Genomic DNA, 56261 nt, shown 5'->3' with positions numbered 1-56261 from the left:
GCGTAGGTTATCTAACTCTGCGGCTAAACCGCTGAGGCGGGTTTGATAGGTTTCTAACTGCGCTTCTAACAGATGAATATCCCGGGTACGATATTCATCGACAGGGCCGGTTTGCAGCTGCTGGTTTAGCAACGTGCTGGCTTCTACTGGGCCAAACAGTGCGCTCAAGCGGCTTTCGATATGGGTTCGCAGTCTAACGAGATCGATGGCGTTGAGTTCGCCGCTGAGCAGGTTGAGCTCTTTGAGGGCGTGGTCTATTTCGCGTTGAGCAGTAGTACTGCCTAATCGTGGACTAAGCAGGTCGACTAATTCATCGCTGTGGTTGATGTTGAGCTGAGGGCCGACTGGGCGCTGCAAACTGTTGTGTAGGCAGGCGCTCGCACTGGCGATCTCTTCCTGAGAACTGCGCGTGAGAATAGACGCGAGTAGAAATACTATGATATTGGCCGATAGCGCGTAGATGGCAATCTGGTGCCAGTTTTTATCGTCCAGAATGACCGCCTCCGCATTGAAGGCGTCCCCCCCGAGTAATCCGGTTAACATGGAAATAATCCAGATCGCCATACCCGCGGTTAGTCCTAGGCAGAAGCCGTTACGGTTGGCTCCGGGCCAGAACAGTGTCGCGAGAATACCCGGTAGAAACTGCATAAAGGTAATAAAGGCCAGTGTGCCTAGCCAATGCAAATTGTAGTTCAGGCCGACTTCACTGTAGAACAGATAACTGCTGAGCATCATCACCACGATCAGGATGCGTCTTAGCCAGAGTAAGCGGGAATATAAGCGGTCGGTCGCCAGGGGCGGTGTGAATGGCAAAATTAGATGATTTTGCAGCATCGAGGCGATCGAAATAGTGGCAACAATAATGATCCCGCTGGCTGCCGTTAAACCGCCGATAAACGCAAGGGTGGTGAGGAAGTTGGAGTCGAGCTGAATACCGAGGTTGAGAATAAGAAAGGCTGGTTGATCGGCGATGCCCAGTTTGATACCGGCCCACAGAATAGGTGGCACCGCCAGCGCCATAATTAGTAGGTAGAGCGGTATGCCCCAGCTGGCTTTGTGCAGGCTGTTGGATGATGTGTTTTCGGTAAACATCATATGGAAGGTGTGCGGCATCACAATAATGGCGGAGAAAAAGCCCAGTAACATCGTGCGCCACATATCGCTGTCGAGTGGCGTGTCGAAAATTGCCAACTCTTGTGGGTTTTGTTGCAACCAGAGTTCTAGGCCGCCGGGGCCATCCATCACATTAAATAACGCATAGAGGGCGATGGTCACCATGGCAAATAGTTTAATCAGTGAGCCGGTGGCCATAGCGACAATCAGTCCGGTGCGGTTATAGCGCAGCGACGGATTGCGGGCACCGACGAGAATGGCGAACAGTGCAATCAAGGTGCAGAAGCCGATGGCGATCTGGTCGGAAGAAAAATCTTGGTTAAGAATATGTAGTGAGTCGGATACCGCCTGAATCTGAATCGAGATTAGAGGCAGAATTGCAATCAGAGAAAAGAGCGCCGTTAGGGTGCCTGCGGTTGCTGAACGGAAGCGGAAAGCGAATAGGTCGGCTAGTGAGCTGAGTTGGTAAGTCCGGGTGATGCGTAAAATTGGAATCAGTATTACCGGGGCGAGAAAGAAGGCGCCCGAAGCGCCTAAATAGGAGGCAAGGAAGCTATAACCGGACTCTTTTGCTAGCGCGAAGGTGCCGTAAAAAGTCCAGACGCTGGTAAATACGCCGAGCGATAGCACGTAGGTGATCGGGTGGTAGATGATGCGTTTTGAAATCCAGCCACGCTCGGTAATATAAGCGGTGCCAAAGAGCGCGGTCAGGTACGCAATGGCGATGAATATCAGTTCCGTTAAATTAAAATTCATCGCTGCGCCGTCTCCTTTCGAGAATAGCAATAATCAGGATTAGGGCTGCCCAGATAATAAAGGGACGATACCAAGGGGTAGCGGAGTCGGGCCACCATTGATCGAGCAGGGGTGACAAAAGATAACCGCCAATCACTAGCACGATGAGAACGCGGTAAAAATGCATCAGTTATCCTCCAAAATAATGCCCATGCGCTTGGGAATGGCGTTGATATCCCAGTGCTCGATAGCCCATGCAAGGCACTCATCGAGACGGCAATCGTTCAATTCGGCCACCGGTTGTTGACCCAGAAAAACCAAGGCGCGAATAATCTGTTGGCGTGCCTGATGGGCATCGAGTGCCGGAGCCAGTGTTTGTTTACTGAATTTTTGGCCTTGGGTGTTGGTAGCGACTGGAATATGAGCATAGATGGGCTGAGGATAGCCCAGTTGTTGCTGTAGGTGTATCTGTTTCGGTGTTGAGTCGAGCAGATCTGAGCCACGAACAATATGATTAATCTGTTGCGCGGCATCGTCAACAGTGACGGCCAGTTGGTAGGCGAAGAAACCATCACGGCGAAAGATAACGAAGTCTTCGTTCTGTCCGATGGCGGGTTGCGGCCCTTGAATCAGATCATCAAATGAATAATGTTGGCTGCAGATGCTGCGAATAGCACAGTGCGACGATTGCGGCGGATGGCTGTGACAATAACCATCATAATGGCTGCCGCCGGTGCGTTGGCGAATTTGTTGTCGTGAGCAATTGCAGGGATAGGCAAGCTGGTGAGAGAGAAGCTCTGTTAAAACGTCATTATAGATCGCCAGACGGTCGCTTTGACGAATAACCGGGCCATGCCATTCAAAACCAAACTGTTCTAGGGCGTAGAGGATGCTATCAGTTGCACCTTTAACTACGCGGGGAGTGTCGAGGTCTTCGATGCGAACAAGCCAGTGGCCATTGTGTGCGCGAGCGTCAAGGTAGCTGGCAAGTGCAGCCAAAAGAGAGCCAAAATGGAGCGGGCCGGTGGGTGAGGGGGCGAAACGACCTGTATAGACCATTGCAAAAGCGGCTGACCATGAGCCAGCCGCGGAGGGTCAAATACCGAGCTGCTTCTCTTTGATCTCAGCCAGTGTTTTGCAATCAATACAAAGCGTTGCAGTTGGACGTGCTTCCAGTCGACGCACACCGATTTCTACGCCACAGGCTGAACAGTAACCATAATCATCATCGTCGATGGTTTCCATCGCTTTTGAAATCTTATTGATTAACTTACGTTCCCGGTCACGAGTACGCAGTTCGAGGCTAAATTCCTCTTCCTGACTGGCTCGATCGCTAGGGTCGGCAAAGTTGGTTGCTTCTTCCTGCAGGTGGTTTACGGTACGGTCAACCTCTTCCATTAGTTCCTGTTTCCAGGCGTTCAGGATTTGGCGGAAATGATCTTTTTGAGCATCATTCATGTACTCTTCGCCTTCCTTAATCGGATAGGGCTCAAAGTGGGTGAACTGTGTTTCTTGATTCGGCATAGTTCTGCCTCGCTTCTCTCTCAACAGGTCGGGCAACCGTGCCCGAACGCTTCTACCAACGGCTTTGATGCTGAAGGTGTTTTAAACCATTCATCAGAAGGGAGCTGAAGTTACCAGAACCTTTGGGTTAGCACCAGCCCCCAGATCAAAAAACTATTTTTGTTGTGATGCCAGCCTATTTGTTGATTTAGTCACGCTGTTGTGAACGTTGACTTCTTGGAAGCTGCACAACTATTCACTATAGCAGTGATTCGCGGCTTTATAGTATTGCTTCGGTGTTCTGTTGACCTAGGAGTTCTGCGTTACAGATATGACTAATGTATAATCACGGCCATTCAAAAAAACCGTCTACAGGAGAGCCGCCTGTCATGAATAATTGGTCGGATCGGGTCGCTGATATTGAGTCCTTTAAAGTAATGGATTTGTTGAAGCGTGCGAAAGAGTTGGAAGCTCAAGGGCATGATGTGGTGCATATGTGTGCCGGAGAGCCGGATTTTGCCACGCCGGCACCGATTGCCGGAGCGGGCATCGCTGCGATAAAGGATGGGCATACACACTATACGCCGGCAGCGGGGATTCCATCGTTACGGGAAGCGATTGCTGGCTTTTATCAGCAGCGTTACGGCCTGAATATTCCGGCTGAACGGATTATCGTCACGGCAGGTGCTTCGGGTGCGTTATTGATGGTGTTTGCGACTCTCGCAAACCCAGGTCAGACCTTTATGATGGCGGATCCGGGTTATCCCTGTAACCCTCGCTTCCTTCGCCTGCTTGAAGCCCGTGGTCAGTTAGTGCCGGTTGAAGCCGCCGATAATTATCAATTGACGCCAGCGTTGATCGAACAACATTGGCAAGCCAATACTGCTGGTGTATTGCTGGCATCGCCCTCGAACCCTACTGGCAGCGTGGTACCTCGGGAACAGCTCGAACTTATTGCTCAAACGGTTAAAAGCAAGGGTGGGCAGCTGGTGGTCGATGAACTCTACCATGGCCTTACCTATGGTTTTGATGCGACCTCAGTGCTGTCGGTAGATCAGGATGCATTTGTCCTCAATAGTTTTTCTAAGTATTTCGGCATGACCGGTTGGCGGTTGGGCTGGACTGTTGTGCCGGAGTCCGCCGCGGCGGATATCGAACGGCTGGCGCAAAACCTATTTATCTCTCCATCGACTATTGCCCAGCATGCCGCATTGGCTGCGTTTCGTCCGGAGACTCTTGAGATCTTGGAACAACGGCGGGAAATCTTTAGAGAGCGTCGGGATCTGTTGGTGAACGGCTTACGCGCGCTAGGCTTTGGCGTGCCACTGATGCCCGAGGGCGGCTTTTATGTTTATGCCGATGCCTCTCGCTTTACCGATAATACCTTCGATTTTTGCTGGCAACTGTTAGAGCAAGATAAGGTTGCGGTGACACCGGGTATCGATTTCGGTGATTATCTGGCGAATCGTTATATTCGCTTCTCCTATACCACCGGGGTGGCTCAGATCGAAAAAGCTTTGGCGCGTTTGCAGCAGAGGCTTAGCTGATGCAGCTTGAGAAGATGCAGTCCGGGCGGCTGATTAAACGCTATAAACGTTTTTTGGCAGATATCGTGCTGGATAGTGGTGAGCAATTGACGGTGCACTGCCCTAATACCGGCTCGATGAAAAACTGTGCCGACCCTGACAGTTTGGTGTGGATTCAGGATTCGGGCAACCTAAAACGGAAATACCTGTTTGGTTGGGAGTTGGTGCAAGTGGAGGGGCGTTTTTGGGCCTGTATCAACACGGGCCGGGCAAATGCCTTGATTCGGGAAGCGATTGAGTCCGGTGTTATTACGGAACTGCAAGATTATCAGCAGATTCGTCAGGAAGTGAAATACGGCGATGAAAATAGCCGTATCGACCTGTTATTAGAGAGCGCCCAGCGGCCACTGTGTTATGTTGAAATTAAAAATGTCACCCTGTTGGAAGAGAATGGCATTGGCTCATTTCCCGATGCGGTCACGACCCGAGGCGCTAAGCATCTTCGCGAATTAATGCTAATGGTGTCACAGGGGCATCGGGCGGTGTTGATGTTTTGTGTTCCTCATACCGGCATTACACAGGTGCGCCCGGCGGATCATATCGATCCTGCCTATGGTCGCTTACTCCGTGAGGCCGCGGCTGCGGGGGTTGAAATTTATGCTTATGGTGCCAGTATCACACCGCAGCAGGTGACCATCAGCCACTCGTTGCCGGTGTGTCTGTGATTATAGTTGTATACAGATCTGCCCCTCAATTACCTCAAAGCTGACCGGCACTAGCTTGGCGCCCGTGCAGGGGCCTGCAATACACAGGCCCTGATCAATGGTGAATAGCGCGCCGTGAGTTGAGCATTGAATAAACTGTTTTTCCACATCAAGAAAAGTATCGGGCATCCACTCCAGCGGAATTCCCTTATGGGGGCAGCGGTTCTCGTATAGATAAATGCAGCCTTTGCGGTTAACCGCGAAGAGTTTGCGTTCATTTAGCTCAATTCCCTTCGTGCTGTTTTCAGGCAATTCACTGATGGGTAATAACGGTGTAACTGTAGTCATGGTGAATCCGTTTAATGATCCTATGAGAAAATATCAGACAGTTGTGTTGATACTGCTATTATAATCGCCAACTTTTGTTACCAATCCTAGCTTATAACCACTAGCTTATAAAAAATGTGACCTAAATCTGTGAACAGCCTGCTGGCCGCTCTATTAAAGTGGCGTATTTTTATTTTGACCATTGGGGTGTCGGGTGTTGTTCATCTGGCCTTGATCGGTGGCTGGTTGGCAGCATGGGAAGCACCTCATTTGAGTGGGCAGGAAGGACTGACGATCAGCGTGACGGCTCCGGCCGCAGACGCTTCGGTTGAAGCGGTCGTACCGACTGGTGTCGAAAAATCATCATTAGCTGCGGCAAAACCGGCTTCGATTACCGCTGATAATGATGTTAGCGCGTCGGCCACAGTGGCACCTGTGCCTAATCGGGCGCTTAAACCGGTGAGTCCCCAAGGGGCTGATAGCACGCTAGCCGATGATGTGCCGTCAAAACCGAAACAGAGTAAAGCCTTAGAGGATCGGGTATTAGCTGCAGGGTTGGCAACCAAGGCGTTAGAAACAGAGGCGATAGAGCATACGGACGCGACAAGCCCACGGCGAGAGAAACCGCTGACGCAAAAAAAAGTGACGCAGGTTTCACCGCAGAGTGCGTCATTAACAGAAAAAACTATAACTGAGCCGCCGATCTCTGAGCCGTCCGTATCGGAGCGGCGGAGCCCTGCGGTAGCTTCGACAGCCGTCACTGGCGCGCCGCCGCAATCGTTAACCTCGTCAGGTATGCCGCTGCTGCAGTCTCAACCGGCATTTCGAACCCCGCCGCAGCCCCCAATATATCCCCGTTTGGCCCGTAAGCGTGGCATTGAAGGACGGGTGATGTTGCAGGTGATGATTGATCGTAACGGGCGGGTTACAGGGCAGCAGGTGGAACGCAGCTCGGGATCTGAGTTACTTGATCGGGCGGCGCAGAAAGCGGTGCAGCATTGGCAGTTTGTGCCAGCACAGCAGCACGGTATGGCGGTGGCCTCCTATGTGCGGGTGCCAATTGATTTTGTTTTGGAGAAGCATAAATGAGTCATCGCAGCGTGGTATGGGGGTTAGGCTTATTGTTGCCATTGGTGATGCTGTTGTCGCTACTGACCGGCCCGGTGTCACTGGATTTAACGACCGTATTTGAGCCCTCAATTGCGGCGCAAGTGTTCTGGCAGTTACGGGTGCCCCGCCTATTGCTCACCCTATTAGCCGGCGGTTTATTAGCGATTACGGGGGCGGCGGCTCAATCGCTGTTTCGTAATCCACTGGCTGATCCCGGCCTTATTGGTATTTCGGCGGGGGCTGCCCTGAGTGCCGGAGTGATGATGGTGTTACTGGGCAGTTCAGTCTATCTACTGGGGGGGCTGATGTTGCCGCTGGCTGCGTTCGTCGGCGGTGTTTTAACCACGCTGCTGGTGGCGCGGTTATCGGTGACGCTGCAAGGGGTTTCTGTGACCAATATGCTGCTCTGTGGTATCGCCATCAATGCGATCGCCTTGGCCGGTCTCGGTGGTTTGAAATATTTAGCGGAAGATCAGCAGTTGCGTCAATTGAGCTTCTGGTTATTAGGTAGCTTGAATCATAGCCGCTGGCAAGATCTGTTGGTGCTCTCGGTGGCCGCTGTGCCGGTGTTATGGTTGCTGCCTCGTTATGGGCAGAAGCTTAATTTGCTCTTACTAGGCGAGGGGCAAGCGAGTCTGCTGGGGGTGGATGTGGTGCGCTGTAAGCGCGCCATGATTCTGCTTATTGCTCTTGGTGTTGGTTCAGTGGTGGCGATGACCGGCATTATTGGTTTTGTCGGCTTGGTGGTGCCGCATTTAGTGCGATTACTGACAGGGCCCGACAATCGTCGCTTACTGCCGTTAGCCGCGTTGTTAGGGGCGATTCTCTTGACGGTCGCCGATATTGTTTCGCGCTTATTGGTGTCGCCGGCAGAATTGCCGGTGGGTATTGTCACCGCGCTGGTGGGTGGGCCATTCTTCCTGCTGTTGCTAACCCGGGGTAAGCGGGAGTTGCGCGTATGTTAACGGCATCGGGTATCGGCTTGACGCGTAGCGGCAAAACCTTGCTGGAGGATATTAGTCTTGAGCTGAAGGCCGGTGAGGTGACGGTATTGCTGGGGCCTAATGGTGCGGGGAAATCGACCCTATTGGGTTTGTTGTCGGGGCTGCAATCACCGGATAGCGGCAGCGTTCGCCTTAATCAGCAGTTAATCAGCGAGATTGATCCACAGCAACGAGCGCGTTTTCTGGCAATGTATACCCAGCAACAGCCGCTTAACTTCCCCTTCTTGGTGGAAGAAGTGGTTGCCTTGGGCTGTTATCCGCTGATGTTGGATGCGGCACAGACCGCTGCTCGAGTCGCCAGTTGTCTCGCTCAGTTTGAGCTTGAGGCGCTGGCCCAGCGAGACTATACCTCACTCTCCGGCGGTGAACAGCAGCGGGTACAAGTTGCCCGAGTATTGGCGCAGACCGGAGCTGATTGTCAGGTGCTATTGTTGGATGAGCCGGTGAGCGAGATGGATTTGAAATATCAACAACTGTTGTTGCAGCGTATTCGGGCTGTGGCGGATCGTGGTGTGGCGGTGTGTTGTGTCTTGCATGATTTGAACCTTGCGGCGCAGCTGGCCGATAGGGTGGTACTGTTACAGCAAGGGCGGATGTTTGGCGCTGGGCCGGTTGCAACGGTGATGAACGCCCCTGATCTCAGTCAACTGTATGCTGTTTCGGTAAGTCAGGTAACCACCGACCCCCGGCCGGTGTTTGTCAGTACCCCGTAGGTAAGGGTATTCGCCGGGCTAGGGAATTAATGGCACGCTGATCAATGGGTCTTGGCTGATGTGATCGCACAGATGATGGATCGCTTGGTCGCCAAGGGTGTCAATCCGGTAGCTGTAAGGGAGCTCACCTTCGAGCAACGGCTGTTTGCTTTGTTGTTGCTGACGCATGATGGTGACATCCGCATCGGAAGGGTCCGCGCCTTGTTCCTGGCGAATGACTAGGCGTTTCTCCATCGCGCTCTGGTCGCAATAGCAGGCGATAATTCGCATCTCAACCCCAAGTTTTTTAGCCATTTTACGGTAGTTGTCGCGTGTTCTTTCGCGAATGAAAGTGGCGTCTACGATGACGGTTTCACCGGCGGTCAGCAGTTTGCGAGTTAAGGCTTTGAGGTGGTTGTAGGTATGCACATTCATCTCATTGCCATACATCTCAAGGTTTTCGCCTTTAAGACTAAACTCTCGATGCAGGCGTTTTCGTTCGACATCCGAACGTATGCGGATGGCGCCGCTGCGTTCGAGTAGCTGTTGACTCAAATAGCTTTTGCCACTGCCTGATACTCCATGCATGAGAAATAGCACAGGGGAGGGTTTGTTGGCGTAGCTTAAGGCGAGTTTGATATAGCGGCGATACTCGGTCAGATCTCGCTCAGCGCCGATCATGGCGACTTTAGCACGCACCATCGCCCGATAGCCTTTGTAGAAGTTCAGTAGTTGTGTGCCGTCGTAATCACCGGTGATTTCCAGATAACGATTAAGGCAGCGGTGAGATAGCGCATGTTGCTCATTGGCCTCGAGATCCATCAGCAGAAAGGCTAGATCACTGATGGTATCTAGCCAGCGGAACTCGAGATTAAACTCGATACAATCAAATAATCTAACCTGTCCCTCGAGTAGGGTGGTATTTGCTAGATGTAGGTCGCCATGGCATTCGCGTATATTACCTTCGCGTTTGCGTTGCTCTATTTTTGATGAGAGGCTGCGAAACTGCTGGCTAACTTGATAGGCCAGTTGTTGCAGTTCCATCCAGTCATCGAGGGTGTCGAGGTGTTCACTGGTGTGGGTAAAATTATCGCTGACCAGTTGCCAGATGGTATCTGGCTCGCCCCAAGGGCCATCGGTGGTGGCGTGGGGCACCCGCAGATGAAAATCAGCAATCTGTTGGCTGAGTTCATCAATGTGGGCTGGCAATAGGGTGTGGTTCAGTAATAATCGATCTAATCGCAGAGAATCATCAAACTGCCGCATTTTTACGGCATACTCGAACGGCACCTCTGGACTGTCCGGTTGTACGTTGTTTGAGTCATCATTAATGGCGTCTGTGTCTGGTTCAGCCGTGGTTAATTGCGCATCCATTAGTTTGGGCGTGGCGGGGCTGCCGCAAATCGCCACGACCTGTTGATAAATGTCCGGCGCTAAACGCTGATTCAGTCTTAGTTCTTCATAACAATAGTGTTTGCGACTCTCCAGACTGGTAAAATCGAGGAAACCAAAGTTAACTGGTTTTTTGATTTTATAGGCGATCTCTCCCGTCAGGATTACCCAGGAGATATGCGTCTCAATCACCCGAATCCCGGAGGTCGGATGAGGATAATTGTTAGGGTCTGACAGGGCTGTGATCAGTTCTTGAGTCATATATTCAGTATGTAGTTGCCGGATTTCACAGAGGATTATACGTAGCCAATGGCAAAAAAGAGAGGGGCAGCCGCGCCCCGTGCCCAAAAGAGTCGCAAAACAGTACCCAAAAAGTCGTCGTGGAAGCGTCGCTTGTTCATGCTGATGCTCAAATTAACGCTGGTGGTCATGGTTTTGGCCGCTGCTGGGCTGGTTTACCTTGATGCACAGGTGCGGGCTAAGTTTGAGGGTAAGCGCTGGGCGTTACCGGCGAAAGTATACGCTCGCCCATTAGAGTTGTTTCCCGGCCAGCCATTGAGCCGTGATGATCTCAAGATCGAGTTGAAAGGATTAGGCTATCAGTTTACCTCCCAGGCTACTCAGCCGGGCAGCGCCGAGTGGGCGAGCTCGCGGGTGCGGGTCTATACCCGTGGTTTTAACTTCCCCGATGGCGAAGAGCGTGCGCAACGGTTATTGATCGATTTTGACGGTGCTAGCGTCCGCCGTATCCGCGACGATTCTGGCAATCAGTTGCCGTTGGCCCGTTTGGAGCCGGTGCTGATTGGTGGCATTTATCCCAAAGATAATGAAGACCGAGACCTGATTCAGCTATCAGAAGCGCCACCGCACCTAGCGGATGCGCTGATTGCCATCGAAGACCGTAATTATTACCACCACCATGGGATCTCGGTGCGTGGTATTGCTCGGGCGATGGTGGCCAATATTAAAGCGGGTCGTTTTGTTCAGGGGGGGAGCACCCTAACGCAGCAGCTGATTAAAAACTTTTACCTGAGTTCTGAGCGATCCTTGAGCCGTAAATTAGCTGAGATTCCAATGGCGATGTTGTTGGATCTGCATTACAGCAAAGATGAAATTCTGCAGGCGTATCTAAACGAAGTGTATCTGGGGCAAGAAGGGTCGAGAGCCATTCATGGCTTTGGTCTGGCCAGTCAGTACCTGTTTGCGCAACCGATTCGTGAATTGAAGCTGCATCAGGTGGCATTGATGGCGGCGATGGTGAAGGGGCCCTCTTTTTATGATCCTCGTCGACACCCTCAGCGGGCGAAGGAGCGCCGCAATCTGGTGCTGAAGGTGTTACAAGAGCAGGGTAGTATTACGCCGCAAGAACGAGCGGCAGCTGAGCAGCAGCCACTGGGGGTGGTTAAGCAGCAGAGTTTGCAGAAAGGAGCCTATCCGGCGTATCTGGATCTGGTGAAGCGGCAGTTACGGGAGGAATATCCTGAAGAGGCCCTTAATAGTGAAGGCTTACGGGTCTTTACCGCACTCGATCCGATCGCACAAATACGTGCGGAAAACAGTCTGATTGAGGTTACCGCTAAGCTGCAAAAACGCTACGGTGCATCGATTAATGCACTGGAGGGCGGGATGGTGGTCAGCAATCCACTCAGTGGTGAGGTGCTGGCGATTATTGGCGGACGTAACACCCGCTATCAAGGCTTTAACCGTGCGTTGGATGCAAGACGGCCGATCGGCTCGCTAATTAAACCGGCGGTTTATCTGGCGGCGTTGGAGCAGGGTTATACCCTTGCGTCCATCATTGAAGATAAACCGATCGAGGTGAAGCTGCCGAATGGTGATGTCTGGCGGCCGCAAAACTATGGTCGGAGCAGTCATGGGCCGGTGCCATTACACCGGGCACTGTCACACTCCTATAACCAGTCAACGGCCCGGTTGGGGCTTGAGATTGGTACCGGTAAAGTGGTCGATATGCTCAAGCGACTTGGATTGCAGCGGGAGATCAAAGAGTACCCCTCGATGTTGTTAGGTTCTACGGCGCTATCGCCGCTGGAAGTTGCGCAGCTGTATCAGACCCTTGCCGGAAATGGTTTTCAGGTGCCGATGCGTGCCATTCGTATGGTGACAGATAGTCATAATGAAGAGCTGTCACGCTATTCGTTTAATATCCAGCAGACCGTTAAGGCGGGCTCCGTGCATCTGATTCAATATGCCTTGCAGGAAGTTGTGCGCGAGGGTACCGCCCGTTCGGTGTATAGTCGTTTACCGCAAAGCCTGACGGTAGCGGGTAAAACCGGTACTACGAATGATCAGCGCGATAGTTGGTTTGCTGGTTTTGCTGGTGATCGTTTGGCGGTGGTTTGGCTAGGTTTAGATAATAATAAGCCATTACCGTTGACCGGAAGTAGTGGGGCGTTGCGTGTCTGGACCGAATTTATGGCACAGGCTCATCCGCAACCCTTTGTGGCGGAAAGACCGGAGAGTATCCAGTATCATTGGGTCGAAGATGCAACCGGTCTGATGTCGGGTGAAGGCTGTGAAGGTGCACGACAGTTACCTTTTATTGAAGGCACTGAACCTAAGGAATCCTCCGGGTGTGGTGATAATGTTATCAATAATCCGCTTGATGTATTTAAGCGTTGGTTTAGATCGGAATAAATAGATGAAAAATATGAGATTTACAGGTCTTGGACTGCTTTTAACGGTGTTGTTGACCGGCTGTGTTGGTGGCGGTAATGCGAATATTAACCCGATCGTTGAAGATCGATCAGACGCAGGAAAAGATGTGTTGGTGGATCAGAGTACTGGTGCTCAGACCGCCGTGGCGACGCCGGTGGATACGAGCCAAGGGTTTACCGTGGTAACTCGCCCGGTTGTTGCGCCTACGCCGGTATCGAATAGTAATCCCGCCGTGCTGGCCTTACTCGACGGTGCTCAGCAGCAGCAAAAGCAAGGTGAATATCGGACGGCTCAAAGCAGTCTTGAGCGTGCTCAACGTATCGCGCCGCGTGATCCACAGGTCTACTTTCAGTTAGCAGATCTGCGCCGCCAACAGGGGCAGTATCTGCAAGCGGAACAGTTGGCGCTAAAAGGGCTGACATTGGCTCGAGGCCAGGCATCACAGGAACGAAAATTTTGGGTTCTGATCGCAGATATCCGCAGTGAGGGTGGTGATCATAAGGGCGCGGCTGATGCGCGGGCGAAAGCGAATACGTACTGATCGTGTTTAAATCTTGATCCTTTTTCTCTCTTGAACAAGCCCATAAATGGCATCATTGCTGTTTATGGGGTTGTGGTTAATCGATTATCCCTGCCGCTGTACAGCGTTGTGTCGCTGGATGAAACTTGCCTCTATCTGCCCGCACAACTGAGTGTGTTTGCTGAACCACCTTTAAACCGCACGCTGTATTTTTGGTTGGCAGCCTTTGCGTGCACTGCTGTACCAATCGAGACGCATCGCAACCTCAATTGGCTGGTGGATAACCAGCAACGCACTTTGCATACGTTGCGACAGTTTCGCGGTTTGCAGCAATCCTATCAGCGGTTGGTAGAGGCTTTTATCGCATTGCGACCGGTGCCAACGAGCCTTAAAGCGGATGCGGCGGCGCAGGAACGGGCGATTCAGCAGGCGTTACAGCTACCGGGCTCTGTTAGTCGATTGCCCGAGGCAAAATATGATCCAACCCCTGTGCCGCTCTGGTTGCATCCCAATCCGCCTCATAGTCAGGGTTTAGCCATCGTTGGGGAGGGGCAGGCGCGTCAGTCATCCGATGGACAAACTCGTCAATTACAGCAGCGGCGATTTCAGGCTGAACGGGTGGAAACGCCCGAAGAGGTGGGCACTACGTTGGGGGTGCGTCACGAAGCGGATCTTTTCTCGTTTGCTGAATTTTGCAAAATGGATCGCAGCACCGAGGAGGGCGACCTCGACGCAGCAGAAAGCATTGCCAACGATATCGACAACATGTTGGTGTCTCAAGATAATAGTACGGTGGCTAATCGGATTAAATTTGATTTAGACCTGCCCTCCGCTCAAGAGGATGATATTCCCTTGAGTGATGGTGTACTTTATCCGGAATGGGATTATAAGAGAAACTGGATGTTGGCGGACTTGTCGCTGTCGACCGATGCTTGGGCGAATGATGATAATTAGGTGATCGATGTGATTCGGGATGCGGTGCATCTGTTTGCCGAATGCTTAGCAGCCAGCGGTGATTCGTTTGCTATTCATGGCTTTTCTTCTCGCCGGCGTGAGCATGTGCGTTTTAACTGTATTAAGGGTTTTAACGAAACCTATAGTGCTCGCGTGCGGGGCCGAATCGACGATATTAGTCCCGGCTTTTATACCCGGATGGGGGCGGCGATTCGCCACGCGACTGAACTGCTCAGTGAGCAGCCGTCAGAGAAGAAGCTGCTGCTCTTATTAACTGACGGTAAGCCAAATGATCTGGACTGCTATGAAGGACGTCATGGCGTAGAAGACACCCGTAAAGCGATCATGGAGGCGCGAAACCGGGGGTTGATACCTTTCTTTATTACTATCGATGAAAAGGCCAGTCAGTATTTGCCATACTTGTTTGGCCGCCATGGGTATGCTTTTATCCGCCTGGTTGAGCAGTTGCCAAGGCGATTGCCACAACTGTACTTGACCCTGAGGGGGAAATTACTCGGCTGAATCGGGGTGATCAGATTGGCGCTTTGATGAGTGCGGGTTATGATGTGCTACTAATTGATCTAACGGATGGCAGGATAATGTCAGAGTCGAAATTACAGGTGACGTTGCGAGAGCATTTTCTTTTTTCCGCATTGCCGGAAGGCGAGCGTGAAGTGCTTCACCAACGGTGTCGTGTGGTTGAGCTTAAAAATGATGAAACGTTATTTCATCAAGGTGATTTGGCAGCTAGTTTTTATGTTGTCTTGAAGGGCAGTATCAATCTGTTTCGCGTATCACCCGATGGGCAAACCAAAGTGATCGAGGTGATTAAAACCGGTGGTGCTTTTGCCGAAGCGCTGATGTTTATGGATCAGGTGCGCTACCCGCTGAATGCTATCGCGATGGGGGTCTGTGAGATCATGGTGATCCCCAATAAGCTGTATAAAGACATTTTGCTGGCCGCGCCAGAGAGTGCGTTAAAGGTGATGGGCAGTATGGCGGTGAAGCTGCATCGACGTATCACCGAGATTGAAACCCTAACTTTACAGAATACCCGTCACCGGTTGGGTAATTACATGTTTGGCTTAGCACCAGACGCTTCTGAATTGCAGTGTACATTACAGCTGCCGATGGCTAAGCAGTTGATCGCATCGCAACTGGGTATGCAGCCGGAAACGTTTTCCCGCTTGATGAAAGAGATGAAGACGCAAGGTTTGATTGATGTAAAGGGAGCGGATGTGGTGGTGCATGACCTGCAGGGGTTGCGTGAATTTGGTCATTGAGTTTGCAGTGGTCAGCGTTAGAATACAAAAAAGGGCAAACCCGTTAAGGTTTGCCCTTTTTTACTAGCTGCTATTGATTAGATAGCAACGATGTTTTCTGCTTGTGGGCCTTTCTGGCCGTTGGTTACAACGAATTCAACACGCTGACCTTCAGTCAGCGTTTTGAAGCCATCGCTAACGATTGCGCTGAAGTGAGCGAAAACATCTGGACCAGATTCTTGTTCAATAAAACCGAAACCTTTAGTTTCGTTGAACCATTTAACTGTACCGGTAGTTGTATTAGACATAATAGTATTATCCTGAGATTTATATAAGAGTAGTGCCTTTAATAGGCTTTATGGCATCAAAATATAGACTGAGACTTAGAAACTGCAGGACGTGGTGTTACGAATAAAACAACGAAATGTAGGATGTAAATATGAGAATTCTTTCTAGCTGCCGATTACTATATAGAGGCGACTGGCGGTTGTCTATAGATATATGTTTTTATTTTTAACGCGCGGAGATGTGTCTGTTTATTGTGCCGCACGTTAAACCTTTGCGGGGTTCGCTAAATGCGTTGTTTTAACTTGATTGCGATAGCGCCAATGCCGAGGAATGCAATCCCAATCAGTACCAGGGTGGCTGGCCAACCGATGGCATTGGCAAAATGCTGTTCTGAGAAATAGACAATAAAGCCGAGCATTGCAACCACCGTGGTTAATAACAGTATCCGGCTTTGCAGCGCTACGCAGACATAAAGTCCCATCGCTGCTATGGCTAGATAGACAAGTTCGATAGCGGTGTTCTGCAATAAATCGAACAGACCGCTATACGCCATTATCGAACCAAACAAATACCCCAGCACGATTAAGCGCTGATAGCGTCCTGACCGCTGCATACCGTAGGCGGTGAATATAATACATAGGCCAATAACGAGGCTGGCCCAGTTAATGGAGGTTAACATCATGACGCGCTCAAATAGGCCACCGTTGAGCCAGCATGTACCGATTAGTAGTGCGGGTTCTGCTAGCACTCGATGGGATGTCTTTTCCAACGCGCTGCCGATGAGGAAAATGGAAGTCCCTAAAACGATGGCAATATAGTCGCTAGGCACCTCGAGTAGATCCAGGCTGAGACTTAAAAAGCCATAGCTGAAAAAGAGTCCAGTGAATAACATAGAGGTAGGGCGATATTTAAAAAATACCCCCCACTGGTGTAGTACCATCAGGGCGAACACGGATAGTGCTGCGACCTGCTCGTTATCGCCTAAAGGGTAGAGTTCATGAATCAGCACAAACCAGCCACCGGTCATCATGGTCGCCGCAGCAAGCGTCAGTGGTAGAACAAACCGGGGAAGCGTTGCTTTATGCAGTGCCAAGAGCAACATCATTAATAGGCTATAACCGACCCCAAGAGTCGTTAGAATCCGCATCGTTGTGCCAATGCTGTCCCAGAACATACCAATGTAGGTGCTAATGCCCGCAAGGATAAAAATTCCGCCTAGGTAGGCGAGTAGTGTGCGCAGGATATCCCCTCGACTGCGGTTGTCGAGGATGCTGTTAGCGGGTGTTTGCAGGGCGGTATCGATCTCATTGAGACTGATGTCGTAGCGTTCGATCAGTTGGGTTATCTGATGAACTGCGCTGGCTTTATCGGTGATGTTGGTAATACCGAGCATGCCGGCCAGTATTGGCCACCAGATCGCACCGCCGAGCAGCAGAATGATGATGAGAAATACTAGAAAGGCGATCATGGTGAAACAATCCAGCCGATAAAGTGAGTACTGCCTCGGTAGTATTGTTGGGCAATGTCGGGCAGCGCTATGGTACGTCCGCTTTTGTTCAGGGTCGCGCTATGGCGATAACCTGAGCTGTAGAATAGGCCGGCGAATACATTGCCTGATGTTTGTTGATTGAGGCTGAAAACATAGCCGTCCGGGGCAATGTTGGTGGAATCGACAATCAGGCCGTGCAGGTCGGGGATATCGATTAGGCTTGCTGAGTTAGCCGTCGTAGGTGTTTTGTCCTTATCGCTAGGAGCAGGCGGCAGTTGGTAGGCAATCTCCTGTATCGCACCGGTTTTTGCAAAATAGCGCCACAGTCTAGGTGTGAGGTGGTGATGCTGGCTGCCGAGATCTGTCAATTGCACTGAGCGATTAACCACGGCAAGCTGGAGGCGGCTCTGCTGGCGGTCGTACTCTGTGGCAAACAATAGGTCGTATTGGGGTGGCGCAACCAGCAGTGTGGGGAGCCCAGACAACAATAGAAAGAGGGTTACAAGCAGTAACGGGAGCCCAAGGCCAAAGGCGATGGTGGGGTTGTCACGTAGAAAGCTCTTCATGCGGGGTGTCCCGTTTATGCTGCTGGCGATATCACTATTATAGGTAGTATATCAGCACAATCGCTTAGGGTATCGCGAGTGGCCAGCGTTTGCTTTGTGCTTATGACGAAGAGGGGTTGTCGGGAATGGGAGGAGAGATAAAATAAAAGCGACTAGGACTATCATCGGAGCGCTATTGAGTTTGCTATTTGGTTTGACGCCCTCGGCGGAAAGGTTGTCTTCGGCCGAGGGGGTATTAGCGTTGTTTGAAGCGCGCTAATAATTTACTGGCTGATAGTGGAAATAAGAGCCGGGTTGGTGACTAGATTTCTTACACCATGGGCGTGGTCTTCATTAAAGACATTGCCTTCGCACCATTGACCAACCGTATCAATATTGACTTTAGCGACTTTAGGTCTAACGCTCCAAGTAACTTGGAATGGTGAACCTTCTTCATTATAACCTGGGCCTGTTGTTGATCCCGCATATTGAACCGGTGTGCCGGTATTAGTTGGGATGTTCATGGCTTGGTTTAAGTTTTGTTTTCTTGCGTATAGGGCCAGGTCGGCGAAATCGAGAGCGCTTTGGTCATTGACCAGTACATAGACTTGGGTTTCTACCCGCAACTGAGGGTTTTTAATCGCATCATTCAGGCATGAACCTAAGGTTGGGCCTGGATTTACTTTAGCAGTGGAGTGCACATAGTGAACTTCGATGGTATCACCGGCGCTTAATGCTCCGTGCTTGCTCGGGCAGATATCATGTCCGACTGGCTTTAGTTCGGCGGCACTGAGGGTGCCTGAGTATTTATAGCCGCTTTGGTAACCATGGCCGTCACCGTTGCCTGCATACTGGGTAAATTCGCCACCTTTATGTTCAGCATTCTTATGAAAATGGATATTACACAGGTTCATCTCTGTTGCGGGAGGGGCCGCGCTAAAGGTGCGAGGATTTTTGCCGGCTACGGCATCAATATCGCGAGGTGATTGAGGGCCAAACCCTTTTCCCGCCGTATTTTCTGCAAGCTTAGCCCGCTGTTCAGCGACAACGCTGTCAGAAACCGCTGCATGATGAGCCGAGGCGTGGGAGTCAGCATGAGTGTCATGGTTGCTCTCTTTAGCACCCGCATGCATGGGTAGTAAAGCGGCGGCGACTAAGATGGTTACTAATTTTATTTTCATTTTTATAATCCCTAATTTAATAGCTGACCAGTTGTTTGGTGTAAGGCTCTGATCCATTGTTTAAAGCGAGTGCTGAAACATGGCAGAGGGTAGCATACTCATTGATTGTATTTGTTAGTTATTTGGTCGATATGAAGATGAAGTTTTTTATATTAAGTCGCTTTAAAAGTGAATAATAAGGCGATTTAACACATTAAAATGACGTTTTTAATCAGTAAAAAATACTATTTATTAAGGATGTGGCTGATGTTGACCGTAGATCATTTGATAACGGTGATTTAAGTTTGATGTTCTTAACTCGTGTTGAGTTGCAACACCCTAGAGGTTATCTAGGGTTATCTAGGGTTATCTGTTTTTTCAGCGAGGGGGTGGTTATTGGCTATCATTGAAAAGCGTGACGCGATTTCGTCCACTTTGCTTCGATTGATATAGCGCTTTATCGGCTTCTTCTAGCCACTCTACTTCGCTGCCCTGATCGAGCGTGATTTCAGAGATTCCAAGGCTGATAGTCACCGATAGTTTATGTTCGCCGTATGGCATTACTTTAGCTTCAACAGCCGCGCGCAACCTGTCCGCAAACGCCACCGCATTGGCGCCATTGGTGCCCGCGAGAATAACGCCGTACTCTTCACCGCCATAACGACCAGTAAAGTCGGTTTTACGGGCCTGTTGCTGAATGATGTCGGCAATCGTCTGAATAACAATATCGCCGGCCTGATGGCCATAGGTATCGTTAACTTTTTTAAAGTGATCGATATCCAGTAAAATGAGTGACGAGGGTTCTTGTAAGCGACCAAAGCGGGCAAACTCTTTCTCAAGACATTCCTGCCAATAGGCGCGGTTATATAGCCCTGTTAGTCCATCGACCCTGCTTAATGACTTTAAGCGCGTATTGGCGGCCTGTAGCTCCTGTTGCGCGACGGTATTATCCGTGACGTCGTAGATCAGAATACCGATATGGTCGATCTGGCCTGTGGGTGAGCTTAATGGGGTTAGGGTGATGTTTTGGTACATAAACGGCGCGATGCCAGTGATTGGGCGGTGACTCTTAAACTGGAACAGAAAGGGTTTTTGTTCCCATGAAATATAGGCGGTGTTGCTTAACAGTAAAACCCCCTCTATCTTTTTGCTTAACCAAGGCTTAGGTAGTTCGGGAAACAGGGTAAAAAGATTTTTGCTTGCCGCTTGGCTTGCCGATATGCCTGAATGGTTTTCCATAAAGTCATTCCATAGGCAGATATGGTTATTCTTATCGACAACAATGAGGCCAACTTCAAAGTTTTGTAATAGCCCCATAATCCAATGAATATCATCGATATCCTGATGAGCTGTTTCATTCATGAGAAATATTTCGCCATTTCTTTTAGTTTCGGCAATGAGTCTTCAGTAAATATAACCAGCAATTCACAATGAAAATTATGTAATTCTAATTGGTAATCAATTGCGATCATTAAGGTCTTTTGCCACTGAGTATTTTGTTCGGGTAATGCAGAGAAATTGCGTAGTATGATCGGCGTTGCTCTGCTTAATGTGATATCTAGCTGTTTGGAGAAACCTGAAATAAAGGCACCGATAAGAGCATTTGACAGGGTCATTTGCAGCTCAGCCTCAAGGTGATCAGCCTTGCCTTGCATATTCATTAGCTGTGCAATGGTGTCTAAATTGCCCTGTTTGATCAGTAATAATGCTTCGCCGGCGAGGTTGGGCCCGACAAATCCTTGGCTAACCAGATCGAAATCACTGCTGGCTGCGCTGAGCAAAATCATTTCGATTTCCGCAGGTGACACAAGGCTCACTTTGGGGATGGGCAGGTCGATAAATGTATCGAGCAATCGGGCGAGTTGATCGCCCGCCTGTCCCATGGCGATATTGGAAATCTCTTGGTAATAGTCGGGTAACTCCAGAATTTCCCCACTATCCGGCTGACTTTCTGGTATTTCGAGCTCGGTGAGTAATCCGTATTGATTCAGTACTTCTGCAATTAGGTCGGATGAGCAAGGTTTTTTAATAAAGGCTAAAGCCCCTTGTGCCATCACCCGCCTGTGGGCTTCCGGCTGAATATCACCCGAAACGACGATCACCATAGTAGGGAGATCTTCGCTGCGAATCGATTCGAGTACTTGATAGCCATCCATAACCGGCATATTAAGGTCGAGAAAAAGGATATCGCCCCGGCCTGCACGGATGGCATCTAAGGCCTCTTGGCCATGCTCTGCAAAAGTAATGTCCACATTCCAGTGACGAAGCGTAGAGGCTATTTGCTTGCGAGCAAGGCGGGAGTCATCACAAACCACGACGGGAACGGCTGAATTCAATTAGTTTTCCTTTCGGTTGTGAGCATCGACGAGAGAGGCTACGAGATTAATAGATACTCAGGTAGAAAACAATCTCACTCAAGAACGGCGACGCAAGGTTGTTGTTGCTAGCGGGCCTGTTTTTTCTAGACTCTAGCATGCTGGCTATTGAATCCGTATGTCAGATAGGCTTTTCGCACACTTATTATTCAATATAGAACAGGATTGTAGTGTTCGCCGATAAAGCTAGCAGAAGAGACCAACACGAGACGCGTTTATGTTCATAGCGCCTCGTGCGGACAAAATCAGACACCTTGTTTACTGCGAGTTATTTAAACCAGTCAGTAAATCTAGTGGTTAGGCTTTGTGATGAAACAGAACCGTTTGCTTAATTGCGATAGCGGTAAGTGGTAGCGCGCCTGCTAGTAGTAGCGGGTAGATCACGTTGCTATCGAAAGAAGGGTTTGGAAGCAGCATCCCCGGGCCTGCCAGTAAAAGTGCTGCCGCCATGTTGATTGTGGCCAACAGATTGGCACCCCGTAGGCTTTTTGAGAGGGGGGCCAGTGCGGCCACTAACATGCCGGCAGAGACTGCTATGGCAACTACCTGCATGTACAGTTCACCGTGCTCCATTCGTCGCAATAGCTCAAACAGGGCAAACAGCCCGATGAGCCAACGTCCCCATGCGGGGCGCTGCCAGTGGCGGTTGTAAGCACTCACCCAGAGGGCGCTAGCAATAAACGGCAGAGCGACAAAGTAGGCTAGGTTGCTTAATAGTCGCTGTAGCGTGGCGATATCGGTTCCGGCAAAACTATCGGACTGACTGATCAACTCCGATAGCGACCAGATGCCAAAAAATACCGCACTTAATGCCGCGGCCTGTAGGGTCGCTTTAGGCGCATCGCTTAGGGACTGTGCGTGGCGTTGTAATTGCAACGCTGCGAACAGAGCACTGACTAACAGTGCTCCGTATGCCAGACTGCTCAGCATGGTTTATTCCGCTGCCAATTTAGCAAACACTCGGCCTGCCGCTTCGATGGTGGCGTTAATGTCCTCTTCGGTATGAGCCTGAGACATAAAGCCTGCTTCAAATGCCGATGGTGCTAAGTAGATACCTTCATCTAGCATACCGTGGAAGAAGCGGCCAAATTTTTCGGCATCGCATTTCATCACCTCAGCGAAGCAGGTGACCTGCTCTTGATCGGTAAAAAACAGACCAAACATACCGCCCACCTGAGTGGTGGTAAATGGTACGCCGTGGCGCAATGCCATTGCCTCAAACCCTTGCGTCAGGAGTTCAGTTTTAGCGCTGAGCTTTTCATGAAAACCCTCTTCCTGAAGTGCATTCAGCATTGCCAACCCTGCAGCCATGGCCAGTGGGTTACCCGACAGTGTACCTGCTTGATAAACCGGTCCGAGTGGCGAGATGTATTCCATGATTTCACGTTTACCACCGAAGGCACCGACCGGCAGACCGCCGCCAATCACTTTACCCATAGTGGTGAGGTCTGGGGTAACGCCATAGTAACCTTGAGCACCGGTCAGTGAGACTCGGAAACCGGTCATCACCTCATCAATAATTAAGACGGCGCCATATTCATCACAGACTTCGCGAAGTCCTTGTAAGAAGCCCGGCAGCGGTGGTATGCAGTTCATATTGCCGGCAACGGGTTCAACGATAATACAGGCGATCTCATTACCCGCTTCCGCAAATGCTTGGCGGACATTATCGATATCGTTGTAGGTTAGGGTAATGGTGTGCTCTGCTAGGCTGGCGGGTACGCCTGGAGAGCTTGGCTCACCTAAGGTCAGCATGCCAGAACCCGCTTTTACTAAGAGTGAATCGGAGTGGCCGTGGTAGCAGCCTTCAAACTTAACAATTTTGTCTCGGCCAGTATAACCACGGGCTAGACGAATCGCACTCATGGTCGCTTCAGTACCAGAGCTGACCATTCGCACTAAGTCCATGCCGGGCATGATCTCACAGACTTTATCGGCCATCTCGATCTCAATGGCGGTGGGCGCGCCAAAACCGAGACCGGAGTCCATAACTTTGCGTACAGCATTCATCACAGTAGGGTGTGAGTGACCGAGAATCATCGGGCCCCATGAGCCAACATAGTCAATGTAGCGCTTATCATCTTCGTCGAACATATACGCCGCTTCACCCCGTTTAAAAAAGATTGGCGTGCCACCCACACCTTTAAACGCGCGTACCGGTGAATTGACACCGCCTGGGATATGGGCCTGAGCGGCTTGAAATAAAGACTCTGAACGGGACATGTTGGACTCTCTTAATTCGTGTCGTGAGCGGAGCAGTTGAACAGGGCGTTAAACTGTCCGGCCTGGGCGCAAATATCATCGTTGGCAAACAGATTATGGATGACGGCGATCATATCGGCCCCGGCGGAAATTACCTGATCTGCATTATCCATATTAATGCCGCCAATCGCTACCACCGGAACGGGTAGTGTTGCTTTGGCTTCCCCGATCAGGCTAAGGGGAGCATGGGTGGCATTGGGCTTGGTGCTTGAGGGAAATACCGCGCCAAAGGCAACATAATCTGCCGTTTGTTGGCAGGCGGTGTGTGCTAGCGCCAGTGAATTATGACAGGTATTGCCGATGATGGCTGAAGGCCCAAGCGCCGCGCGTGCTTGACGGATATTGCCATCACTTTGGCCGAGGTGCACACCGCTGGCCCCGCTGGCTTTCGCGAGCACAACGTCATCATTAATGAGAATAGGGCGGCGATATTGATGGCAAAGGTCAACCAGTGCCAAGGCCTGTTGTAAACGCAGCGGTTGGTCGGTTGATTTGTCTCGGTATTGAATGATTTGGGCCCCGCCGCGCAAGGCTTGTTCCACCTGTAATAGCAGACTATCGGTGTTGGGCATCAAGGTACTATCGGTAATGGCGTATAGACCGTGTAATGGAAACTCTGTCATCGGATTCACTTAGGGGCTTTGTTATTGTTTATTGATCGATTTTTTGGGTATAAAAATACTCGACCTGCTCTCGAGTGAGAATACCGGTAATCTCTTTACTGTAGTTTTGTATCCATAGAGCATCGACCCGTTGCTGATTCATCCGGTCGAGGGCCTCTTTGAGAGTCGCATTGATACCGATTACGGCAATATCTTTACGCACACCGGGCACTTCGGTCAGTTTAAGTTCTAACGTGGGATCAAAAACCTTCTGTTCGCTTTCTTGATCGATAAACTGTTTCAGGCTGATGGGAAGTAAAATATAGCAAGGTAACCCTTTGCTATCTTCGAGAACTAACCATTCAGGTTGACGCGCTAACACCTGCAAGGCGGATTCACAGTTAACAATAAAGTCGCAACGGATAAAGTTGCTATTCATCACGCTGGTGACGCCCTGACGGGACAGTGCTTGGGTCAGTGGCTCTGGGCGATAATCCAGTCCTTGGGCGTTGAGCAGGTTAAGAAAAATAGAGGGCTGTTTAAAGAAAAAGCGCACCGTGGTGCTGGCCACCACAATTGCGATCATGCCGGGAAAGATAATATTGGGGTTCGCGGTCAGTTCTAATAGAGCAATCAATGCCGCCAGTGGTGCATTCAGTACAGCCCCCATCATCGCACCCATGCCCAGCATGGCGTAGAAGCCTACACCGGAGTGATTGGTGCCGGTGATATAGGCCACCAGTAAGGCAAAGGTGGCCCCGGTGACAGCGCCGATATACAGGGTTGGGCCGATTAAGCCGCCGGGCACTCCTAAGCCGAGCACCACCGGGGTGAGTAATCCTTTAGCGATCAGCAGGCCTGCGAGTAGGGCCAGTCCCATATTCCCCTGCAGTACCTCTGACAGGGTGTCATAACCAAGCCCCATCACCTGTGGATAAACGGTGGCGACCATGCCGGTTAGCAGTCCGGCTATTAATAGCTTCACACCAAGAGGCCAGGTAACCGACTTTTGTGTCTTCAGCATAATGCTGATAAATGCCGCGGCGACGAGGGCGCATAACACCCCAAGCAAAATAACCAGTGGTAGCTCGGCGATGGATTGAATTTGTAAGGCCGGAATGGTGAAGGCTGATTCATCGCCGTAGACAAAGCGTAGTAGTAAGGCGGCGGTGACCGATGCCACAAGCACCGGGGTAAAGCCGATCACCGTATATTCCATCAAAATCACTTCCATCGAGAAGATGACGCCCGCGAGTGGGGTATTGAAGGCGGCGGAAATAGCGGCGGCCACACCACAGCCGACTAAGATGCGTAGCGAGTTATTGGGCAGCCGCAATACCTGTCCGACGAGACTGCCGCAAGCCGCCCCCAGATGAACGGCGGGTCCTTCACGACCGACGGAATGACCGGTTAATAAAGCGATCGCCCCGCCAAAAAACTGCACTAACATATTTTTTGCCGGCAGATTACCTTGGTGATAGCTGAGTCGCTCCATGACATGAAGCACACCGACCTTACGGGTGGCGGGTAATAGCCGCCAAAACATCAATGCGAGAATGACTGTGCCGATGATGGGCAGCAGCACCCGCGTCCATAGCGGTAGTGCTTCGAAGTTTTCACTGTGGCCGTCCGGCAGCGAAGCTTCAAGCGGCAAGTCGATCAGTAGACGAAAGGCCAGAATGACTAACCCAGATGCTAACCCAGAAATAATGCCGAGGAGTACTAGCTGTGGCAGAGCTTCGACATGGGCCAGTCGATTACGAAAGTGTGTGAATGAGAGTGAGTCTTTGAACATCTGGAGCGCATCAGCCTTTATTGCACATGGATTGCGGGGGTTATGGTGCGTATGCGACGACCTTATGGCGACAGACAGTGCTTTCAGTGGCTATTTTAGTCGCATGCAATAGTAATGCCCCTCAAGGGTTTGTATCATACGCAGACTGAATAGAAAACCGTAGAACCAATTGAGAGGTCAAAGTGATCAAAGTAGGTATCGTAGGCGGCACCGGTTATACCGGCGTAGAGCTGCTAAGACTGTTGGCAAATCATCCTGAAGTATCGGTTGAGGTCATTACTTCCCGATCTGAGGAAGGTATGCGAATCGACGATATGTATCCCAACTTGCGTGGTCACTACGATCTGCAGTTCACGGTACCCGATGTAGACAGGCTAGCGCAGTGTGATGCGGTGTTCTTTGCCACGCCGCATGGTGTGGCAATGAAAATGGCGCCTGAACTGGTTGAACGGGGTGTACGGGTGATCGATCTTGGAGCGGATTTCCGGATTAAAGACCTCGAACTCTGGTCTAAATGGTATGGCATGGAGCACACCAGCCCAGAACTGGCGGCGCAAGCGGTCTATGGTCTACCGGAAGTTAACCGAGCAGCGATTAAAGACGCTCGGATGCTTGCTTGTCCGGGCTGTTATCCGACAGCGACTCAACTGGGTTTTCTGCCGCTGGTGGAAAATGGCCTGATCGATCACCGTCGTCTCATTGCTGATGTTAAGTCCGGTGTTAGTGGAGCAGGCCGTGGGGCTAATGTCGGCTCGCTGTTGTGTGAAAGCAGCGAAAGCATGAAAGCCTATGGCGTAGCGGGTCATCGTCATCTACCTGAAGTTAAGCAGGGTCTGAGTGAAGCTGCTGGCCGTCCGGTTGGGTTGACCTTTGTGCCGCATCTGACGCCGATGATTCGGGGTATTCATGCCACACTTTATGGGATTTTGAAAGATCCAGTGGATGGCTTACAAGCGCTGTTTGAAGAACGTTATGCCAATGAGCCGTTTGTTGATGTGATGCCTGCTGGCAGTCATCCAGAAACCCGCAGTGTTAAAGGCGCGAATGTTTGTCGTATCAGTGTCTTCCGCCCTCAGAATGATGACACCGTAGTGGTGCTGTCGGTGATCGATAATTTGGTCAAAGGGGCGGCGGGTCAGGCGATCCAAAATATGAATATTATGTTTGGTTTCGATGAAGCCGAAGGGTTGCGTCATACCGGTATGATGCCGTAACCGGGATTTTCTATACTTGACTAAATTACTCGGTTAAATAGATAATAGATGCCTGAATAGGTAAACACGAGTGAGTGAGCAGATATGACAGAGATGACTGACCAGCAGCCGGACATGGTTTTTTCCGATTCCGCAGCGGCGAAGGTAAGAAGTCTGATCGAAGAAGAGCAGAACGATAACCTTAAACTACGGGTATTTATTACCGGTGGTGGTTGCGCGGGCTTCTCTTATGGCTTCACTTTTGATGAGGCGGTTGCTGATGATGACACCGCGATTGAAAATGATGGTGTCACGATGCTGATTGACCCGATGAGCTACCAGTATCTGGTGGGTTCGGTGGTGGACTATAAAGAGGGTCTGCAGGGCTCTCAGTTTGTGATCAATAACCCCAATGCGACAACCACCTGTGGTTGCGGCTCCTCTTTCTCGATCTGACCATAACCTAACGCTCTAACAAGTAAGCGTTAGATAGCCCCGTAAAGTTTATTTACTTTGGTAAATAGTGCTTTACGGGGTTTTTGTTTTTCTGACCCGTCAGAATTTACCCGTTGCTGCTTGGGTAGCGGGTGAAGTATGAACTTTCCCCATGACTCTTTATAACGCTTGGCGTCGCTCTCTTCTCAAGTGATTAACTCAATACATGGGAGATATAGACCTTAGCCGTTAAGCCAAACAGGGTTAGGCCTGTGAGTAAGCCGAGAAAAATAGCTCGCCCCTCCCGATTGGCGCCCGCTTTAAGCGAAATATGCCAGACGCTCCAGAGCTTAAGCACGATCATTACCATAACCGCAACAAAGACGTAGATTTCGCTAGTTGACCAAATAACCATGATGACGCTCACTTTTAATATTCATTTGACATGCATGTTATTAGTAAATAATATTCATATCAAATGAATATTTAAATATTATGCTAGCCGCAACCGAGTAGTGAGTTGCGGCTAGCAAGGAGCAGTTAGGTGAATAGGTCGGAGATTCTTAAACCCTTGAGTCGGGAACACCATACGGCGCTGGTGCATGTGAAGCGGATATTGGCACGCGCAACCGATGGCGCCGAAGCTGTTGTGGACTATTGGCAGCAGGTGGGTGATCAATTTCAGGCAGAGCTTGCCGCGCATTTTCATGAAGAAGAACAGTTGGTTGATGGTATACAAGACCCGTTATTACTGCGTTTCCGTGAGGAGCATCGGCAGCTTAGAGCGTTGATGGCAGCACCCGATGCCGAAAACCTTCAGGCGTTTGCTCTGCTGTTAAAAGCTCATATCCGTTTTGAAGAGCGGGAATTTTTCCCCTGTTTAGAAGTGAGTCACTACGATCGATTGCAACATAACCACACTCACTGATGCGGTTTCACATGTTTAAAAACTAAAAACTAAAAACTAAAAACTAACCATTTAATCGTTCTATGTAATAACGAAGGGTGAATATGAAAACTGAGACAATATCGGTCGTAAAAGCCACCGTACCTGCTATTCAGGCCTCTGGAGAGGCGATCACGCAGTACTTTTATCGCCTACTCTTTGCAGAACATCCTGAGCTACAACATGTTTTTAATATGGCGAGTCAAGCGAGTGGGCGGCAGCAGTCTACACTGGCAGCGGCTATTCTGGGATATGCCGCCCATATTGATAACTTGAGTGCGCTTGGCGGCACAGTTGAGAAAATTGCCGCGAAGCATTTCAGTCTTGATATCACCCCAGCACAATATGACATTGTTGGCCGTAATCTACTGCGAGCGATTCGTGAGGTACTAGGCGCTGAAGTGGCGACTGATATGGTGTTGACCGCTTGGGCTGAAGCCTATCAGAAGCTCGCGAATATTCTGATTGGTCGCGAAGAACAGTTGTATGCCGAGGCAAAGGCTGAGGGCTGGAACGGTTTTAAAGCGTTTAAGGTTGACCGTATTGTCGATGAGAGTGATGAGATTCGATCTTTTTATCTGCGCCCTCTCGATGGTAAACCCTTGCCTGAGTATCGTCCTGGACAGTTCGTGAGTGTCAAAATAGCGAGTCCAGATTGGCAATATGAAGAGATTCGCCAGTACAGCCTTTCTGATTGCCCCCGCGCCGAGGGTTATCGGATTTCGGTGAAGCGTGAACCCGCAGCACGGGCGGATGTGCCAGCAGGCCGGGTATCAAATCATCTACATGAAAACCTGAAGCTAGGCGGTCAGTTGGCGGTACATATGCCCGGTGGTGATTTCTTTTTAAAACACACTGACCGCCCAGTGGTGTTGATTAGCGGTGGGGTGGGTGTTACGCCTATGCTAAGTATGTTGAACGATCTGTTATTGAAAAATGACAGCCGAGACATCGTTTGGTTACAGGGAGCCCACAATCGTCAGTCCCATGCATTTGCGCAGCATATCGGTTGCCTGAAACGCGATTATCCCAAACTGACAGCGGTCACTTTCTATGACGATCCGTCGGCTGCCAAACAGGGCTGTGATTATGACCATCAAGGCTATATCACCAGTGAATGGCTGGCGCATTACTGCCCTGCTGATGCGGAGTTCTATTTCTGCGGCCCATTGGCGTTTATGCGCGCGATCTACCGTCAGTTGAAAGGGTTAGGGGTTGATGACGCACAGTTAAATTCTGAGGTCTTTGGCCCGAGTGAAAGTTTGGACTGATGTTGATAAAGCTGATTGATAAGAGCGCCACGGTGGCCGGTGTTATGTCGCTGTACTTTTGTGCCAGCCCCAATCAGTTAAGCCTGTGGGTGAGTCGTTATCCGCAGGCAGCGGCCGTTGGCAACGGGGTGTAATCTGTTGTTACTGGGTTTATAGGGACGGCGGCTATTGTGTCGCAATTAAACGGGGTATAGTTATCGAGCCCCGTTTTATTAACCTTTTCATCTGTCTTGGAGTGTCCATGAGACTTACGGCTTTCACTGATTTTGGCTTACGCACACTGATGTATCTTGCCTGCTTAAAAGATGATCAGTTGAGTAGTGTGGCTGAGGTTTCGGGAGTCTACCGTGTGTCTCAGAGCCATATGGTTAAAGTGATCGGCCAATTAGCTAAATCGGGCTATGTGCAAACGATTCGTGGCAAAAATGGTGGTATTCGGTTGGCTGTGAAGCCTGAATTGATCAATATCGGGGATGTGATTGAGCAGCTAGAAAACCATCTTGATGGTGTTGATTGTGCCACTACCGCCTGTCAGCTAGTGCCCTGTTGCGAGTTGAAAAATGCCCTGATGGAAGGGATGCAGGCATATCTCGATACGATGCGAAAATATACCTTAGCGGATTTAATAGTCAATAAACGCCAGTTAATTCCGTTAATGACCGCTGTCTAAAACTACGTTATTCCCCCCAGTAAATAGCGCCCAATGGGCGGTAACCTGCAGCACCGGTGACGCCGGGTTCATTACCACTTTGATGGTTAAGGGTGCGGTAAGCCAGCCAAGCAAAGGCTGCGGCTTCAACCCAGTCTGGATCGAGGTCGAGATCGGCGGTGGTGCTCAAGTGATGGGGCTCAAGTAATGTCGCTAACCGATGTTTGAGTTGCTGGTTATAGCTCCCTCCGCCACAGAGAAATACCTGTAGGTCCTCTAGCTGGTGACTGTTGATGGCATCGGCAATTGAGCGGGCAGTTAATTCCAGTAGCGTTGCCTGAACGTCGACCGGGCGGTGTTGTTCTGGTTGTGCACTGAGTAGCTGTTGTATCCACGCGAGGTTGAACTGTTCCCGCCCGGTACTTTTAGGTGGTGCTTCACTAAAGTAGGGGAGCGCTAAGAGGGTTTGCAGTAGTTGAGGTATGATCCGGCCCGCTGCGGCCCACTGGCCATCTCTATCATAGTTTTCCTGGCGGTGTAGTTTTATCCAGCTATCCATCAAAACATTGCCTGGTCCCGTATCATAGCCGAGCACGGCTTTATCCTCAGCGGCCTCGAGGATGGTCAAATTAGCCATACCACCAATATTAACCAGAATTCTATTTTGCTCGGTGTGGTGAAAAAGCGCATTGTGGAAGGCGGGTACCAAGGGGGCGCCTTGACCGCCGGCCGCCATATCTCGGCGGCGAAAATCGGCAACGGTGGTAATACCGGTACGTTCGGCAATCAGATTGGGGTCGCCGATCTGTAGTGTAAAGTGCGCTTCAGGACGATGGCGAATGGTCTGGCCATGACTGCCAATGGCGGCAATATCAGTCCGCGGTAGAGAATGCTGGCTGATCAGGTTTTCCACTGCGCGGGCAAAGAGTTCTGCGAGTGCTAGATCGAGTCGCCCCAGACGTTCAACCTCATTCGTTCCCGGATTAAACAGGGCAAGGGTCGCGGCGTGAATCTCAGCCGGAATGGCTTCACTATGGGTGGCGATCAATGCAAATGTTGGTTCAAACTTAACGGCGACGGCATCGATACTGTCGAGGCTGGTGCCGGACATTAGGCCTATAAAGATCGGAGCACTCATGGATGTTCCTGCGATCAGTTAATGTTATTCAGCGGCAGAGGCTAACTGAGTCGCTTTATAGGCTTCCAGCTGTGCCAGTGTTTGTTCGGCGGCCGCGAAAAACGCTGCTCGTTCGGCTTTGGCTATTGGTGCTGCATGGGGCAGCTGTACGGTCTGCGGGTTTTTGTGGACACCGTTAACTCGGAACTCATAGTGTAAATGAGGGCCTGAGGCGAGCCCTGTTTGGCCAACATAGCCAATAACATCCCCTTGCTGCACTCGGCTACCGTTTTTCTGCCCTTTACGATAATTACTCATATGGCCATAGAGGGTGGTGATATTACCGCCGTGTTGCACGATAACACAGTTGCCATAACCGCCTTTCTTGCCCCGCCAAATAATTTTGCCATTCCCCGCCGCTTTGATAGGGGTGCCGGTACGAGCGGCATAGTCGGTACCTTTATGTGCTCGGGTCAGCCCTAAGACAGGGTGTTTACGCCGTGTTTTGAAACTTGAGCTGATGCGAGCAAAATCCACTGGGCTGCGTAAAAAAGCTTTGCGCATGCTATCACCTTGCGGTGTGTAGTAGCTGCTGTTGCCTTGGCTGTCGGTATAGCGAACCGCAGTGTACGTTTCTCCTCGGTTGACGAACTGGGCAGATAGAATGCTGCCTTCACCGATTTTTTTGCCTTCGAGAAACTTCTCTTCATAAACCAAACTAAAATGGTCGCCTTGACGTAGATCCAGCACGAAATCGATATCCCAACCGAAAATGGCGGCCAGCTCCATAATCATGCGGTCGGATAAACCCGCTTGGGAGGCATCCAAAAATAGGGAGTTTTCGATACTGGCTTTAACAAAACGAGGGCGTATATCGGGTTGTTTGGCGATCTCTTTAACCACGTACCCTTGATCAGTCGATAGAATCAGTGAACTTTCTAGTTTATTGCGGATATGTTTGAGCTTATGCAATTGATGATCGTTGATGACAAAGCTCAGTGTTTGGCCTGGGTATATTCGCTTTAGAGCATCAGTGTCTTTCAGCGCCTCACCAACTAAAAAAGCATCTCGACTGCTGAGTCCTGCACGCTTGAAAACAGAGGTTAGGGTATCTCCATTACGGATGGTGAAATCCTGCCACTGCTCGGGTGCTTGCGCTGTCACTGAGGGACTTTTTGCAGCGCTTTCGGTCGAGGATTGTGTCGCTATTTGAGGCTCGACTAGCTGAGGATTGACCGTTGTTTGTGAACTTGTCTGCACGGTTGGTTGTTGGGTGTTCTGTAACGGCAGCGTGATGGTGGTTGTCGTTGTTTCATTAAATACCGATGCTGGGGCGTTTTGTGAAGGCAGCAGCATTGCGGTTAGGCCGACAATGACAGTACAGATAATAACCGCCATCAGGTGGGTAATCGGAAGGTGCTGTTTTAACCGTTGGATGACAAACACGGTGCTCTACCTCAGTATTTAAAGTTTTGGGAAGTATACCGGAAGCAGTCACATAATCGAAACATTCACCCTCTATCGGCGAAAAAGACGCTATATCTAATAAGTCTTCTGCTATTTAGGGACAGTATTGTCGCTGAATCATGCCAGCTTAAAAGCCATTCTGTGGTGTGAGAGTACTGTGGATGATAAACGATCTTAATCAGTAAGGGGCTTTCGGCATCATAGGTTTGTCGGATTTAATGTGGAAGGGTAGAATACGCCCCATCAATGATGACTACTTATTATGCGAAGGGTTAATAGAAGGCAATGACAGATACGACACTGTTACAGGATCTTAATGCGCGCGGTTTGATCGCGCAGATGACCAGTGAAGACGAACTGGAACAACACCTGGCGGAAGGTTCTGTCACCCTTTATTGTGGCTTTGACCCCACTGCGGACAGCCTTCATATTGGTTCTTTGGTGCCACTGTTGGCGCTAAAGCGTTTTCAGCAAGCGGGTCATAAACCGCTGGCGCTGGTGGGCGGGGCAACAGGGTTGATTGGCGACCCTAGCTTTAAAGCCCAAGAGCGTAAGTTGAATGATGATGTTACGGTTGCCGGTTGGGTGGAAAAGCTCAAAGGCCAAGTGAGTCAGTTTATCGATTTTGATTGCGGTGCGAATAGCGCGGAAGTTGTTAACAATCTTGATTGGACGCGTGGGATGGATATCCTGACGTTCCTGCGGGATGTCGGCAAACACTTCTCGGTTAACCAGATGATCGCGAAAGAGTCGGTTAAGCAGCGGATCGATCGTGAAGGTGAAGGGATCTCGTTTACTGAGTTCACCTATATGATCCTGCAGTCATTTGATTATCAGCAGCTGAATGCTAGCCGCAACTGTACGTTACAGATTGGGGGGTCTGACCAGTGGGGTAATATCACCGGTGGTACTGAGCTGACTCGTCGTATGAACGGTAACCGGGCGTTTGGTTTAACCCTGCCGCTGATTACCAAGTCCGATGGCACTAAATTTGGTAAAACTGAATCCGGTACGATTTGGTTGTCACCCGCGAAAACGTCGCCTTATGCATTTTATCAGTTCTGGCTGCAAACCGCCGATGCTGATGTTTACGCGTTCTTGAAATACTTTACCTTTCTTGCCGTTGATGAGATCGATGCATTGGAGCAAGCCGATGCGGCCCGTGACGGGCGTCCAGAGGCTCAATCAGTTCTGGCGCGGGAAGTCACCCGCTTGGTTCACGGTGAAGAGGGTTTGACGGCTGCGATGCGCATCACTGAAGCGCTGTTCAGTGGCAATCTGGCGGACCTTAGCGAAGCTGACTTTGAACAACTGCAATTGGATGGCCTGCCATCATCTCGTTTGGCTGCAAGTGATCTGGTGGAAACGCCATTAACGACATTGTTGAGTGATGCGGGTTTGGCGGCTTCTGGCAAGCAGATTAAAGATGCGTTGCAACGTAATGCGGTGATCGTTAACGGTGTCGAAAAAGGCATGGATGACAATATGAAAGCTGCAGAGATTTTTACGGCGGAAAATGGCACCTATAGTCGTTTCTTCCTGGTTAAATTGGGTAAGAAAAAGCACCATCTTTTCTCTATCTAAAGGTATTTATGTGAAAAACGCGCTATTCGAAAGAATCAGCGCGTTTTTTTATATCTGCATAAAGGTTATCCGAATAGCGCATAGATATTCTGCACTTATGATCTATATTAACGGTACATATAAATATTAATTTTTTCATCAGGGGGATGTATGCAGAATACATCACAACATGTTTTTCGTATCACCACCTTGAGCGCCGCAATTTTCCTTGCCGCTTGTAGTAGTAACGCACCACAGTCCAATGTCGTCCTGGATCCCGCTGAACTGGAGCAGCGTAATCAGGTTTTGGTTGATAAAGAAAAAGATTTAGCACGGCGTGAAGCCATGTTGGCAGATAAAGCAGCAACACCTGCCACAGAACCCCTGTTACCTCCGTCGGCAAAGGCCGGTGAGTGTTACGCCCGGGTCTGGGTTGAGCCAGAGTATAAAAGCTACACTGAGACCGTATTGGTAAAAGAAGCTGGTGAGCGATTTGAAATCATGCCGGCGAAGTATGAAAAAGTGACAGAGCGAATGATGGTTCAGCCTGCCAGCTTTAAAATGACACCGGTGCCCGCCAAGTATGATGTGGTTAAAGAGCAAAAACTGATTCGTGAAGCCGAGCAAGTTTGGCGCATTGATAAAACCTTAAAAAGTGCGCCGGCCAGTCAAAACTTGTTGGCAGCAGCGAGCTCCCACGGTATTGATCTCGATGCAGCTAAACCCGGCATGTGTTTTCATGAACATTATGTGCCAGCCGAGTTTAAACAGGTCAATGAGTCTGTTTTGACCCGAGAAGCTTACGATAAAGTGAGTGTGGTACCGGCGCAATATCGTTGGGTTGAGAAACGGGTCATGGTGAAAGAAGCCAGCAGTCGTATTGAAGAGGTGCCGGCGAAATACCAAACAGTGACGGAGCAAGTGATTGATGTGCCTGCCCATACTGTCTGGAAAAAAGGTACCGGGCCGATTCAGAAGATCGATCAAGCGACCGGCGAGATTATGTGTTTAGTTGATGTGCCCGCCACCTATAAAACGGTTTCCCGTGAAGTGGTAGTGACGCCGGCTAGTACTCGGACGATCGATATTCCAGCCGAATATAAAACAGTGAAAGTACAAGAACTCGTATCTGAGGCCCGTGAAGAACGTACGTCGGTGCCTGCAGTGTATTCAGATGTAGCATTAACCAAAAAAGTTCATGATTATGAATTTGATTGGCATGAAGTGCATGATCTAACACATCCAAGTAGCACTCGAACTGGTAATAAAATATGTTTGACCGAAACGCCGGCTAAGTATGAAACAGTTGAGCGTACGGTTGTTGTTCAGCCTGCCGGTTTCAAACGCATGGATATTCCAGCGAAGTACGAAAATGTTGAAGTGACTAAGTTGGCTGTCGCAGCGCAGAACAAGCGTTACGAGATTCCAGCGAAGTATGAAACGGTTACTTTAAGTAAGTTGGATAAAGAGGGCTATATGGAATGGCGCTCAATCCTTTGTGATACCAATATGACGACTACCAATATTGGCCATATACAGAAAGCGCTGTTGGCTGGCGGTTTTGATCCGGGTCGTATCGATGGTGTGATTGGACGTCAGACAATGTCTGCGGTTAATGAGTTCCAGCGTGCCAATGACCTGCCAGTTGATGAATATATCAATATGGAAACGGTTAAAGCATTAGGCGTTCGTTTGTAAACAAATAGCTGCTGTACTTAAAACGCCCTGACTTGTCAGGGCGTTTTTGTTTCTAGGGTTTGTTCGATTGGTTGCAGCGGTTGTTCTCGATGACACAGAACAGGGGCTGTCCTCATTGAGAAGACGATAGCGATTGTCCAGACCTGAAAACGGGGCCATATAGGCCCCGTCGTCAGCTGGTCTGAGCGTCGTTTAATACAGGGCTTTTTCGTCGCGTATTAAATCTTTCAGCATATCGAGGAACAGCGTATCTGCTTCGCTATGTTCCAGTGGGATTTTAATGTTGGTGGTGGCGGATAACTCATCGGCAATTTTTACATTCGCATGCTTCTCGTCGATATGTTTACGGGTAATATCCAGTGCGGTCTTACAAATCTCTGGTTCTACCATTATCTTGCGCAATACCAACACAAACTCATTAAGGGCGCGTTCCTTGTTTTTAATTTCCGCAGTGTTCATGCAACGATCTCCGACTCGAAAAAATATCTACGTTTAGCTTATTCTAGCTTTCTTTCACTATAGCATTCTCGTTGCCGGGCCGGCAGCCCTGAGTTGCACAACAGAAGAATATTTGATTTATCCTCGATGTTCTCTTGATCATTTCCTGATCTGCTGTCAGAATGACGCCACAATTTTGTTGTTTCTGCACTAAGTAGGTTACCCCGAAGCAGAAACTTGATAAGCACACCCAGCTTATCTTCCCGGGTTTATAGTGTGTACCCACACGTAATCGCCGGATGAAGAGTTGCTTTTGCCTTTCCCTGACCGTACCGGTCATCTTCGCAAAAGCCTGCTGGTTGATGTTATTTCACACCAGTAGGCGCGTCATAACATCCTCCAGTATCAGAATTTTTTATACATGCCTCTGCGCGTGTAATTTGAGGATACTATTGTGGAACAACTTTCAGGCGGCGAAATGGTAATTCGCGCCCTTAAAGATGAGGGTGTGAAACACATCTACGGTTATCCCGGTGGGGCACTGCTGCATATTTATGATGCACTGTTTCAGCAGGACGATGTGCAGCACGTTCTGGTACGCCATGAACAGGCGGCCACTCATATGGCTGATGCCTATGCACGAGCTACCGGTAAAGCGGGTGTGGCGCTGGTGACTTCAGGCCCAGGTGCAACCAATGCGATTACGGGTATTGCTACCGCGTATATGGATTCAATTCCGATGGTGGTGATTACCGGCCAGGTTATGAGTTTCTTGATCGGTGAAGATGCCTTCCAAGAGACCGATATGATCGGTGTCTCCCGGCCTGTTGTTAAGCATAGCTTTAGTGTTCAGAATCCTGAGGATATTCCTTCTATTATTAAGAAGGCGTTCCATATCGCTGAAAGTGGTCGTCCGGGCCCGGTTGTTGTTGATATTCCAAAAGATATGACCAACCCAACGGATCGTTTTAATTACGAGTATCCGAAAAACATTAAACTGCGTTCTTATAACCCGGTTAGCCGCGGCCATAGTGGTCAGATCAAGAAAGCGATCGATATGGTGCTAGGTGCTAAACGTCTGGTTATCTATGCTGGTGGCGGTGTTATTTTGGGCGGTGCGAGCGGCGAATTAACCGAATTAGCGCAGTTGCTGAATGCGCCGGTGACCAATACTTTGATGGGCTTGGGCGGTTACCCTGGTACCGACCGTCAGTTCATCGGTATGTTGGGGATGCACGGTAGCTATGAAGCGAACATGGCAATGCACCATGCGGATTTGATTCTCGCGGTGGGGGCGCGTTTCGATGACCGAGTCACCAATGGCGTCGATAAGTTCTGCCCGACGGCTAAGATCATCCATGTGGATATCGACCCTGCCTCTATTTCAAAAACCATCAAAGCTGATGTGCCCATTGTTGGTCCAGCGAAGCATGTGTTGAATGAGATGGTCACGCTGGTTAAAGAGAGCAAGAAGCAACCAGAGAAAGAAGCAATCGATGCCTGGTGGAAACAGATCGATGAGTGGCGTACCCGTCACGGTGGTCATTACCGCACCGATGATTCTGCAAAGATGAAGCCTCAGCAGGTTATCGAAATGCTGTGTAAAGTCACCGGTGGTGATGCTTATGTTTGTTCTGACGTGGGTCAGCACCAGATGTTTGCGGCGCAGTATTATAAGTTCAATAAACCGAATCGTTGGATCAACTCCGGTGGTTTGGGCACCATGGGCTTTGGCTTGCCAGCTGCGATGGGCGTGAAGATGAACTTCCCCGATGAAGAGGTTGTTTGTGTCACCGGTGAAGGCAGTATTCAGATGAATATTCAAGAACTGTCGACCATCAGCCAATACAACATCCCATTGAAGGTTATCTGTCTGAATAACCAGTCGCTGGGGATGGTACGTCAGTGGCAGGATATGAACTATGAATCACGTCACTCACATTCCTATATGGAATCATTGCCTGACTTTATTAAACTGGCGGAAGCCTATGGTCATGTGGGTATGAAAGTTGATAAATATGAAGATCTGGAAGCGGCGATGACGAAAGCGTTCGCCATGAAAGATCGGATGGTATTTATGGATATCACAGTAGATCCGTTTGAGCATGTATACCCAATGCAGGTACCGCGTGGTTCTATGCGTGATATGTGGCTGAGTAAGACGGAGAGAACCTGATCATGAGACATATTATTTCTGTGTTGATGGAAAACGAACCGGGCGCGCTGTCTCGGGTTGTGGGTCTGTTCTCCCAGCGGAACTTTAACATTGAATCACTTACGGTTGCGCCAACGGAAGACTCTACACTGTCTCGCCTAACGGTAACGACCATCGGTAGTGACCGGGTTATCGAACAGATCACTAAACAGCTGAACAAGCTGATCGATGTGGTTAAAGTGGTTGATCTGACCGAAGGTGATCATGTTGAGCGTGAGCTGATGATGATTAAACTGAAGGCCAGTGGCCAGATGCGCGCAGAGATTAAGCGTACTGCGGATATCTTCCGTGGTCAGATCATCGATGTGACGCCGACAACCTATACGGTTCAGTTGACCGGTGCCAGTGATAAGCTGGATGCCTTTATCGAAACACTGGGAACCAGCCATATTATGGAAGTGGTTCGTACGGGTGTTTCAGGTCTGTCCCGTGGTGAGAAAGTTTTAAGCCTGTAATCACTGCCTGTTGTTGATAAAGCCGCTCATTGAGCGGCTTTTTGCGTTTAATCGGCCGGAAATTAAAAGGGCATTCGCTGGAAAATTAATCATCTCGACTATACTTAACTATCCCAAAGGGTGATGAAATCCTTGAGATACAGGTTGGCTTTGCAGGGAAGCCGCTGGTGAAATACCAGCTTATCAGGATGATATATTGATTATGTGCCTATCTGAGGAGGTGCCTATGTTCCGTTCGGTTAGATTGGTGATACTGGCCATGTTATTGACAGTATCACCAACGGTTGTGTCTGATGTGACTCTTGCTGAAAAGGCTGCGCTGCTGACATATGACAGTGAAGTGTGTGTGGGAGAGCGCTTGAGTTATATCCGTTACTATCAGGAGAGGATAGGACGCCCAGGGCCTTTGTTTCCACGTTGGAATGATCTCTATGTCGTTGTCTTTGCTCAGGAGATGTTGGTGTGAGGGTTTTTTAGCCTTTGCGGGAGGACAGCGTAAATCAGGGCTGGTGTTTCCAATTTAAGCGTATTACTCTTGGACTCTCAATAACCGGTATAGTACTCAGAGACCATCCTATGAGTGGAAAACTGCTCTATCTGGTGGGCGCTTCAGGCAGCGGTAAAGATAGTTTGCTTGAAGGGTGCCGTCAGCGCCTGCAGACGAATCATCGCTGTTTTGTTGCCCATCGATATATCACCCGTGCGCCGAATATCGGCGGTGAAAATCATATCCATTTATCGCCCGAAGAGTTTGATATGCGAGCGAATATGGGCATGTTCGCCATGCAATGGTATTCCCATGACTATAGTTATGGTATTGGTGCTGAGATCGATAACTGGCTGGCGAAAGGCGTCAATGTGGTTATCAACGGCTCCCGCGAATATTTACAAATTGCCTTACATGCTTATCCGAATTTGATTCCGGTGTTGGTTCAGGTGGATGAAGATCGCCTGCATCAGCGACTGGTCGAGCGGGGACGTGAGAGTGAAGCTGAGATTGTTAAACGGTTAAACCGACACCGACAGTTTGTCGATAGCTTGCCAGAAAATATTCTGCTGATCGATAATAATGCGAATTTACAGGAAGGTGTCGACGCGTTATTGAAACTGATTGAGTCATTGGCGCCAGATTCGCTACAGCCGGCCCGCTCAACCCACTAGATGATGACTGATTTTCAAGAGGGTGCTATTTAAGCACCCTTTTTTGTTAGGAGATTTTTAATGTTCAGTATTGAGATGAGTGTTAGGGACTATGAACTGGATATGCAGGGTATCGTCAATAATGGTGTCTATTTTAACTATCTTGAACATGCCCGTCATGCGTTTTTAAAACACAGTGGTATTGATTTTGCGGCCCTGACGAAAGCGGGTATCCATCTGGTGGTGATCCGTTCAGAGTTGGATTATAAAGCTTCATTACAAAGTGGTGATCGCTTTCGGGTTGAAGTCGCACTAGAGCGGATGAGTAAGGTCAAGTTTGGTTTCCGTCAACGGGTGGTGCGTCTCAAAGATGAAAAGCTTTGTCTGAGTGGGTTGGTTATCGGTACGGCCTTGAATGAACGCGGTCGTCCTTATATCTCTGCTGAACTGGCTGCGCTTTTTCACAATGATTAAGGCCCAGTTTGATAGTTTGGCCATCGTGCTGCTGGTCGGTTTATGTCTATTGTTTGGCTTGAATCAGGTGGTGGTTAAGTTTGGCTTAGAGGGTATATCGCCTCTGATGCAAGCCGGTTTGCGCTCAATTGGCGCTTCTTTTCTACTGATTTTATGGATGATGTGGCGAGGCGAGAAAATCTTACGCCGGGATGGTGCTTTTTGGTGGGGAGTACTGCTGGGTGTGTTATTCGCGATAGAGTTTTTACTCATCTATACCGCATTGAATTTGACCACGGCCTCCCATGCAACGATTTTCCTCTATACCTCGCCATTTGTGGTGGCTCTTGGGGCGCATCTGTTTGTCCCGGGTGAGCGTCTCACGCGATTGCAAGGCGTGGGTTTGCTGATCGCCTTTGCTGGTGTTTTCTTCGCTTTCCGGGATTCCCTCGATGGTGAAGCGTCTCTATTGGGTGATAGCTTGGCTTTAGCCGGCGCACTTTTCTGGGGGGCGACAACCGTCGTGCTGAAGGCTTCGCCTCAGCGGCACCAGTCACCGTCTAGGGTGCTGCTCTATCAGTTAGTAGTGTCGGCGCTAATCTTGCCGTTGCTGTCTTGGCTGATGGGCGAGCCCGGTATTACTCAGTTAACCTCACTGGTCATCGGTTCATTGTTATTTCAGACCGTTTTGATGGCGTTTGCCGGCTATCTAGCTTGGTTTTGGTTGTTAAGTCATTACCCCGCTTCAAAAATTGCCAGTTTTACGTTTTTGACGCCGTTGTTCGGGGTGATGTTTGCATGGCTTATTTTGGATGAGCAGCTTTCGTTGGATATGCTGGGGGCACTGTTGCTGGTGGCATTAGGTATCTATTTGGTCAATAAGCCAAGTAAGCGGGTGAAGCATTCACTGTAAAAACAGCAGGAAGACGGGAACCGCGTTGTTGAGAAGTCTACTATTAACGGCCTCAGCGGATCTGTGACCAGAATGCAGAGATTAGCGGGCTTTGTAATTTCTTTTTCAGTGCGATGAGGCCGACATCATAGGCTTTCAATTCAGGCTGAATCGCTAGAATCCGCACTCGACCTGCTAACGGGCTATTCTCCAACACAATTTTCGGCACAATGCCGACGCCGAAGCCAAGGCTGACCATACTGACAATCGCTTCGTTACCGGCGACTTGAGCATAGATTTTGGGTTTAGTCCCTCGTGTCTTAAACCACTGATCAATCCTTTTCCGTGAAACCCCTTCTTCTGACAAAATCATAGGTACCGCTGACCAGTCGATAGTGCCACTGAGCATGGAATCTAGGAGGGGGTCTTGCTGCGGGGCGATAAAGACCAAAGGTGAGGTGGCGATGTGTTTAAAGGCTAGGCTGGTGTGCAATATGTCGGTGCGGGCGGCAATGGTGATATCGTCGGTGCCACTCACTACCCGTTGAATCGCACTTTCGGGATCGCCGGTATGTAGTTTGATTTCGATTTTGGGATGTTGACGGCGAAATTTATTGAGAATGTCATAGAGAAAGCTATAGCTTGCGGTGACCGAGCAGTAGACGCTGATCTCTCCCTGTAATTCTTGCGCTTCTTCGAGGAGCGAGTTACGGATAACATCCCACTGTATCAGTGCCTCGCGGGCGTAGGTTTGGAAACGGTCACCTTCATGAGTTAGGCTGACGGTACGATTATCCCGCTCGAATAACTGTACTCCGAGGGTATCTTCCATCTGTTTAATCGTGCGGGTGAGGGCCGAAGGGCTGATATGGCACACTTCGCTGGCGCGGCCAAAATGAAGTGTGTCGCATAGACTGATAAAGAATTTAAGCGAGCGGGTATCCATCGGTCGTATCAGTTTCTATATTGCAGTAATTGAAATGTATTTTTACATATATGTTGTTTTCTGCAATCAATATTTATACGTACTGTTTGGCTTTTATGATCCAGAGGATGATGCGGGTTAGGCTTTCTTAAACTGGCTTGACCTGGATTAGGGTAATCGATTGTTGTTGCGGGTAAGGTCTAGCCTTATATTCCGGTTGCAATGGCGCATGATCGCCCTGAGGTTCAGTATGAAGTACGACATAATCATTATTGGCGCGGGCCCCGCTGGGCTGAGCTTTGCTCGTTCACTAGGCGACACTTCTCTAAAGGTCTTGTTGGTGGATCGGTCATCTTTTAATACTTTACAGAACCCACCGGAAGATGGCCGTGAAATCGCGTTAACACATCTGTCGGTGACATTGATGAAAGCCTCCGGGGCTTGGCAGACACTCGCCGCCAATGATGTATCGCCGATCTGTGCGGCGAAAGTGCTTGATGGTAATTCTAGTTATACGCTGAACTTTGATAACGATAATGCGGCGTTGGATGCGTTAGGCTATTTGGTACCCAATGACAAAATCCGCAAAGCTTATTTCGACGTTGTGCAAGGGATCGATAATATTGAGTTGTTGACTGAAATGTCGGTTGAAGATGTCGGTAGTGATGAACGCTGTGCCTGGGTGCAGTTGGCGAATGGTGAACGTTTCGAGTGTGATCTGCTCGTCTCGGCGGATAGTCGTTTTTCGGAGACCCGCCGTAAAATGGGTCTGCCCGCCAGCATTAAAGATTTTTCCCGCACCGCTATCGTGTGCCGAATGGAGCACTCGCTGTCCCATCAGCAAACAGCCTTTGAATGTTTTCATTATGGCCGAACCGTAGCGATTCTACCGATGACGGGTAACCTGTCGTCCATTGTTGTGACGGTCTCTAGTGCTGAAGCTGAAAGTATCTTTAATATGAGTGAAGAGGCGTTCGCCACAGATATTGAACAGCGTCTACAGGGGCAGTTAGGTCGTATGAAGCTCTATGGTCGTCGTCATCTCTATCCATTGGTGGCGGTGCATGCGAATAAATTTGTCAGTCGTCGATACGCGGTGATCGGTGATGCTGCCGTTGGTATGCACCCAGTTACGGCCCATGGTTTTAATTTGGGGCTGAGAAGTCAGGAAACCCTGACCAAGGAGATTAAACAGGCCCTCAGCCATGGTGTCGATATTGGCTCTAACCGTGTGTTACAGAAATATCAGCGCAGTCATATGTTGGTTACTCGTCCCTTGTATATGGGGACTAATCTCGTGGTGGGGTTGTTTACCAATGATAACGTGGCGGCCAAAATCGCCCGTAAGGCGACCTTACGGATCGCCAATAACTTCGCGCCGTTAAAGCGGATTATCACCCGTAAGTTGACTGAGAAGCGGATCGATATTCCTTTCTTTTTACCCGGTTTAAAATAAGCGCTAATCTTATAGCTTAATCGAGTCTTCAGTGTTTTGTTTAGCGGTCTTTGGAAGCGAATAGCTGAGCCTATTCGGCCGCCTCAGATACTGAAAGCTTTTGGGTATCGATAGCTTTCCGTTAGGCGGAAAAGTAGAATGTCAGAACATTTTGTTAATCCATTGGTGTAAACAGCTCTATGAACAACCCACAGGGAAGCAAACCAGAACAACCTGATCAACCTACCCCAGAACCTGCAGACCCTAAACCTCGCAGTCGCGGGATATATTTATTGCCAAACTTATTCACGACCGGCGCTTTGTTTAGTGGCTTCTACGCCATTGTTGCGGGCATGAACGGTGCGTTTGATAATGCGGCGATTGCGATTTTTGTCTCGATGGTACTCGATGGACTCGATGGTCGTGTGGCTCGTCTGACCAATACCCAGAGCACATTTGGGGCGGAATATGACTCGCTAGCGGATATGGTCTCATTTGGGGTCGCACCGGCATTGGTTACATTTAGCTGGGTCCTGAGTGACGCGGGTAAGTTTGGTTGGTTCTGTGCGTTTATCTATGTAGCTGGCGCGGCTTTACGTTTGGCGCGTTTTAATACCCAAATTGGTTCTGTGGATAAGCGCTACTTTATCGGCCTGCCGAGCCCGGCCGCAGCGGCGTCGATCGCTGGATTGGTGTGGGCCTGTGTTGAATTTGATATTGATGTCTCGAGTTTTGTCTTACTCATTGCTATCTATGTCGCTTTGATGGGCGTGTTGATGGTGAGTAATGTGCTTTACTACAGTTTTAAAGATGTGGATCCAAAGGGCAAGATTCCCTTTATGATCTTGCTGGTGATCGTTTTGACGATTGGCGTGATCTCGATTAGCCCGGCTATCTTCCTGTGGTTATTGTTACTAGGTTATTCATTATCAGGTCCGGTATTGTGGCTGCTGCGCAAACGTAAAACACTCAGCAGCTAAACCACGCGGAGCATTGAGGAGAGGTTGTTTTGAATAGATATAAACGAGCCAGTGCTCAATCGATCCAACCCTCCGAGATTACCCCAGAATCTATTTATCGGAATCGTCGTCGCTTTATGCAAGCGGCGTTGTCGATGACGGCATTGCCGATGCTGGGGTTGTCATCAACTGTGCGTGCTGCGGAATATGATATTCCTGCTGACCTGCCTCGTTATTCAGGGCCTCAGTGGCTACAGCCAAAGTTGGGCGACGCTGTCCGTAACCCGGGCTATTCAACGAATGAAGCTTTAGCGCCGTATTATGATGCGATTACCCATAATAACTTTTATGAGTTTGGTACCGATAAACGTGACCCGGTGCGCAATGCTCAGGGATTTGTGACCGACCCTTGGACGGTTGAAGTCAGCGGTGCGATTGCAAAACCTGGGCACTATCCACTGGAAGATATCCTCGCTCCCCATACCTTAGAAGATCGGATATACCGACTGCGCTGTGTTGAAGCTTGGTCGATGGTGATTCCTTGGTTAGGATTTCCGCTGGCGGATCTGATTAAGCGTTTTGAACCGACCTCTCAAGCCAAATATGTGCACTTCACAACCTTAGAAGATAAAGCGCAAATGCCTGGTCAGGGTAATCTGTTTGGTACAATAAAGTGGCCCTATGTTGAAGGGCTAAGAATCGATGAGGCGATGAATCCTCTGACATTGATGGCCGTCGGTATGTATGGCAATGCACTGTCGCCGCAGAATGGCGCGCCATTACGATTAGTGGTGCCTTGGAAGTATGGATTTAAATCGATTAAGTCGATTGTTCGTATTCACTTTAGTGAGACGATGCCAAAAACCAGTTGGAATATTATCGCGCCGGATGAATATGGCTTTTATGCCAACGTTAATCCTGCGGTCGATCATCCTCGCTGGTCTCAAGCGACAGAGCGTCGCTTACCCTCCTCACTGTTCTCACCTAATTTGATCGATACCCTGCCATTTAATGGCTATGCCGAGCAGGTCGCTGACCTCTATAAGGGGATGGATCTGACTCAGTGGTTTTGATGGCCTCATTGCTGCGTGCCGGTTGGTTTCGCTGGATGCTGTTTCTACTATTGCTGCTGCCGTTGGTTTTACTGATACAGGCGTTGCTGAATGGAGATCTAGGGGCTGATCCAGCTAAAGTAATTGTTAAAGACCTCGGTTTCTGGGCGCTCTTCTGGCTATGGTTAACTCTCGCGGTGACGCCGTTGCGCCGTTTATTGGGTTGGCGCGAGCTGATTCTCTATAGGCGCATGTTGGGTCTGTTCGCCTTTTTTTATGGTGTGCTTCACTTGTTGGCATTTGCCACTTTTCTAGTGGGCTGGCGAATGGATATTTTGCTCACAGAGCTGACTAAACGGCCCTATATTATTGTGGGTGGGCTAGCGCTTTTAATGCTCTTGCCACTGGCGTTAACATCGACTCAAAGGATGCAGCGTCGCTTGGGTAAGCGCTGGAAAACACTACACTCTCTGATCTATCCCGCCAGTTTATTGGTAATGTTGCATTTTGTTTGGCAGATTCGTTCAGACTTTTCGCAGCAACTTATTTTTTCAATTCTGTTGGCTCTTTTGCTTGGACATCGACTATATCTTAAAAGACGCAGTTAACTGATTCGTTAAGAGAGGTGCTTAATATGATTCCAAACCGGTGCTTTGAACAACGGCTGCCAGTCATTTTTTGGATCGCTCGAATGCATCGTCTATGGGCTATGATATTCGCAATACCACCCGACGAAAGAAGACGAAGATATCATCTACCTATGCCGTCGATGTGGCTTACATTGTTGGCTTCAGCGTTTTTTTTGATCGTGCTTATGGAGATGCTGTTTTTACTTTCAACAACATTAGCGGGCTAAGAAGGCGTTATCAGCTCGGCTTTTTCTCTCTGTGGCAAGGGCGTTAGTTTGCTCTTGTCGCTGTCTGTTTTTTGTACAGTTCTCCTTGTATTTTTGAATCTACTGCTATACTGGCTAATAACCAAGTGATCAACTCGGGTAATGGAATTGTTTAACAGGGATCATTGATAGGCTTGGTTTGCCGCTGTTGAAACTTAACAGCAAGGAGGCCTAGGGATGAGACATATCGGCAAGGCTCTGTTGTTTACAGGGATCTTTTATGTACCGCGAGTGTCGGCGGAGTGGCAGGTTAACCTGATCGAGGGGGCGACTGAAATTAGTCGTTCTGTCTATGGCCTGCATATGATCATTTTCTACATCTGCGTGGCTATCGCGGTGGTGGTGTTTGGTGTCATGTTCTGGTCGATTATTTGGCACCGTAAATCTCGCGGCGCCAAAGCGGCACACTTTCACGAAAGTACCTGGGTCGAAATTATCTGGACAATCATTCCCGTGGTTATTCTGGTATCGATGGCGGTTCCAGCCAGTACAACACTGATTCAAATGTACGATAAAAATAACGCGGATATTGATATTCAAATTACCGGATATCAATGGAAGTGGCGCTATAAATATCTTAATCAAGATATCGATTTTTTCAGCTCGCTAACAACCCCTCAAGAACAGATCAATAACGAGCAAACGAAGGGTGAGCATTATCTACTGGAAGTGGATAAGCCTTTAGTGATTCCTGCCGGTAAAAAAATCCGTTTTCTGTTGACCTCCAATGATGTGATTCACTCATGGTGGGTGCCAGCCTTGGCGGTCAAAAAAGATGCGATTCCGGGGTTTGTTAATGAATCTTGGACGCGAGTCGATGAGCCGGGTATTTATCGGGGGCAGTGTGCCGAGTTGTGTGGCCGGGACCACGGCTTTATGCCGATTGTGGTTGAGGTGAAATCCCCTGAGGACTATCAGCGGTGGATTACCGCGCAAGCTAATTTGAAAATTGCGGAGCAGCAGTCGGCGCAACGGCAGATGAGTCAGGCTGAGTTGATGGCGCAGGGGGAGACGGTTTACAAGGCGCGTTGTGCGGCTTGTCATCAGTTTGAAGGTCAAGGTATTCCCGGAGTCTTTCCTGCATTGGCAGGCAGTAAGTTGATGGCGGGTGATGCGGCAGAGCATATTAATGTGGTGCTGCATGGTCGATCAGGTACCGCGATGCAAGCATTTAGCGAGCAGTTGAGTGTGGTGGATCTCGCATCGGTTATTACCTACGAACGAAATGCTTGGGGTAACCACGGCGGTACGGTGACGGTTCAGCAAATCAATGAATTGTTGAAGGAGTAAGGTGATGGCTAGCTTAGAACAGGCAGTTCACAGTCCCGGTCATCATGGCCCAGCTAAAGGTATTACTCGCTGGCTTTACACGACGAACCATAAAGACATCGGTACGCTCTATCTGCTATTTAGCCTCACAATGTTTTTTGTCGGTGGCTGTATGGCGTTGACGATCCGGGCCGAGCTGTTTCAACCGGGATTACAACTGATAAGACCTGAGTTTTTCAATCAGATGACCACGTCTCACGGTTTGATTATGGTTTTTGGCGCGGTGATGCCGGCTTTTGTTGGTTTAGCTAACTGGTTGATCCCGATGATGATTGGGGCACCGGATATGGCGTTGCCGCGGATGAACAACTGGAGTTTTTGGATTCTGCCGTTTGCATTCGCGATGATGCTTTCCACCTTGCTGATGGAGGGAGGCGGACCTAACTTTGGTTGGACCTTCTATGCACCACTGTCCACGACGTATGCGCCTCCGAGTGTCACCTTCTTTATTTTCGCCGTTCATATGATGGGGATTAGTTCGATTATGGGGGCGATCAATGTGATTGCCACCATCTTGAATATGCGCACTCCCGGTATGAAACTCATGGATATGCCACTGTTCGTTTGGACATGGTTAATCACCGCTTTCTTGCTAATCGCCGTCATGCCGGTATTGGCTGGCGTGGTGACTATGATGTTGATGGATATCCATTTTGGAACTAGCTTTTTCGATGCAGCGGGGGGCGGTGATCCGGTACTGTTTCAGCATGTCTTTTGGTTTTTTGGTCATCCTGAGGTCTATATCATGATCCTACCGGCATTTGGTGTGGTCTCAGAAATTATTCCAACGTTTGCTCGTAAGCGATTGTTTGGTTATACCTCTATGGTATATGCCACCGCGTCCATTGCGTTGCTCTCCTTTATTGTCTGGGCGCACCATATGTTTGCTGTGGGTATGCCGTTGGCAGGCGAGCTGTTCTTTATGTACACCACGATGCTGATAGCGGTGCCGACGGGGGTGAAAATATTTAACTGGGTAGCGACAATGTTTCGTGGTTCGATGACCTTTGAAACACCTATGTTATTTGCTTTGGCGTTTGTCGTGCTGTTTTCTATCGGCGGTTTTTCTGGGCTTATGTTGGCGATTGCACCAGCTGATTTTCAATATCACGATACCTATTTTGTAGTCGCGCATTTTCATTATGTGTTAGTGCCGGGTTCCGTATTTTCAATTATGGCGGCGGCGTATTACTGGTTACCTAAATGGACCGGTCATATGTATAACGAAACGATGGGTAAGCTGCATTTCTGGCTCTCCTTTATCGGCGTTAATGTTACCTTTTTTCCGATGCATTTCCTTGGTTTGGCGGGAATGCCGCGTCGGATCCCTGATTATGCCCTGCAGTTTGCCGATTTTAATATGGTGGCGACCTTGGGTGCGTTTCTGTTTGGTTTGTCGCAATTGTTGTTTGTCTACAACATCGTTAGCTGTCTTCGGGCGGGTAAAAAAGCCACCGACGGTGTATGGGAGGGGAGTCATGGTCTCGAGTGGACTCTGTCTTCACCTCCGCCCTACCACTCATTTACAGAGCCGCCGGTATTCAGGCATCCCTATAAGGATAATGAGTGAGGTGAATGATGCAGCCGCTACAGCAACGTAATCGGAGTCTGTTAATTAAATTGTTAGCCAGCGCTGTCTTGATGTTTGGCTTTGGTTTCTTGTTAGTGCCACTATATGACGTGTTCTGCGATGTGACGGGCTTGAATGGTAAGTTGCAGAATACTGGAGCCTTGACGGAGGTTTATCCAGTGAATGAGCAGCGCCAAGTACGGGTGCAATTTTTAGCGGTCAACAATGAGGCGATGCCTTGGCGGTTAAAGCCAGCGCTATCTGAGATGTTGGTTCACCCAGGTGAAATGACTCAAACCGCCTTCATGGCTTTTAATCCAACAAATCAACATATGGTGGCGCAGGCTATCCCCAGTGTGTCGCCCTCGGCAGCGGCGGAATATCTCCATAAAGTGAATTGTTTCTGTTTTGAGCAACAGCCCCTTAGCGCTGGCGAGGAACGTGAAATGCCATTGGTGTTTATGGTGGATGATAAGCTGCCTGAATTTATTACTACGGTGACGTTGTCTTATACCCTGTTTGATATTACCCCTGAATCGAGACCGGGCAGTGGCAGCTCAATTATTCCGGCAAGGAGTACTTTATGAATAGTCAGGCTTATTATGTTCCGGCTCAAAGTCGTTGGCCTATTCTAGCCTCGGCGTCGCTGTTTCTCATCGCTTATGGTGCTGGGACGTTAATGAATGCATTGACTGCCAACAGCGGTGGGGGGCTCGGGCTTACCATACTGTTAGTTGGTGTTCTTTGTATGGGGTTAATTCTCACTGGCTGGTTTGGTCATGTGATCGATGAGAGCCGAAGCGGGCTCTACTCTGATCAAATGGATCGTTCCTTCCGTTGGGGAATGAGCTGGTTCATCTTTTCGGAATTGATGTTTTTCACCGCTTTTTTTGGTGCTCTTTTTTATGTCAGAAACCTCTCGGTTCCTTGGTTGGGAGGCGAGGGTGAAAAAGGAACGGCTAATATGCTTTGGCAGGGGTTTGAAGCGACCTGGCCATTGATGAAAACACCCGATATGACCGCTTATCCCGGGCCTTCGGGACTTATTGACCCGCTGCACCTGCCGCTTATTAACACTCTATTGTTGTTGAGCTCCAGTGTGACGGTGACTTTAGCTCATTACCGTTTAAAGCAGGATCGTCGTCCTCAAGTTATTGGCTGGTTAGCGCTTACTATCATTCTTGGTTCTTTGTTCATAGTGTTTCAGGGGCTTGAGTATGCAGAGGCTTATGATGAGTTGGGCTTGACCCTTCATGCCGGTATCTATGGTGCGACCTTTTTTATTCTTACGGGCTTCCATGGCATGCATGTGACGCTGGGTACCCTGATGTTAGTGATTATTCTGTTGCGGGTTATACGCGGGCATTTTGAGCCGGATCATCACTTTGGCTTTGAGGCGGTTTCTTGGTATTGGCATTTTGTTGATGCTGTTTGGGTTGGGTTGTTTCTATTTGTCTATCTGTTGTGATGACGCGACGGGGAAGGGGGATCTGAGACTGAGCTCTCCGCTGTAGAAGCCAATGAGGATAATTAACAGCAACGCGACGGCGAATACCACTCGGATGATCAGTGAATGTACCGTGCGTCGAGAGCGACTTTGGTCTTTGAGTAGGAAGTAGAGGCCGGCGAATAGACTGATAATAATGCAAAGGAAGAAGATAATAATCAGTATCTTAAACATATTCAGTACTCTGCTCTGTGTATGAATAAAGCGGTAATACGTATGGAGTGACACTCAATTGAGTAAAGTTCAACGAATACCTGTTAGCAAGTGGTTTATGGTGATTCTAGCTCTGTTGCTGATGCCGTTATTAGTTTGGCTGGGTATATGGCAGTTGCAACGGGCCGATGAGAAACAGCAGCTATTAGCGCAGTGGAATAACGCACGTATGGACTTAACCGTATTACCTGAACAGGATGTGGCGCCGGCCGGAGTGGCATTAACCGGTCACTTCATTAGGGGGGCGGTCTACCTATTGGATAACCGAACCCGAGAAGGGCGCGTTGGTTATGAAGTGATTGTGCCTTTTGAGTTAGCCGTGCAGCAGAGTAAAACGAGGTTAGTTATGGTTAATCTTGGATGGATTCAAGGTAGTCAGTATCGTGATCAGCTGCCGAGTATTGAGCTTCCTCAGGGGGAGCAAAGGGTTGTCGGTAGATTGGTCACGCCCTTGCCAATTGTTCAGCTAAGAGCTGATCGTTGGCAGCCTGGTGGGCTGATCAGAATTCAACAGCTGGATATGGATCGTTTAGCTGCACGGCATTCTGGATTGTATCCGGCGGTTATTCGTATGGATAAACCATTGTTGCCCCAATTAAGAGTTGGGTGGCCGGTGGTGACGATGACACCGCAGCGTCATATTGGTTACGCGGTTCAGTGGTTTGGTTTGGCGATGGTACTTGTGACTGGATGTGGCTGGTTGTTATGGCATCAACGGAGGGCGTTATGAGTCATAAAGGTTATCCGCGAACGGTCTTTTGGTTGGTATGGGCGGTGGCCCTGATACCGTTGATAGGTGCGTCACTGGCTTATTTTTCCGATTGGCGCCCAGCACAGCAGATTACTCAGGGTGAGCTTTATCCACCGGGCGTGATGCTTAAGGATTTGGCGCTTGAGGAGGCAGATGAGATCGCCGAAGGCTGGCAATTGATTTTGCTGGTGGATAATGAGTGTGCTGATGAGTGTCGACAGTGGCAGGAGCTACTGCCGGGGCTGCAAACATCACTGGGTAAAGACAGTGATAGGCTCCATTGGCAACGAATCGAGATTAGTGACACGGGTGCGGGCTTATTATTAGCGGACCCTCGTGGGTTTATGGTGACACGCTATAGCCTTTCTCTTCCTCCTCAGGCGGTGATCAAAGATTTAAAACGTTTGCTGCGGATATCGAAGGTAGGGTGAGATGAGTAATCGCCGGCCACTGGTTATCTGTTATCTGGCTATTGTGCTGACAATATTGGTAATTCTAATGGGCGGTTGGACCCGCATTATGGATGCTGGTTTGGGGTGTCCAGATTGGCCGGGCTGTTTTGGGCAGGTGACCGCCCCTGTTTCACAATTGCATATTGATGAGGCTCGCCAAAACTTTGCCGGTGTTGAGGTCGATGCGGTAAAAGGTTGGATCGAGATGATTCATCGCTATATGGCAACAACGCTTGGGTTGTTGGTGATGGCGCTTGTTGTGATGGCATGGCAACGTCGTCGACAGCCAAGTTATCCCGTTGTTTTGTCATCTGTTTTGTTGCTGTTGGTCGTTTGTCAGGGTTTATTCGGTATGTGGACGGTAACCCTAAAACTACTGCCTCCGATTGTATTGGGGCATCTGTTGGGAGGCTTATTAACCCTAACGTTACTGACGGTATTGGCGGGGAGAATTCGGACGGTTGGTAGCTCTCCTCGTCAATCCTCGTATCGGGGATTAATGCGGCTGGCGATGCTGATACTGTTTGTTCAGATACTGCTGGGTGGTTGGACGAGCGCTAACTATGCGGGGTGGGCTTGCACCCACTGGCTTAGTTGTATTGCAGGGCAGAGTACTGAACTCGATTTTGCCACTGGTTTTAGTTTTAACTTTGAGACTGACCAAAATCATCAGGGCGGGACACTTTCTCAGCCCGCCCGAGCGGCGATTCAGATGATGCATCGTGCCGGTGCTCTCGTTGTGAGTTGCGTTATGTTGCTCGTTGGCATGTTGGCTTTACAGCGCCGAACTAGCCGGAGGCCGGCATATGTACTTTTGGGGTTATTGACCCTGCAGCTGTTATTGGGTGTCGCTAATGTGGTTTATGGCGTACCAGCGTTGCTGGCGTGGCTTCATCATGTGGGCGCGGTGTCGTTATTACTCTGCTTACTCTGGTTGAAATCCTGTTACCTATCGGAGGTGCGCTATGAATAATAGTCAACAAAAAGCCTTAACCGAGTTGTTTGCTTGGCGTGATTATCTTGAGCTATGCAAGCCTAGAGTGGTGGCCGTGATGTTGCTGACGGCGGTGGTGGGTATGTGTTTAGCTACGCCGGGCTTACCACCGATTGGTATTGTTATCAGTGCAACACTTGGTATCGGTTTGATGGCATCGGGTGCCGCAGCGGTAAATCATGTCATGGATCGAAATATTGATGCGAAAATGGCAAGAACCCATCGGCGTCCTCTTCCTCAAGGTAGAATCGATGAAACGCGGGCTCTGCTGTTTGCGGCATTCTTATCACTCTCTGGTGTGGCAGTACTGATCATCTGGACCAATTTATTGACCGCATGGTTAACATTGGCAGCTTTAATCGGTTATGCGCTGATCTATTCCATGCTACTGAAGCGAGCTACCCCGTTAAATATTGTTATTGGCGGAATTGCGGGCGCCGCACCCCCACTGCTGGGTTGGGTTGCCGTAACGGGTCAGGTTAACCCAGATAGCTTATTACTCGTGTTGATTATTTTTGCTTGGACGCCGCCGCATTTTTGGGCGTTATGTATTCACAAAAAAGATGATTATGCGCGGGCAGGCGTACCGATGTTACCGGTGACCCATGGTGAGCAATATACTCGCTTACAAATTTTGCTATACACCGTATTGATGGTGCTTACCACGCTGTTTCCATTTATGACGGGCATGAGTGGTTTGGTGTATTTGGTTGGCGTGACACTGCTGAATTTGAGGTTTATACAATGGGCGATCAGGGTATATCGGGGTAAAGATACGGCAGCACCGATGGCAATGTTTTGGTTTAGTGTGAAGTATATTATGTGGTTATTTGCCGTGTTATTGGTTGATCATTATATAATCAGTCTACACTGAATAGAACGAGTCGATTTTCAACAAGAGTGACTGAAAGCTAAAAGTCAGAGATTAAGGAGCATGCAGTTACTTAAACACTATCGTAAGGCCGAAGATGAATCCCGGCCTGGGAGGATGACCTATGTTTCTGCAACATATGTGGGGTGTAATCTATGACCCTAAGCATGAGTGGCGAGATATTCGCAAAGAACGTTATTCGATGATGCACTGTTTCTTGTCGCAAATAAGTATTCTTGCGGCCATACCTGCACTGTCCCTATTTATTGGCACAACACAGATAGGCTGGAGTATTTCGGGAGGTGATTTTGTTAAGCTTTCAATGCAAAGTGCCTTGATGGCCGCAGTCGCCTTTTATGTCGCGATGTGGGTAGGAGTCGGTTTTATTGCTTATGTTATTCACTGGATGGAACGAACCTATGGCGGAAAAGTTAGTCTTGATGAATGTATGGTGTTGGCTACCTTTACCGCCACTCCGATGTTCATGGTAGGGATTGTCGGTCTATATCCGGTCTTATGGTTCAATGTTATTGCTGGCATGGTAGCCGTGGCTTATACGATATACCTGCTTTTCACTGGGGTGCCTGAAATAATGCAGATCCCTGAAGATAGGGCATTCTTCTTTGCCTCATCTATTTTAACGGTTGGACTTTGTGTGTTGGTGGGCTTGTTGGCGATAACAGTTATATTGTGGAGCACCGTTGTTCCGTTAAGTTACGTTAGCGGATAGCTATCTAGCAAAAAGATACCAGCGGCTAACAGTTAATTACAAAAAAAACCGCCGCGAGGCGGTTTTTGTCATTTGGTTGGCGCTTCTTCCGAGCGTGATGGGCTTTAGGCTTATACGAGCAAATGACTAAGCAGCAGCTAGCAAGCGGCACCGCTGCGTTTTAACTACTTCTTGTTCTAAAAATAATCTTTTTCACAAAATCTTAACTTTTTCGTGCTGGTCCTGTTGACTCACTGGCTGTGCGGTGTAGAATGCGCCTCCTCGCTTGAGACAGCCACCGGAAACGGTCACTGAAACAGGTTTAGCTGTTCGATTAACCCATTGAAAGCACGGCGTTTAACGCAGGCTTTTAACAGCGAAAAATTGAACAGGAAGTCACCGACTTCATTTGAGAGTTTGCTAAAAGTTCTTAAATAAAATGGTTGACTTCATCAGGGTGTTGAGTAAAATACGCACCTCGCTTGAGACGGCGAAAGCGAATAGCTTTCGCAAAGTGGCTGAAGAATTCAGTCTGCATTTTCAAGCAACGCTCTTTAACAGATAGATCAGATAATTCGTGTGGGCGCTTGTTGAGATGAAGCACAAAAGCTTTATCAAAGTAAGCGACACATA

General features: G+C 49.3%; 60 protein-coding genes (1 of these 60 running past the window's edge). 37 read left to right on the top strand and 23 right to left on the bottom strand.

The window, feature by feature from the left end:
* The 4 genes in view from ACN0T0_RS14870 to dksA are tightly spaced (at most 36 nt apart) and all read right to left on the bottom strand, a layout consistent with a single transcriptional unit that may run on beyond the window.
* Window positions 1-1869: the 5' portion of an ATP-binding protein gene (locus ACN0T0_RS14870; protein WP_417227421.1), read on the bottom strand. It extends 1029 nt beyond the left edge of the window; the window shows 1869 of its 2898 coding nt (coding positions 1-1869); the start codon lies at window positions 1867-1869; its stop codon lies beyond the left edge, outside the window.
* Window positions 1859-2035 carry a hypothetical protein gene (locus tag ACN0T0_RS14865; protein ID WP_215953262.1) on the bottom strand — a complete coding sequence of 59 codons (177 nt, stop codon included), beginning with the start codon at window positions 2033-2035 and terminating at the stop codon, window positions 1859-1861. Before ACN0T0_RS14865 ends, ACN0T0_RS14870 begins: the two co-directional genes overlap by 11 nt.
* Window positions 2035-2907, bottom strand: coding sequence for a tRNA glutamyl-Q(34) synthetase GluQRS (gene gluQRS / locus ACN0T0_RS14860; protein ID WP_417227419.1), 873 nt, complete (start codon window positions 2905-2907; stop codon window positions 2035-2037). The genes ACN0T0_RS14865 and gluQRS overlap by 1 nt, the downstream gene beginning before the upstream one ends.
* Window positions 2908-2943: 36 nt before the next feature.
* On the bottom strand, window positions 2944-3372 hold the full coding sequence (dksA, locus tag ACN0T0_RS14855; protein ID WP_303580518.1) for an RNA polymerase-binding protein DksA: 429 nt from the start codon (window positions 3370-3372) through the stop codon (window positions 2944-2946).
* Between the two features lie 368 nt (window positions 3373-3740).
* Here dksA and ACN0T0_RS14850 point away from each other — a divergent pair, with 368 nt between their 5' ends.
* On the top strand, window positions 3741-4898 hold the full coding sequence (locus ACN0T0_RS14850) for a pyridoxal phosphate-dependent aminotransferase (RefSeq protein ID WP_417227417.1): 1158 nt from the start codon (window positions 3741-3743) through the stop codon (window positions 4896-4898).
* A complete protein-coding gene (gene sfsA, locus ACN0T0_RS14845) occupies window positions 4898-5602 on the top strand; it encodes a DNA/RNA nuclease SfsA (RefSeq protein WP_417227415.1) in 705 nt (234 codons plus the stop codon). The genes ACN0T0_RS14850 and sfsA overlap by 1 nt, the downstream gene beginning before the upstream one ends.
* Here sfsA and ACN0T0_RS14840 read toward each other — a convergent pair whose 3' ends face one another.
* The gene (locus tag ACN0T0_RS14840; protein WP_417227413.1) at window positions 5603-5929 is read right to left on the bottom strand and encodes a Rieske (2Fe-2S) protein; all 327 of its coding nucleotides are present in this window, start codon (window positions 5927-5929) and stop codon (window positions 5603-5605) included.
* 129 nt (window positions 5930-6058) lie between these two features.
* On the opposite strand from ACN0T0_RS14840, the gene ACN0T0_RS14835 reads away from it, so the two are divergent.
* Genes ACN0T0_RS14835 through ACN0T0_RS14825 form a run of 3 tightly spaced genes read left to right on the top strand, consistent with a single transcriptional unit; the run spans window position 6059 to window position 8735 of the window.
* Window positions 6059-6997 (top strand): TonB family protein, encoded by a 939-nt coding sequence (locus tag ACN0T0_RS14835; RefSeq protein WP_417227411.1) that lies wholly within the window; start codon window positions 6059-6061, stop codon window positions 6995-6997.
* The gene (locus ACN0T0_RS14830) at window positions 6994-7983 is read left to right on the top strand and encodes a FecCD family ABC transporter permease (protein WP_417227409.1); all 990 of its coding nucleotides are present in this window, start codon (window positions 6994-6996) and stop codon (window positions 7981-7983) included. The genes ACN0T0_RS14835 and ACN0T0_RS14830 overlap by 4 nt, the downstream gene beginning before the upstream one ends.
* Before the next feature lie 17 nt (window positions 7984-8000).
* Window positions 8001-8735: a heme ABC transporter ATP-binding protein gene (locus ACN0T0_RS14825; RefSeq protein ID WP_417227483.1), complete on the top strand. Its 735-nt coding sequence runs from the start codon at window positions 8001-8003 to the stop codon at window positions 8733-8735.
* 18 nt (window positions 8736-8753) lie between these two features.
* Here ACN0T0_RS14825 and ACN0T0_RS14820 read toward each other — a convergent pair whose 3' ends face one another.
* Window positions 8754-10367, bottom strand: a complete 1614-nt coding sequence (locus tag ACN0T0_RS14820) for an AAA family ATPase (RefSeq protein WP_417227407.1) — start codon at window positions 10365-10367, stop codon at window positions 8754-8756.
* Window positions 10368-10415: 48 nt separating this feature from the next.
* On the opposite strand from ACN0T0_RS14820, the gene mrcB reads away from it, so the two are divergent.
* The 5 genes from mrcB (at window position 10416) to ACN0T0_RS14795 (ending at window position 15539) form a co-directional block, all read left to right on the top strand.
* Window positions 10416-12761: a penicillin-binding protein 1B gene (gene mrcB / locus ACN0T0_RS14815; RefSeq protein WP_417227405.1), complete on the top strand. Its 2346-nt coding sequence runs from the start codon at window positions 10416-10418 to the stop codon at window positions 12759-12761.
* Window positions 12762-12765: 4 nt separating this feature from the next.
* Window positions 12766-13323: a tetratricopeptide repeat protein gene (locus ACN0T0_RS14810; RefSeq protein WP_417227403.1), complete on the top strand. Its 558-nt coding sequence runs from the start codon at window positions 12766-12768 to the stop codon at window positions 13321-13323.
* 30 nt (window positions 13324-13353) lie between these two features.
* Entirely contained in the window at window positions 13354-14256 is a 903-nt protein-coding gene (locus ACN0T0_RS14805; protein WP_417227401.1) for a hypothetical protein, read from the top strand.
* Window positions 14257-14778 (top strand): nitric oxide reductase activation protein NorD, encoded by a 522-nt coding sequence (locus ACN0T0_RS14800; RefSeq protein ID WP_417227399.1) that lies wholly within the window; start codon window positions 14257-14259, stop codon window positions 14776-14778.
* 77 nt (window positions 14779-14855) lie between these two features.
* On the top strand, window positions 14856-15539 hold the full coding sequence (locus tag ACN0T0_RS14795) for a Crp/Fnr family transcriptional regulator (RefSeq protein ID WP_417227398.1): 684 nt from the start codon (window positions 14856-14858) through the stop codon (window positions 15537-15539).
* A 77-nt stretch (window positions 15540-15616) separates the two neighbouring features.
* Here the strand turns inward: ACN0T0_RS14795 and ACN0T0_RS14790 are convergent, their stop codons facing one another.
* The 10 genes from ACN0T0_RS14790 to ACN0T0_RS14745 form a co-directional block, all read right to left on the bottom strand.
* Window positions 15617-15826 carry a cold-shock protein gene (locus ACN0T0_RS14790; protein ID WP_417227396.1) on the bottom strand — a complete coding sequence of 70 codons (210 nt, stop codon included), beginning with the start codon at window positions 15824-15826 and terminating at the stop codon, window positions 15617-15619.
* A 263-nt stretch (window positions 15827-16089) separates the two neighbouring features.
* Window positions 16090-17274: a hypothetical protein gene (locus ACN0T0_RS14785; RefSeq protein ID WP_417227394.1), complete on the bottom strand. Its 1185-nt coding sequence runs from the start codon at window positions 17272-17274 to the stop codon at window positions 16090-16092.
* A complete protein-coding gene (locus tag ACN0T0_RS14780; protein WP_417227392.1) occupies window positions 17271-17861 on the bottom strand; it encodes a hypothetical protein in 591 nt (196 codons plus the stop codon). The genes ACN0T0_RS14785 and ACN0T0_RS14780 overlap by 4 nt, the downstream gene beginning before the upstream one ends.
* 263 nt (window positions 17862-18124) lie before the next feature.
* Window positions 18125-19021 (bottom strand): delta-class carbonic anhydrase, encoded by an 897-nt coding sequence (locus ACN0T0_RS14775; RefSeq protein WP_417227390.1) that lies wholly within the window; start codon window positions 19019-19021, stop codon window positions 18125-18127.
* A gap of 372 nt (window positions 19022-19393) precedes the next feature.
* Window positions 19394-20362 (bottom strand): diguanylate cyclase, encoded by a 969-nt coding sequence (locus tag ACN0T0_RS14770; RefSeq protein WP_417227388.1) that lies wholly within the window; start codon window positions 20360-20362, stop codon window positions 19394-19396.
* Complete coding sequence (locus tag ACN0T0_RS14765; RefSeq protein WP_417227386.1) at window positions 20359-21336, bottom strand: response regulator; 978 nt, start codon at window positions 21334-21336, stop codon at window positions 20359-20361. Before ACN0T0_RS14765 ends, ACN0T0_RS14770 begins: the two co-directional genes overlap by 4 nt.
* Before the next feature lie 336 nt (window positions 21337-21672).
* Entirely contained in the window at window positions 21673-22305 is a 633-nt protein-coding gene (locus ACN0T0_RS14760; protein WP_417227384.1) for a hypothetical protein, read from the bottom strand.
* A gap of 3 nt (window positions 22306-22308) precedes the next feature.
* Complete coding sequence (gene hemL / locus ACN0T0_RS14755; RefSeq protein WP_417227382.1) at window positions 22309-23598, bottom strand: glutamate-1-semialdehyde 2,1-aminomutase; 1290 nt, start codon at window positions 23596-23598, stop codon at window positions 22309-22311.
* An 11-nt stretch (window positions 23599-23609) separates the two neighbouring features.
* Window positions 23610-24260: a thiamine phosphate synthase gene (gene thiE, locus ACN0T0_RS14750; RefSeq protein ID WP_417227380.1), complete on the bottom strand. Its 651-nt coding sequence runs from the start codon at window positions 24258-24260 to the stop codon at window positions 23610-23612.
* Between the two features lie 28 nt (window positions 24261-24288).
* A complete protein-coding gene (locus ACN0T0_RS14745; RefSeq protein WP_417227378.1) occupies window positions 24289-26034 on the bottom strand; it encodes a chloride channel protein in 1746 nt (581 codons plus the stop codon).
* Between the two features lie 182 nt (window positions 26035-26216).
* Between ACN0T0_RS14745 and argC the strand changes: the two genes are divergently transcribed.
* Entirely contained in the window at window positions 26217-27248 is a 1032-nt protein-coding gene (gene argC / locus ACN0T0_RS14740; protein WP_417227376.1) for an N-acetyl-gamma-glutamyl-phosphate reductase, read from the top strand.
* Between the two features lie 84 nt (window positions 27249-27332).
* Window positions 27333-27683: an iron-sulfur cluster insertion protein ErpA gene (gene erpA, locus ACN0T0_RS14735; protein ID WP_126159688.1), complete on the top strand. Its 351-nt coding sequence runs from the start codon at window positions 27333-27335 to the stop codon at window positions 27681-27683.
* A 193-nt stretch (window positions 27684-27876) separates the two neighbouring features.
* Here the strand turns inward: erpA and ACN0T0_RS14730 are convergent, their stop codons facing one another.
* Window positions 27877-28077, bottom strand: a complete 201-nt coding sequence (locus tag ACN0T0_RS14730; RefSeq protein ID WP_417227373.1) for a hypothetical protein — start codon at window positions 28075-28077, stop codon at window positions 27877-27879.
* Window positions 28078-28206: 129 nt separating this feature from the next.
* Here ACN0T0_RS14730 and ACN0T0_RS14725 point away from each other — a divergent pair, with 129 nt between their 5' ends.
* The 4 genes from ACN0T0_RS14725 (at window position 28207) to ACN0T0_RS14710 (ending at window position 30549) form a co-directional block, all read left to right on the top strand.
* Window positions 28207-28590 carry a hemerythrin domain-containing protein gene (locus ACN0T0_RS14725; RefSeq protein ID WP_417227371.1) on the top strand — a complete coding sequence of 128 codons (384 nt, stop codon included), beginning with the start codon at window positions 28207-28209 and terminating at the stop codon, window positions 28588-28590.
* An 83-nt stretch (window positions 28591-28673) separates the two neighbouring features.
* On the top strand, window positions 28674-29879 hold the full coding sequence (gene hmpA / locus ACN0T0_RS14720; RefSeq protein WP_417227369.1) for an NO-inducible flavohemoprotein: 1206 nt from the start codon (window positions 28674-28676) through the stop codon (window positions 29877-29879).
* On the top strand, window positions 29879-30013 hold the full coding sequence (locus ACN0T0_RS14715; RefSeq protein WP_417227367.1) for a hypothetical protein: 135 nt from the start codon (window positions 29879-29881) through the stop codon (window positions 30011-30013). The genes hmpA and ACN0T0_RS14715 overlap by 1 nt, the downstream gene beginning before the upstream one ends.
* A 107-nt stretch (window positions 30014-30120) precedes the next feature.
* The gene (locus tag ACN0T0_RS14710; RefSeq protein ID WP_417227365.1) at window positions 30121-30549 is read left to right on the top strand and encodes an Rrf2 family transcriptional regulator; all 429 of its coding nucleotides are present in this window, start codon (window positions 30121-30123) and stop codon (window positions 30547-30549) included.
* Between the two features lie 7 nt (window positions 30550-30556).
* Here the strand turns inward: ACN0T0_RS14710 and ACN0T0_RS14705 are convergent, their stop codons facing one another.
* Entirely contained in the window at window positions 30557-31666 is a 1110-nt protein-coding gene (locus ACN0T0_RS14705) for an anhydro-N-acetylmuramic acid kinase (protein ID WP_417227363.1), read from the bottom strand.
* Window positions 31667-31690: 24 nt separating this feature from the next.
* Window positions 31691-33091, bottom strand: a complete 1401-nt coding sequence (locus ACN0T0_RS14700; protein ID WP_417227361.1) for an OapA family protein — start codon at window positions 33089-33091, stop codon at window positions 31691-31693.
* 306 nt (window positions 33092-33397) lie between these two features.
* On the opposite strand from ACN0T0_RS14700, the gene tyrS reads away from it, so the two are divergent.
* Window positions 33398-34696 (top strand): tyrosine--tRNA ligase, encoded by a 1299-nt coding sequence (gene tyrS, locus ACN0T0_RS14695; RefSeq protein WP_417227359.1) that lies wholly within the window; start codon window positions 33398-33400, stop codon window positions 34694-34696.
* Between the two features lie 150 nt (window positions 34697-34846).
* The gene (locus ACN0T0_RS14690; RefSeq protein ID WP_417227358.1) at window positions 34847-36373 is read left to right on the top strand and encodes a peptidoglycan-binding domain-containing protein; all 1527 of its coding nucleotides are present in this window, start codon (window positions 34847-34849) and stop codon (window positions 36371-36373) included.
* Window positions 36374-36565: 192 nt separating this feature from the next.
* Here the strand turns inward: ACN0T0_RS14690 and ACN0T0_RS14685 are convergent, their stop codons facing one another.
* Window positions 36566-36832, bottom strand: a complete 267-nt coding sequence (locus ACN0T0_RS14685) for a hypothetical protein (protein WP_417227356.1) — start codon at window positions 36830-36832, stop codon at window positions 36566-36568.
* A 433-nt stretch (window positions 36833-37265) separates the two neighbouring features.
* On the opposite strand from ACN0T0_RS14685, the gene ACN0T0_RS14680 reads away from it, so the two are divergent.
* The 6 genes from ACN0T0_RS14680 (at window position 37266) to ACN0T0_RS14655 (ending at window position 41987) form a co-directional block, all read left to right on the top strand.
* Window positions 37266-38987, top strand: a complete 1722-nt coding sequence (locus ACN0T0_RS14680; protein ID WP_417227354.1) for an acetolactate synthase 3 large subunit — start codon at window positions 37266-37268, stop codon at window positions 38985-38987.
* Between the two features lie 2 nt (window positions 38988-38989).
* On the top strand, window positions 38990-39481 hold the full coding sequence (ilvN, locus tag ACN0T0_RS14675) for an acetolactate synthase small subunit (RefSeq protein WP_417227352.1): 492 nt from the start codon (window positions 38990-38992) through the stop codon (window positions 39479-39481).
* Window positions 39482-39707: 226 nt separating this feature from the next.
* Window positions 39708-39947, top strand: a complete 240-nt coding sequence (locus tag ACN0T0_RS14670) for a hypothetical protein (RefSeq protein WP_417227350.1) — start codon at window positions 39708-39710, stop codon at window positions 39945-39947.
* A gap of 110 nt (window positions 39948-40057) precedes the next feature.
* The gene (phnN, locus tag ACN0T0_RS14665; protein WP_417227348.1) at window positions 40058-40642 is read left to right on the top strand and encodes a phosphonate metabolism protein/1,5-bisphosphokinase (PRPP-forming) PhnN; all 585 of its coding nucleotides are present in this window, start codon (window positions 40058-40060) and stop codon (window positions 40640-40642) included.
* Window positions 40643-40702: 60 nt separating this feature from the next.
* Window positions 40703-41095: an acyl-CoA thioesterase gene (locus tag ACN0T0_RS14660; protein ID WP_417227346.1), complete on the top strand. Its 393-nt coding sequence runs from the start codon at window positions 40703-40705 to the stop codon at window positions 41093-41095.
* Window positions 41088-41987 (top strand): DMT family transporter, encoded by a 900-nt coding sequence (locus ACN0T0_RS14655; protein WP_417227344.1) that lies wholly within the window; start codon window positions 41088-41090, stop codon window positions 41985-41987. Before ACN0T0_RS14660 ends, ACN0T0_RS14655 begins: the two co-directional genes overlap by 8 nt.
* A 52-nt stretch (window positions 41988-42039) precedes the next feature.
* On the opposite strand, the gene ilvY is transcribed toward ACN0T0_RS14655, so the two are convergent.
* A complete protein-coding gene (ilvY, locus tag ACN0T0_RS14650; RefSeq protein ID WP_417227342.1) occupies window positions 42040-42912 on the bottom strand; it encodes an HTH-type transcriptional activator IlvY in 873 nt (290 codons plus the stop codon).
* Between the two features lie 229 nt (window positions 42913-43141).
* On the opposite strand from ilvY, the gene ubiM reads away from it, so the two are divergent.
* The 8 genes from ubiM to ACN0T0_RS14610 all read left to right on the top strand — a co-directional run bounded on the left by ubiM (window position 43142) and on the right by ACN0T0_RS14610 (window position 51599).
* Entirely contained in the window at window positions 43142-44347 is a 1206-nt protein-coding gene (gene ubiM / locus ACN0T0_RS14645; protein ID WP_417227340.1) for a 5-demethoxyubiquinol-8 5-hydroxylase UbiM, read from the top strand.
* A gap of 179 nt (window positions 44348-44526) precedes the next feature.
* Window positions 44527-45306, top strand: a complete 780-nt coding sequence (gene pssA, locus ACN0T0_RS14640; RefSeq protein WP_417227338.1) for a CDP-diacylglycerol--serine O-phosphatidyltransferase — start codon at window positions 44527-44529, stop codon at window positions 45304-45306.
* 29 nt (window positions 45307-45335) lie between these two features.
* A complete protein-coding gene (gene msrP, locus ACN0T0_RS14635) occupies window positions 45336-46358 on the top strand; it encodes a protein-methionine-sulfoxide reductase catalytic subunit MsrP (RefSeq protein WP_417227336.1) in 1023 nt (340 codons plus the stop codon).
* Complete coding sequence (locus tag ACN0T0_RS14630; RefSeq protein ID WP_417227335.1) at window positions 46358-46945, top strand: sulfite oxidase heme-binding subunit YedZ; 588 nt, start codon at window positions 46358-46360, stop codon at window positions 46943-46945. The genes msrP and ACN0T0_RS14630 overlap by 1 nt, the downstream gene beginning before the upstream one ends.
* Before the next feature lie 464 nt (window positions 46946-47409).
* Entirely contained in the window at window positions 47410-48522 is a 1113-nt protein-coding gene (coxB, locus tag ACN0T0_RS14625) for a cytochrome c oxidase subunit II (RefSeq protein ID WP_417227333.1), read from the top strand.
* Window positions 48523-48526: 4 nt separating this feature from the next.
* Window positions 48527-50131 carry a cytochrome c oxidase subunit I gene (gene ctaD / locus ACN0T0_RS14620; protein WP_417227331.1) on the top strand — a complete coding sequence of 535 codons (1605 nt, stop codon included), beginning with the start codon at window positions 48527-48529 and terminating at the stop codon, window positions 50129-50131.
* A 5-nt stretch (window positions 50132-50136) separates the two neighbouring features.
* Entirely contained in the window at window positions 50137-50718 is a 582-nt protein-coding gene (locus tag ACN0T0_RS14615) for a cytochrome c oxidase assembly protein (RefSeq protein ID WP_417227329.1), read from the top strand.
* Window positions 50715-51599 (top strand): cytochrome c oxidase subunit 3, encoded by an 885-nt coding sequence (locus ACN0T0_RS14610; RefSeq protein WP_417227327.1) that lies wholly within the window; start codon window positions 50715-50717, stop codon window positions 51597-51599. The genes ACN0T0_RS14615 and ACN0T0_RS14610 overlap by 4 nt, the downstream gene beginning before the upstream one ends.
* Here ACN0T0_RS14610 and ACN0T0_RS14605 read toward each other — a convergent pair.
* Window positions 51579-51812, bottom strand: a complete 234-nt coding sequence (locus tag ACN0T0_RS14605) for a twin transmembrane helix small protein (RefSeq protein WP_417227325.1) — start codon at window positions 51810-51812, stop codon at window positions 51579-51581. The two genes, ACN0T0_RS14610 and ACN0T0_RS14605, sit on opposite strands and share 21 nt — an antisense overlap.
* Window positions 51813-51870: 58 nt before the next feature.
* Between ACN0T0_RS14605 and ACN0T0_RS14600 the strand changes: the two genes are divergently transcribed.
* From ACN0T0_RS14600 to ACN0T0_RS14580, 5 genes are all read left to right on the top strand, one after another.
* Window positions 51871-52581 carry an SURF1 family protein gene (locus ACN0T0_RS14600; protein WP_417227323.1) on the top strand — a complete coding sequence of 237 codons (711 nt, stop codon included), beginning with the start codon at window positions 51871-51873 and terminating at the stop codon, window positions 52579-52581.
* Window positions 52578-53033 carry a hypothetical protein gene (locus ACN0T0_RS14595; protein WP_417227321.1) on the top strand — a complete coding sequence of 152 codons (456 nt, stop codon included), beginning with the start codon at window positions 52578-52580 and terminating at the stop codon, window positions 53031-53033. The genes ACN0T0_RS14600 and ACN0T0_RS14595 overlap by 4 nt, the downstream gene beginning before the upstream one ends.
* 1 nt (window position 53034) lies before the next feature.
* A complete protein-coding gene (locus ACN0T0_RS14590) occupies window positions 53035-54027 on the top strand; it encodes a COX15/CtaA family protein (protein WP_417227319.1) in 993 nt (330 codons plus the stop codon).
* The gene (gene cyoE, locus ACN0T0_RS14585) at window positions 54020-54922 is read left to right on the top strand and encodes a heme o synthase (RefSeq protein WP_417227317.1); all 903 of its coding nucleotides are present in this window, start codon (window positions 54020-54022) and stop codon (window positions 54920-54922) included. Before ACN0T0_RS14590 ends, cyoE begins: the two co-directional genes overlap by 8 nt.
* Window positions 54923-55043: 121 nt before the next feature.
* Window positions 55044-55649, top strand: coding sequence for a Yip1 family protein (locus tag ACN0T0_RS14580; RefSeq protein WP_417227316.1), 606 nt, complete (start codon window positions 55044-55046; stop codon window positions 55647-55649).
* Between the two features lie 409 nt (window positions 55650-56058).
* Here the strand turns inward: ACN0T0_RS14580 and ACN0T0_RS14575 are convergent.
* On the bottom strand, window positions 56059-56261 hold a 203-nt coding region (locus ACN0T0_RS14575; protein ID WP_417227314.1), incomplete at its 5' end, for a hypothetical protein.

The organism is Amphritea sp. (assembly GCF_048266285.1).
Taxonomy (GTDB): Bacteria; Pseudomonadota; Gammaproteobacteria; order Pseudomonadales; family Balneatricaceae; genus Amphritea.
This window is presented reverse-complemented; position numbering and strand designations above follow the sequence as displayed.

What these genes read in the sequence shown, in the direction of transcription:
- gluQRS (WP_417227419.1), bottom strand. Translation starts at nt 2,907, where the DNA reads ATGGTCTATACAGGTCGTTTCGCCCCCTCACCCACCGGCCCGCTCCAT.
- ACN0T0_RS14840 (WP_417227413.1), bottom strand. Translation starts at nt 5,929, where the DNA reads ATGACTACAGTTACACCGTTATTACCCATCAGTGAATTGCCTGAAAAC.
- ubiM (WP_417227340.1), top strand. Translation starts at nt 43,142, where the DNA reads ATGAAGTACGACATAATCATTATTGGCGCGGGCCCCGCTGGGCTGAGC.
- phnN (WP_417227348.1), top strand. Translation starts at nt 40,058, where the DNA reads ATGAGTGGAAAACTGCTCTATCTGGTGGGCGCTTCAGGCAGCGGTAAA.
- ACN0T0_RS14670 (WP_417227350.1), top strand. Translation starts at nt 39,708, where the DNA reads ATGTTCCGTTCGGTTAGATTGGTGATACTGGCCATGTTATTGACAGTA.
- ACN0T0_RS14730 (WP_417227373.1), bottom strand. Translation starts at nt 28,077, where the DNA reads ATGGTTATTTGGTCAACTAGCGAAATCTACGTCTTTGTTGCGGTTATG.
- ACN0T0_RS14605 (WP_417227325.1), bottom strand. Translation starts at nt 51,812, where the DNA reads ATGTTTAAGATACTGATTATTATCTTCTTCCTTTGCATTATTATCAGT.
- ACN0T0_RS14770 (WP_417227388.1), bottom strand. Translation starts at nt 20,362, where the DNA reads ATGAATGAAACAGCTCATCAGGATATCGATGATATTCATTGGATTATG.
- ACN0T0_RS14710 (WP_417227365.1), top strand. Translation starts at nt 30,121, where the DNA reads ATGAGACTTACGGCTTTCACTGATTTTGGCTTACGCACACTGATGTAT.
- ACN0T0_RS14785 (WP_417227394.1), bottom strand. Translation starts at nt 17,274, where the DNA reads ATGATCGCCTTTCTAGTATTTCTCATCATCATTCTGCTGCTCGGCGGT.
- ACN0T0_RS14865 (WP_215953262.1), bottom strand. Translation starts at nt 2,035, where the DNA reads ATGCATTTTTACCGCGTTCTCATCGTGCTAGTGATTGGCGGTTATCTT.
- ACN0T0_RS14795 (WP_417227398.1), top strand. Translation starts at nt 14,856, where the DNA reads ATGTCAGAGTCGAAATTACAGGTGACGTTGCGAGAGCATTTTCTTTTT.
- ACN0T0_RS14760 (WP_417227384.1), bottom strand. Translation starts at nt 22,305, where the DNA reads ATGCTGAGCAGTCTGGCATACGGAGCACTGTTAGTCAGTGCTCTGTTC.
- ACN0T0_RS14580 (WP_417227316.1), top strand. Translation starts at nt 55,044, where the DNA reads ATGTTTCTGCAACATATGTGGGGTGTAATCTATGACCCTAAGCATGAG.
- mrcB (WP_417227405.1), top strand. Translation starts at nt 10,416, where the DNA reads ATGGCAAAAAAGAGAGGGGCAGCCGCGCCCCGTGCCCAAAAGAGTCGC.
- dksA (WP_303580518.1), bottom strand. Translation starts at nt 3,372, where the DNA reads ATGCCGAATCAAGAAACACAGTTCACCCACTTTGAGCCCTATCCGATT.
- ACN0T0_RS14850 (WP_417227417.1), top strand. Translation starts at nt 3,741, where the DNA reads ATGAATAATTGGTCGGATCGGGTCGCTGATATTGAGTCCTTTAAAGTA.
- hemL (WP_417227382.1), bottom strand. Translation starts at nt 23,598, where the DNA reads ATGTCCCGTTCAGAGTCTTTATTTCAAGCCGCTCAGGCCCATATCCCA.
- ACN0T0_RS14630 (WP_417227335.1), top strand. Translation starts at nt 46,358, where the DNA reads ATGGCCTCATTGCTGCGTGCCGGTTGGTTTCGCTGGATGCTGTTTCTA.
- tyrS (WP_417227359.1), top strand. Translation starts at nt 33,398, where the DNA reads ATGACAGATACGACACTGTTACAGGATCTTAATGCGCGCGGTTTGATC.
- ACN0T0_RS14660 (WP_417227346.1), top strand. Translation starts at nt 40,703, where the DNA reads ATGTTCAGTATTGAGATGAGTGTTAGGGACTATGAACTGGATATGCAG.
- ACN0T0_RS14745 (WP_417227378.1), bottom strand. Translation starts at nt 26,034, where the DNA reads ATGTTCAAAGACTCACTCTCATTCACACACTTTCGTAATCGACTGGCC.
- ACN0T0_RS14610 (WP_417227327.1), top strand. Translation starts at nt 50,715, where the DNA reads ATGAATAGTCAGGCTTATTATGTTCCGGCTCAAAGTCGTTGGCCTATT.
- ACN0T0_RS14775 (WP_417227390.1), bottom strand. Translation starts at nt 19,021, where the DNA reads ATGAAAATAAAATTAGTAACCATCTTAGTCGCCGCCGCTTTACTACCC.
- ACN0T0_RS14780 (WP_417227392.1), bottom strand. Translation starts at nt 17,861, where the DNA reads ATGAAGAGCTTTCTACGTGACAACCCCACCATCGCCTTTGGCCTTGGG.
- ACN0T0_RS14590 (WP_417227319.1), top strand. Translation starts at nt 53,035, where the DNA reads ATGAGTAATCGCCGGCCACTGGTTATCTGTTATCTGGCTATTGTGCTG.
- cyoE (WP_417227317.1), top strand. Translation starts at nt 54,020, where the DNA reads ATGAATAATAGTCAACAAAAAGCCTTAACCGAGTTGTTTGCTTGGCGT.
- ACN0T0_RS14595 (WP_417227321.1), top strand. Translation starts at nt 52,578, where the DNA reads ATGAGTCATAAAGGTTATCCGCGAACGGTCTTTTGGTTGGTATGGGCG.
- hmpA (WP_417227369.1), top strand. Translation starts at nt 28,674, where the DNA reads ATGAAAACTGAGACAATATCGGTCGTAAAAGCCACCGTACCTGCTATT.
- ACN0T0_RS14810 (WP_417227403.1), top strand. Translation starts at nt 12,766, where the DNA reads ATGAAAAATATGAGATTTACAGGTCTTGGACTGCTTTTAACGGTGTTG.
- ilvN (WP_417227352.1), top strand. Translation starts at nt 38,990, where the DNA reads ATGAGACATATTATTTCTGTGTTGATGGAAAACGAACCGGGCGCGCTG.
- ACN0T0_RS14685 (WP_417227356.1), bottom strand. Translation starts at nt 36,832, where the DNA reads ATGAACACTGCGGAAATTAAAAACAAGGAACGCGCCCTTAATGAGTTT.
- ACN0T0_RS14715 (WP_417227367.1), top strand. Translation starts at nt 29,879, where the DNA reads ATGTTGATAAAGCTGATTGATAAGAGCGCCACGGTGGCCGGTGTTATG.
- thiE (WP_417227380.1), bottom strand. Translation starts at nt 24,260, where the DNA reads ATGACAGAGTTTCCATTACACGGTCTATACGCCATTACCGATAGTACC.
- ctaD (WP_417227331.1), top strand. Translation starts at nt 48,527, where the DNA reads ATGGCTAGCTTAGAACAGGCAGTTCACAGTCCCGGTCATCATGGCCCA.
- ACN0T0_RS14690 (WP_417227358.1), top strand. Translation starts at nt 34,847, where the DNA reads ATGCAGAATACATCACAACATGTTTTTCGTATCACCACCTTGAGCGCC.
- ACN0T0_RS14615 (WP_417227329.1), top strand. Translation starts at nt 50,137, where the DNA reads ATGATGCAGCCGCTACAGCAACGTAATCGGAGTCTGTTAATTAAATTG.
- ilvY (WP_417227342.1), bottom strand. Translation starts at nt 42,912, where the DNA reads ATGGATACCCGCTCGCTTAAATTCTTTATCAGTCTATGCGACACACTT.
- pssA (WP_417227338.1), top strand. Translation starts at nt 44,527, where the DNA reads ATGAACAACCCACAGGGAAGCAAACCAGAACAACCTGATCAACCTACC.
- ACN0T0_RS14830 (WP_417227409.1), top strand. Translation starts at nt 6,994, where the DNA reads ATGAGTCATCGCAGCGTGGTATGGGGGTTAGGCTTATTGTTGCCATTG.
- ACN0T0_RS14790 (WP_417227396.1), bottom strand. Translation starts at nt 15,826, where the DNA reads ATGTCTAATACAACTACCGGTACAGTTAAATGGTTCAACGAAACTAAA.
- ACN0T0_RS14820 (WP_417227407.1), bottom strand. Translation starts at nt 10,367, where the DNA reads ATGACTCAAGAACTGATCACAGCCCTGTCAGACCCTAACAATTATCCT.
- ACN0T0_RS14705 (WP_417227363.1), bottom strand. Translation starts at nt 31,666, where the DNA reads ATGAGTGCTCCGATCTTTATAGGCCTAATGTCCGGCACCAGCCTCGAC.
- coxB (WP_417227333.1), top strand. Translation starts at nt 47,410, where the DNA reads ATGAGACATATCGGCAAGGCTCTGTTGTTTACAGGGATCTTTTATGTA.
- erpA (WP_126159688.1), top strand. Translation starts at nt 27,333, where the DNA reads ATGACAGAGATGACTGACCAGCAGCCGGACATGGTTTTTTCCGATTCC.
- sfsA (WP_417227415.1), top strand. Translation starts at nt 4,898, where the DNA reads ATGCAGCTTGAGAAGATGCAGTCCGGGCGGCTGATTAAACGCTATAAA.
- ACN0T0_RS14655 (WP_417227344.1), top strand. Translation starts at nt 41,088, where the DNA reads ATGATTAAGGCCCAGTTTGATAGTTTGGCCATCGTGCTGCTGGTCGGT.